Raw genomic sequence first — 57,671 nt, forward strand, 5'->3', positions numbered from 1 at the left:
TTTCAGCTTCACTGTCAGGTAAATCAGGTGCAATGGGCATCAATAAAAATACATTTTCCATACCCTTGGGCGCAACGCTAGCGTCTGTTCGAGATGGTACACATGCATAAAATAGGGGATCTCTGGGCCACCTTGGCTCTTCGTAAATATCAACAGCATGTTGATCAAAGTCCTTATCAAAGAAAAGATTATGATGTTTTAGCCGATCTAACTTTTTGTTTATTCCCAAATAAAACAACAAACTTGACGGTGCCATTGCTCTATTGTCCCAATAGGTGGCATCGTACTTACGATAAGGTTCATCTAGGAGGTGCTGCTCGATATGTCTGTAATCTGCCGAACCTACTACGAAATCGCAGGGAAAGTCTCCGTGATTGGTACGAACAGTATTCGCTTTATTTTTATAAATGTCAATGTGACTGACTTCATGATCCAGCTTTATCTTCACCCCAAGCTCTTCTGCCAGTGAAACCATTCCTTCTATGATTTTATGCATTCCACCCATCGGATACCAAGTACCCAAAGCAAGATCTGCGTGATTCATGAGGCTATATAGTGCAGGTGTCTTCTGAGGGGTTGCTCCAAGAAATAAAACAGGAAACTCCAATAATTGAATTAATCTGTCATCCTTAAACAAGCTACGAACTTGCTTGCTTATAGAAGAAAACATTTGAAGACGAATAGCAGACTTCGCAATTCTCAGATCCATAAATTCAGTGATGGAATGAGAAGGTTTCCAAACAAACTCCTCCATACCCACTTTATACTTGTAAGCTGCTTCATTCAGAAACTTCCTTAGCTTGTCTGCACTTCCTTTCTCTATGGATTCAAACAGCTCATATAGATCATCAAGCTTTGCAGGAACTTCTAGCGTATCATCTTTATAATAAATTCTATAGGAAGGATCAAGCCTAACCAAATCATAATAATCACTTACCTTCTTGCCAAATTTTGAAAAATAGTCTTCAAATACCTCTGGCATCCAATACCAACTTGGACCCATATCAAATGTAAATCCGTCCACCTCAAATTTCCTGGCTCTTCCCCCGGGACTACTATTTTTTTCCAGAATGGTTACGTCATACCCGTCATCAGCAAGACAGCTGGCTGCTGCCAGTCCTGAAAAACCTGATCCGATGACGATGACTTTTTTCATTTTCATGATTCTGAAGATTGTCCTCCAGGTGACCTTATTAACAAGGTAAGTAAGGATTTGTTCTTTTATGCCAATAAATGTGTAAAAATTACGCTTTGGTAGTGCTTTAACTTACCTGATATATTTTAAAGCACATAATGATATTCCGCAGTAAAACATGGGTATGCAATATTTAACTAAAATGGTCTTGATTTTAACATTGGTCTCTGAAGAAGGTTACACAGCATCTTTATAAATGACACACATGTTTTTAGTCGAATCGTGCTGTCAATTAAAAACTGTTTGCACAATGGCTTGTCTTTTACCAAAAGAATAAATAGGTTGTTATATTTAAAGGTATTCAGATAAATCATCAAAACTTATGAAATGATAAAGTTTTTAACTTCTAGCCTATTATTCGCCCTTGCCTTTAACGCATTGGCACAAAATCATTCTTCAAATGGTAATCCCATCACCGACGAATGGTACGCCGATCCAGAAGGTGCTATTTTCGATAGTACTTATTGGATTTATCCTACTTATAGCGATGATTATGAAAAACAACTTCACTTTGATGCCTTTTCGTCGAAGGACCTGATAAATTGGCAAAAACACGAAAGAATCATTGACACTTCGCAAATTTCCTGGCTCCGACAAGCACTTTGGGCTCCATCAATTATCGAAAAAAATGGAAGATATTGGCTTTTTTTCGGTGCCAATGATGTTCAGCGACCCAGTAGGAATGGTTACGACCCGAATAACGATATTAACCATTATGGAGGCATAGGTATTGCCGTAGCTGATCAGCCCGCTGGACCTTTTGAAGATTATTTGGGTAAGCCTCTAATTGACACATTTTATAATGATGCGCAACCCATTGATCAATTTGTCTTTAAAGATGTAGATGGTACGCACTACTTTTTTTACGGAGGTTGGAGTCATTGCAATCTTGGCAAGTTGAATGACGATTTTACAGGTTTTATTCCTTGGGAAGAGGGAAACTTATTTAAAGAAATTACACCTGAAGGTTATGTAGAGGGACCTTTTATGTTTTTAAGAGACGGTGTATACTATTTTATGTGGTCAGAAGGAGGTTGGACCAATGGGACATATCGCGTCGCGTACGCGATGGCTGAAAGTGCAACAGGACCTTATGAAAGAAAAGGTGTGATCCTGCAAACTTCTGAGGGTGATATCGCAACCGGTGCGGGTCACCACTCTGTCATCCAGCGACTGGATAATCATGAATACATCATGGTGTACCACCGACGCCCTATCCCTAATGAGGACCGGGATCATCGGGTTATATGCCTGGATAAACTGGAGTTTAATTCAGATGGAACCATTAAGCCAGTTGTCATGACCTGGGAAGGCGTAGAAAAAGATACGCGTAATAATAATTGATTTTGGTATAGGCATCGTTTTAGGAAATCAATGAAATGAACCTGTTTTCATGGGTATTTGAAGATTTGATCTTGAATGTTTGTTCAGCACTTAGTGATAAAACTCTTATATAATGAGTGTATTGAATATTCGCTTGATGAGATAAATAGTTTTGAGTACAGGTATGGGAGTGAAACGAAACCCATTGTGTAGGCTCGGACTAAAGCTAATGCTACGTAGACACAGACTGAAGTCAATGCTGTACAGGCTCAAGCTAAAGTCCGAGGTACTGGATGACTACCTGTTCAAGAAAAAAGCTGCATTCTGTAAAACCCTGCTCGGTCCTCTCCAAAACATCCTATAGTGTGGATTATCCAATAAGTAAACAATTCCACCTCGCCCCATAGGTAAAAACCCAACACTCGTATTTCCTGTCAATAGGTCAATGTTATCCTGATCTATAAATCCCGCAGACAGTATCTGATCACTCTCATCTGAATATCTTATAACAGAGTGAAGTGCCGAAGAAGGCTTCAACGCATCTGAACTGAACTTCAAGGTATAGACCGTAGGCTCCAGACCAAATCCGAGAGGATGACTAGTGTCTACTGTGCTGTTGACCGCTGTTCCCGGAATTCTCTTGTGCCCAAAATACTTTTCACGGTCTTCAAACGAGAGCGTGGCTACTTCTTTGGAGGTGTCTTTTTCCGGTGTGAGAAGCTCCACAGACGTCATCTTTGAATTATCCTTAGTCAAGAAAGATGCCGCTGACTCCTCTGCGATGAGTATACCACCTGCTTGCACCCATTGTTTCCATTCCTTTTGATTTTCTTCATCCAACAATTGACCTAAACCTCCACCTCCTCCCGGTAGAATGATGACATCATAATCTCGAATGGTTGCTAACCCATAACGCTGACCAAACTTAGGCATTGCCGTTTCAGAAAGCACCTCAGTTCGAATACGCTCAATAGGATAGGCAGTCTCCTGATCAAAAAGAAAATAAATTTGACCAGAAGTATAGGTGTTGAATGGGGGACCAACCAACATTGCTACTTTATTGGCATTAATAGGGCGCATACTATTGCTCGCAAGATCAATACCATCTTCTACTCTACCCGTTTGGTGTGTTATCATTTCAACATTTGCAGCCATCGCTACTTCATTTAAGTCATCTTGCATACGATCTCTGCGGTCCAGATTCCTACCTACAAGCAAAATCAATGTCCCGGGCATATTTACTTGACCATCTTTAGTGAAAGATTCTGTCGCAACTCTAACCCGATAACCCTTCTGAAGAAGCATGGATAGTGCCTTGGGAGCATGTCGCTGCTTCCAATCAATAGATACAGCATAGGTATAGTCATCTACTACAATAGATGGGCGGCCCTGGGTCATCTCCTCCAAGTCTTCTACATTATTGACATTAGAAAAAACCTCATAAGCTTCCAGATTATAAGCTATAGGTAATGACCAGCTCGACATATCATACATGACTGAATCTTCAATTTCCATGGTCCTTCCCATCACGGAATGAATGAAGAGATGTTTATTTTGATCACCAGAAACAACGTAATCTCCTGATTGGAAAGATGTACTTTGGGAGGCTCCATTAGTATACGAGGTAGCCTGGATGTTTTGATCAGACTGTAGTCTGCCAACTTCTACACCATGATGATTCAAGATTCTTAAAAAATCGTCTAAATATGGGTTGCCGTTGTTTTTGACAACGTAGGCTTTTGCAGAGGCTTTAGAATTAGCAGGGTCATTTGCCTTTCGACTATAGTCAATAAACATCTCTTTCCTTTCTGCGGCTTTGGCCAAAGTGGCGATAGAAGTTCTATAGTGATCGTAAACTCTTTGTTGCAAAGTAAGAATATATCCATCATTAGATTCCACTGCCCGTCCCCCACTTATTCCACCTTGTTCCACTAACATGCCGATGGCTCCCAAAACACTTGGGTAGCTTGATCCATATCCCGGATAGAAAAAGTCAAATGCTTCACGTGTGAAATAATTGACTTTATATTCATTGAAAGCTTTAATGTTGGCTGTGCCAATGGTATCTGACAGTGGCTCATAGTCATCTGGAAGTAATTTATTCCTTGGTGTAGTTCCTGGCATGGTGAAATAATTCGAATTGTAACCCATTTCATGGTAGTCCGTATGCAAATGCGGCATCCATCTAAGGTATTCCGCTGTATGGCCACGAGATTCCGGATGTACTCCCCAAATCCAATCCCGGTTCAAGTCAAACCAATAGTGATTCGTTCTTCCATTGGGCCATGGTGCATAATGTTCCAGGTCACTGGGCTCCTTACCTAAAACGGATCGCTTGCTTCCCTTGTACCAATATACGTATCTGTCCCTTCCGTCGGGATTGATACATGGATAGATGATCGTTACTGCATTTTGCAGCATATTTAAAGTAGCCTCATCATTTGCTGCAGCCAATCTATAGATGACCTGCATCGCTGCTTCCGTTGAAGAAGTTTCATTGCCATGGATATTATAACTAAATGACATGAAAACAGGTGCATCTTCTATTGATACATCAGGATGATTGACAGGATCCATAATTCGAAGATTCGACTGTCTGATATCTTCTATATTTTGCATATTTTCTTCTGAGGATATGACTAAACGATACAACTTTCTGCCCTCATAAGTCTCACCATACTCCGCGATATCTACTCTTTCCGATAGCGAAGCTACCTCTTTAATATATTGTTCTACATGTGCATATAGAGTGAGTTCTTCCCCTAATTGATACCCAAGAAAATCTGCAGGAGAGGGAATATCAGAACTATAATTTAAGTCGTCTTCAAATTTGAAACGGTCTGTAAGAAGTTGGTCCTGTGCAAAAAAAGTTGTGACGCACATCAACAGTGCCATCATTAGCAATAGTCTCATAAAAATTCAATTTTAGCAATCGCTAATATAAATGAATAAATCTTTAATTTCCTACAAGGATACCATTCGTAAAATCAGGCACATTAAATGTTGTACTGCCATCACCTACGCCGTAATAAGTACCAATGGTATTAAATAAGTCTTCATAGGTGGTTCTTGAAACAGCGCTAAGGTCTTAAGAGTATAACCGATGAAGGTAGGTCCAACATTTTGACCTACCACTGTACTATCATGCATGGCGAATACACCAATGGCCTCTTGTTTATCCCTGAAAGATTAGACACTTGAGAATCATTGCCAATGACCATATTTCGTTCTTCGAAGTTCAGGTTCTGCAATGCCTGAAATCCAAAGTCAGCATTAACACTTTGCGAAGTGACCATGCTCAGAGCATCCTCACCAGCATAAGTATTGTGAAAAATATCAAAGTGAACAACGTCGACCACCGGTTACCATTCATCGAAAGTATAGTAGTAAAATGTTTTTGCTCCAGTATAATAGATTAGGGCACCTCCTACTTTCAAGGCTTTTTCTTAATCAGATATAAAGGAAACTAAAATTCCCTGATCATTCGAAGGTAAGGCAATGTGCAGAGCTACATTGGGATGAGGGGTGTCGGTGTTTATGCCAATGATTTGGGCGTAACCAATATTAATTATCAAAAACAAAAATAGTATTAGAATATTAGCTCTCATATCCGTTCTCCTTCTATATATTATGAAATTATGAAGATTCACACTTTGGTTAAAAAAATGGTGCTAGCCTGGAAAAGAGAAATTTACATTACGATGGAGACCACTTCAGTATCATATTCTGAAGCTTATTCCTGAAAGACTGATAAAAATAAAGCTACCGCTTTGCTCGCATGCGATGACACGTACCTCTCCTGTTGACAAAATGTCAATGCGGCAGCCAGTCGTACCTTGTCTTCCCTCAAAAAGATGCGCTTTTGCCGGTCTGTATCCTAGCGGAAGTGTGAAAATGGTTTGATTATTAATAACACCGGCAGCTCTTCCCGCAACCCCTTCAATAAATACTCTACCATTGTGTTTATAGTAGGACACGTCCTGAAATCCAGATCCATAGTGGGTATAGTTATTAGAAAAAGTAGTCACCAGAATTGAGCTTTCGGGTCCGTTGATGCTGGAAAGTGCTTGCCAGGACGCGTTACCTTCGGCGTCTGAAAGTAAAATTCTATCCTGCCCTTCATTGCCATCCTCGAATCTAAGTGTACCATTGACATGTAGAGTAGCTGTTGGATTGGTTACTCCCACTCCTACACCACATACGCCCAGGTTGCATGGTTGTGTGGCTGAAGGTTTATCTTCCGAACAATAACAGTCATCTAATACTATCCCTTCTGTGCTCTCACAATAAACTTCACGTGTTTGAACACCATCTCCACATTCAACGGAACATGAAGACCAATCACCCACCACCCAAACATATTCACCTTCGGGCGCACAAGACTGAATAGTAGCTGGTTTAGTGCTTGAATCACAGTTTATATCCGGCACTGTTTCCCCGTCACATTGGCAAATCACGTTCCTGGTTTGCATTTCAGACCCACATTCACCCTCACAGGGCCCCCAGTCATCTGCTCTCCATTCACAAGCTTGACTGTAGGATTCTATATTGCTGATTAATAAAAGGATGGCGATTAGAGGTAAATATTTCATAATTAATGGGTTATACCTCTAAATATAAGTATATTTTATAATGTTGATTCAAAAAAAATACCCTGCAGCAGCCTTTAAGACATGATGTGTATTTTGCCAATTGCATTCCGTTTTCACCTAGTTTTTTACTTTGACAACCAGGTTATGACAATCCAACCTCAATCTTCATTGATGATCTGATGGTCGACAACAGGTAGGCTTCACCTTCTTAATTTTGCCTTAATTTCTCAGCAATATTCACCTTGAATTCTTCCATGTACTTCGTCATCATCAACTGATTAATTTCCTGGGTAATCAAAGGTTGCATTTGTCTAAATCGCTTACCTGTTTCACTACCATAAAAATCAATCAAATCTTGAATTTCATTTTCTGTCAAATACTTGGCATAAATCACTTTCAAATCATTTTCGAGAAATCTGTGAACCAAATCTAAAGATTCTTCCCTCATCAATTTAATATTTGAGTCAGTCAGATTATCTCCGTATTTCTTGATTAGATTATCTAGTCCAACATTGATAAAAGCCTGGTATTGTTCTTCCGACCCTAAAATTTCCACCAATTCGTCAATCTTTTTTTCTTTAGAAGTTTTCTGAACGGGTGATTGTGACATTAGAAAACTAGCTGATAATAAAAATAAGCACAAAATTCTAAAAAGCATATTTCTTTCCTTTAGTTACAATTTACAGATTTACAGAGGTTTGGAAATTGAATTTGTAGTTTTTTATTCTCAACAAATGGCATATCATCCACATTGAAATTAATATCAGGTAAAAATCCAAATGGACAGACTCTAAATCCTTCGCAACCTAATTCACCGAAACAAAGCTCGGCTTTAATGCAAACATTACTTAAGGTAGAAAGGCTTCCCACAAAAAAGTCAACAGTTTCTATAAAGAAGTCCACAGGTACATTAATGGCGTTAACAATGTCATCAGGTGTAACAGGCAATTCGTCTAGCTTATCGCAAATCTCACAAGTTGCTTCATCTATAAGTTCGAAAACTTCTCCCAAGATATCATTAACTATCTGACCAGAGTTTTCCATTAATCCGAATATCGGCAGAATCTCATTAATCTTATTCTGTAACATCATTTTCTCATTGGATGTAAATTGCGGCCCTGAAGCAATCTCATTGATCAATTTACGTTTTACGCTTAGTATTTCATTTGCAACAACTTGCACCGCCTCTGAAACAGCGTCTCTAGTTATTTCTTTGAATTCCGCAACATAGTCTGTATTTAAAATGTCGAGAGCCATATCTTCTATTTTATTTAGGTTGGCAGTGGAGCTATTTTGACCGAATAAACTAAGATCCAGATTATGCTCACTATCAATCATATTCAACATAGATATTGTCTGAGAATGATCCATTGGCAAACTACTAACCCCTCCATTTCTACCCTGATAATTTTGAATAATACCAAAAAGATCATTTATTTCAAGCTGTTTGCTTAAGTTGGCCTGCGAAGCGATGGTCAAGTCCCTGTTAAAAGCAGCTAATAAATCTTCATCGTAGTCCAATTTTCGACCAGCTTTAGCCTCCGCATAGCCTGGAACTAAATCAGATAGTAGAGCTTCATTATCTGAGATGTATTTTTTTATCTCATTCATTTCCACCTTTAGCTTCTCCATCTCCTTTACCTGATTCTCTAATAATGGTATGACATCATTATTATTTAATCCAATAGCAGTATTGACAAAGTTAGTACCTTTTAATTCTGAGCTACCCCATGAAATACCCACGATTTTTTTGCAATCGTTCAAAGTCAAATCCTTAGGGCTTACAGCCTTTGCAAATCCAGGGTTTTCTTCATCGGCAATCAGGTAGTCGCCGGAGTTTACGGCTCCTTTGACCTTAACAGGAACCTGTCCCATAAAGGCCACCTTTTCATAAAATTGTTCATCTCCGGATAATGGCATATTACCTAATACAAGTGGGTCAGAAGAAATCACCATAAGTTGGGTTGCCTGAGAAATATCCTTAGTGATCTTGCCATTGACAACTCCTACAACATCGCCTGGATAAAATGTTTCAAGCATATTGATTTTTGGTAAGTATTCCGCATAATCAGCAGATCCCGAGGAAAATGTAGATCCGGAGTTTAAAAAAGTTAATATTTGATACTGAACCATATTTGCTACGTTGGTTGCTGCGTCAAATGCTGTTACAGTCATGTCTACGAGGTTTCCTGCTATACCACCACCTAATTGAATAGATGAATAAGTTAAATCTATTGCAGCTATGGCAGTCACACAAACCAAATCTCCTACTCCTGCACCGGCCTCGACCGATCCAAAAGCAGCACCCACTATTGCTAGGGTGTGGTTAACCAAATCTACTACCACACCTCCAACATCTAGAGCCAAATTAACATTTGCCGCAGCTTGTGAAGCGAAAGATCCAATGGAACTAGCGATTGCTGCACTTTGAAAAGTCGTTTCTACAATCCATTCCTCACTTTCAAGGATATCTATTTTCGTTTGTCCCTCTATTCGTCCAACTGCATCATAATTCTCATCAAAGAAAGTAATAAAGTTATTCTTTGCATCTGGCTCATCCAATTTGATAGCTATTCCTTGCTCTTTCGCATCGATTTGTACTGGATAGCTTCCCCAGTTACCATCAGATCCTGTTCTATTGACATCAGTGATAATAAGCCCCGGACCAATTAAATCTCCACCCGTTTGAAGTTCACCACCTACATTCAAATTCATTTCTATTCCTACACCTCCTTCGACTACCAATGAACCGTCGTCTTTAGAGGTAGAATTCGTAGTATTAGTAATATTTACCTGTCCCAATGTAGCAAAATCATCAGGGTCATCCTGTCTCATGTCACCTCCTATAGTGACATCCTTTTCGACACCTACTCCCCCTTCTACCACTAAAGCACCTTCATCTTTCGAGTCGGAATTCGTTGTATTCGTCACGAATACCTGACCAAGAGTAGCTGTATCTTCCTCATCATCTTGTGCAATATTTCCTCCGATATTAACATCTTTTTCAATACCTACGCCACCTTCTACGATTAATGCGCCATCATCTTTGGAGGTCGAATTTGTGGTATTATTAAATCTACCTATACCGGAAACAATAAGATCCGTACCAATTATAAAATTACCGTAGAATTCAACATCCCCATTGGCATAAATCCTACCCCTTTCGATATCTGAGGTAATGAAAATGAGATCACGCTCGTTTATCGTTCCAAGACGCCCTTCCTCATGTGTTCTATCTAATTCATTACCATCCACGGTCCAGAAAGGATAAACATCATTTCCATTTCCATTGCCGTTGCTTCTGTTACCACTATTAAACTCCTTACTTATTTTATCTGCTTCCAACGCATATAAAGCGTAAGGAACGGCCAGGAGTTGAGTATAATTTTCAATGTCATATTCGCGGTCCAGATCTGTGTCCATGGCGACATGAATCCAAACACTCTTGGTTCTCCATGGCACTTCTTTAAAATTTCCAAGGGTGGGTTTTCCTTTACCAATGACTGTGTTAATGATTCCGTTCTTGTTACTACTTAAAATGTGCTCCTCTTCATAATACACAGACCCTCCATTTACATCTGATAAGAGCGTAAGCTTTAATATTAATTCTTGATCTCTGAGAATATTACCCTCTTCATCCATGGCTACAGCCTGATATTTGAATCCCATATCAACCTGTGCAACGGCAGTACTTAGGAAGAGTGTTATGAACGATAAGGTGAAGATTGTTTTCATTGTTTGACGATCTTGTTTAATGAGGTTAAATGATTGGTTGTATTATAGATATAGATCACGTAAAGCCCGTTTGGCAATTCATCCATTTTCAATTCCTTTTGGCCCAATTGAAAACTTCCCGCAGCACACAACTTTCCCTGGCTATTAAAAATTGAATATCGAGGCAAACTCTTTTCGTAAAATTGGTGAGGCAAAAGAATACTGACCTTCCCCAAAGTAGGGTTTGGATAAATTTTAAATTCCTTGTCAGGCTCTTCGTCTTTATCTACTTCCGGATTAAAAGTTGAATAGGGTTGCAATAAACTGGTTTGTAAAAAACCCTCCTGAACGGCCAGTTCATCATCTTGCATAAATTGTACAAAAGATTCGCCTATCGTGAAATACATGTTTTCTTCAAAGGCCGATGCACTTGATATTAACTCCAAAGTACCCCTGGTCTGATGAGAACTTTGTGCGATTAAACTGTTTATACCAAAACAAAATAAAATAAAGTACAGGGAGTGGAAGGGCAGAATGGGGGGCATAGCTTTTTTGGGTTTGGTTAACTAAATATAAAAAGTAAAAATGATATCGACAATCAAAAAAAATGTAAACTGACAAATATTTGCTAATTCTTGGAAACAAAAGCAATGCAGAAGGAGAGACACATTAATGCAAAAAGCCCGAACACTTTCGTATTCAGGCTTTTATACTCTCTAAACTTCAGAAAAATTACTTTCTCCCTCCGTCTAATTCTCCTTGCAATTTCTCCAGCTCGTCCCACTTGTCAGCAGCTGCAAGCTCTGCTTGCTGCGGCCAGGTGGTAGGATCGTGCATTTTGTATCTAGGTCCAGCCTCTTCAAGAATTTCATTCAACTTGTCTACCTCTGCGGCAGCCAGCTCTGAAAAAGTATTGATTCCTGCTTCACCCAGCTTCTCAGCGATCTTCGGTCCGATGCCTTCTATCTTCTTCAGATCATCGGCTTTGTCCTCAGATTTTTCAGCTTCCTTTTTAGGAGCTTCTTTTGTTTTTGCTTCAGCTTTCTTAGCCTCTTTCTCCGGAGCAGCTTTCTTAGCTGGAGCATCTGCCTCAGCCAACTGATCTTTCAATTGAGAAAATACGTTCAAGTCACCAAGCGTAGTTCGCTCAACACCTGCATTTCTAGTCTGCACCATATTGCGGGTTTCTTGTCTTTCTCTCCTCTTTTCGCCCTTCACCTGATCGTCAGCTTCTCTTTGTATATCTTCAAGATATCTTGTATGAGAAACTAAGATCCGCTTATCGTCTCTGTTAAATTCAATAACTTTGAAAGTTAAATTGTCATCTACATTCGCAAAAGTACCGTCTTCCTTCTTCAAGTGCTTTGCAGGTGCAAAGGCTTCTAATCCATATGGCAACTGTACAATCGATCCTCTGTCTTCTTTCTTGACAATGGTTGCTTCATGATAAGAGCCTTGAGGGAAAACTTGTGCAAATGTATCCCATGGATTCTCCTCAATCTGCTTGTGACCAAGTGAAAGCTTTCTATCCTGCTTATCTATTTCAAGTATCACACATTCGATCTCTTCACCTACCTTGGTAAATTCTGATGGATGAGAATATCTCTTCGTCCATGAAAGATCTGAAATGTGCACCATTCCACCAATGCCCTCTTCTAGTTCAACAAAAACACCGTAAGGCGTCAAATTTTTGACAATTCCTGTGTGTCTGCTGTCAACCGGGAATTTCTTTTCAATCCCATCCCATGGATCTTCAGAAAGTTGCTTGATAGAAAGAGACATTTTTCTTTCGTCTCTGTCAATGGTGACCACTTTCGCATCGTATTCCTGGTCAAGTGTAAAGAACTCTCTGGCATTTACCGGCTGTGTTCTCCAACTCACCTCTGAAACGTGAATCAAACCTTCTACTCCAGGACTGATTTCCAGGAATGCTCCGTAATCCTCAATGTTTACGATCTTTCCTTTGACTTCAGACCCTTCTTTGATCTCTTCTCCTAAAACTTCCCATGGATGAGGCTGTAATTGCTTCAATCCAAGAGAAATTCTCTTCTTATTTTCGTCGAAGTCTAAAACTACAACATTTAGTTTCTGATTCAACTCAAGCACTTCATTAGGATGGTTAATTCTACCCCACGAAATATCTGTGATGTAAAGTAGACCATCGACACCTCCAAGGTCCATAAAAGCACCGAAGTCAGTAATGTTTTTCACAATACCTTCAAGTACCTGACCTTTTTCTAGTGATTGGATGATGGCTTCTCTCTGATCAGCAAGATCACTTTCGATTAGTGCCTTGTGAGAAATCACCGCATTCTTAATGGCTTCATTGATTTTCACCACCTTGAACTCCATCGTCTTACCTACATACTGATCGTAATCAATAATAGGTTTAATGTCAATTTGTGATCCTGGCAAGAATGTCTCTAATCCACCACAATCTGCAATCAGACCACCCTTGGTTTTACTAATAATGGTACCTGTAATAATCGTACCATTCTTGTAAGAATCAACGATATTTTCCCAAGCTTTAAATAACTTGGCTTTTCTTCTCGATAATACTAACTGTCCTCTCTCATCTTCCTGACTCTCAACATAAACATCAACTTCGTCTCCTACTTTGATTTCGTCCATGTCTCTGAACTCGGAAAGGGATACAATACCATCTGATTTGAAATTAATGTCTAATACAACATCACTTTCAGAAACGGACGTCACCTTACCTTTAATGATTTCATTCTCATTAACAGTAGTTAGTGTATTTTCGTACTCCTGGAGATATTTTTCGATTTCTTCTTCAGAATAACTGATCGCGTTCTTGTGGCTAACGCTCCAATCGAAATCATCATGTGCGCCTTTGGGTTCTTCTGTCTGAACCGGCTCTTGCTCGGCAACTGCAGTTTCTTCAACTACTTCCGCCGATTCTTGTGCTTCAGCACTTTTATCATCTGACATCATCAGATTTAAAATTTGTATGCATCTGAACTTGTATCGATGCAGTGGTTAAAAAATAAATTTAATACTTAGAAATAGCCTGGCTAAAGCCACCAATTGCTAAGGGGCTGCAAATGTAAGGATAATTTTTTTATCAGGAATGATATTAATGAAAAATATTGAAGTGCAAAATAGTCTAATCCCATATATTTTAAAACCTTTCTAGCCATTATAGCCCTTAAAGAGCTTTGAGCTCTTTAAGGGCTTAGCTTAGGCTCAGGCTCAGGCTGCAAAGACTTCAGCTTAATAAACTCCCAAAACAAAAGGTTAACAAGTTGAGACCTAAATATTAAATGTATGGCATCACTTCTTTCATCATAGCCAGCATATATTCTGCATGAGATTGAGTGAAGACCATCGGGGGCTTGAACTTGATCACATTGTGGTACGGACCATCCGTACTCAGCAAAACGCCATACCTTTTCATTTCATTGACAAAATAAGAGGCTTTGTGAGCCAATGGTGATTTAGTCACCGGATCAGCAAATTCCCAACCTAGAAAAAGCCCTCTGCCCCGAACATCAACTATGGATGGATATTGTTTGGCAATCTCCTTTAGTTCAGTCGTGATCCATTGACCTAATACCCAGCCATGATTCTGCAGCTCACTATCTTCAATGATATCCAGCACTTCCAGTCCAATAGCACAGCTAACTGGATTGCCCCCGAATGTGTTAAAATACTCCATTCCGTTGTGGAAACGATCTGCAATCTCCTCCGTGCAAACAACTGCAGCAAGTGGATGGCCATTTCCGAATGGCTTACCTATGGTGACCACATCCGGTCGAAGTCCTTCCGCCTCAAACGCCCACATGTGGGAGCCAACCCTTCCCAGGCCGGTCTGCACCTCATCTGCAATCATCACCATTCCTTTAGTGCGAAAGTCTTCATATAAAGACCCGTAAAAGCCATCCGGCATCACTACCTGACCACCACAACTCAAGATACTTTCATGAATGAAAGCAGCTGGCAGCTCCATCTGTTCATCCAATTTAAATCCTTTAGTACCGTCAGAACCTCTAACCGGATCTGGCATAGGAACGATCTGAACAAAGTCTTTCTGCCCCTGTCCACCTTTGCCCTCAAATTTATAGGAGCTGATGTCTACACAAAGCGAAGTATTGCCATGATAACCATGTTCCATAGCCACCACACCATTTCGTCCAGTTGCTATACGTGCCATTCGAATGGCCAATTCATTGGCTTCCGATCCTGAATTGACAAAATGGCAAACCGAAAGGTGATTTGGAAGTGTCCTGGTCAACTTATCAGCAAGCTCAACGATATTACGATGTAAATATCTCGTATTCGTATTCAAAAGTTGGGCCTGCTCCGAAGCCGCTTCGACCACTCTAATATTTTGATGGCCAACATGTGGAACATTGTTAACGCAGTCCAGGTATTTTCTTCCACTTGAATCATACAGGTATACACCATGTGCTCTCACGATGTGTAAGGGCTCGTCATAAGAAAGTGAATAAGACCTGCCCAGCTTTTCTCGCCTTTGTTGCTGTATTTTTGCTCTTGTCCATGAATGATTATCTTTTATTTCAAGACCCAGAAATGGTCGTGGATCCGGACTGATTTGTTTCCATACTTCGCGTTCCTCCATGAAGCAAACACCTGGAAAGTCATCTTCATAATCTAACATATCCAGGATGATCTGAAAGTGAAGATGTGGCGCCCAATTCCCGTTCTCGTGAGGCTCACCTAACCAACCGATGAGTTGGCCCGCTGTAACTTCCTGTCCTATTTGCATGTTTTCCAATGTGGCAGAAGAGAGGTGGCCGTATAAGGTATAAAATCCTTTGTGCTCCAAGATGACTGTGTTACCGTAATTCTTATCACCCTCATTGTTTTTTGAGGCGTGCACTCTTCCATGCGCGAAAGCATACACTTCACACCCTGCCTCATTGAAGAAATCTAGCCCTATATGCACAGTTCTCCATCTCTGCCCTTCATTTCCATATTCCGTAAAATCATCCGAGCTGTAAAGTGGTCTGATTTCATCGTAACTGCCAATCGCAAATGTCTTTTGGTGGATAGCCAAAAGATGATTGATTCTTCGCTGATGCTCCTTCGCATCATTGTAATAATGCTCATGCCCCAGTTCAGTGCTGCCTACAGTGAGGTCCAAAGTATAGTAATCGCCCTCTTGCACGGGAACTACCATTGCTGTTTTCATATATGACAAAAGGTTTTTCAGATCATTTTCTTCAAATAGTTGATGTCCCGCAGCGTCGAGGAATCGATAATTAGTCCACTTTTCTCCTTTTTCAGCAAGTCTTCGGATGAGTTTCAAGGCTGGTTGCCTGCTGATTTGTAGATAAACATTTTCAGGTTGATCTTGAAGATTTTTTGCAGAAGTCACCAGGCTAACTGCAAGTCGCATGCCTATTAATGTATGAAGACACAAAATCTCTTCCCTGCTAAGTTCCTGTATCTTGGAAAAGCCTTTAACAATGTGCACTCCTGAATCTAGAGGTGAAGCCTGATCCATCATGCCATATGTTAGTAGAATCGCCAATTCATTAATGCGTTGACTATGGCACATGTCTCCGTAATCAATAAAGCCTGAAACCTCTCCGTCTTTGACCAATATGTTATAGTCATTGAGATCATTATGTATAGTGGTTTTAGGAAATTGATCATACATTGGCATTAGTTCTTCAAAGCGCTCTATAAAAAGGTCTACGATCGTTTTGATGTCATCGGCAAGCAGACCAGTAAGTGGTTTGATCCAAAGTGCTTGCGCCAAATCCCACCGGAATTCGTGGCGATGGAGTGCGTCATCACTAAAAGTAGCTATTGTTTGATAATGCCGGGCTGCCTTTATACCAAGGTCTTGATACAGTTCTGGAGTTCTAGGTCTGAAATCAGCCCATGGAATACCAGGAGTCCATGGTAGTAAAGTCCACCTTTGACCATTTTCCTCCTTTGTTTTTGTGGGCATGCCAATGTGGCCATAAACCTGGTCTAAAACACTTTGAAAACCATGATTACTCTTTGCAGAACACTTTAGTAAGAAAGCTTCACCGCTTTTGGTCAATAGATGAAAATTTTGATCTTCAAAGCCTGCTAGCTGTTTAGCAGATACCTGTAGTCTCCAGTGTCTGGATGCGAAACTTTCAGCCTGTTGAGGAGTAATGTTATTCATACCATAAACATACAGAATCGAATCTCAAATTTAATGATGTGTTAACAAGTGAGTGGTGGTTTTCTACGAATTTTATGAGCAGTTTCATAAGAATCACTCTTGTTTTCCTGATCATTTTGTAAGTATCGCGTTAGGGATAGGAGGTGTTGTCTGAACGGAGCGAATGCGAAGAGAGTACCGGATAGCCCGACCCGACGCAGGAGGGTAACGCCCAAATCTCAAATCAAAAATTGGCCATTCTCATAAATTAATTCGTCATCTGCGAATATCTGACCTCCATTTTTCATATCTGAAATCATATCCCAGTGCACAGCTGACTCGTTTTTGCCACCACACTGACCGTATGATTGCCCCACCGCCATGTGGATAGAGCCACCAATTTTCTCATCGAACAGAATATTTTTTGTGGCTTGCTGAATTCCGTAATTCATACCGATAGCAACTTCCCCAAAATAGTTAGCCCCCGGAATGGCAAATACCTGATCCAGAAGATCCTGACCATGTTCAGCTGACCACTCCACAATCTGACCATCTTTGACTTTAAGCCGGATCCCTCTGGCTTCCTGTCCCATATAAATCGCAGGGTAATCAAACGTCATTTCACCATTTACGGAATCTTCGACAGGAGCAGAAAACACCTCCCCTGAAGGCATGTTGTTCATACCATCAGAATTAATCCAGGTCCGTCCTTTCACTGAAAATACTATATCTGAATCTGGGCGTTTATATCTGATCTCTGACTTCTGATTCAAAAAGTCGACAATTTTTTGTTGTGATTTTCGAACCTCTAACCAGGCAGCGACCGGATCATCCTGATCTAATTTGCATGCATTAAAAACAAAGGTTTCATATTCCTCCAGTGACATCTCAGCTTCCTGGGCATTCGCTTGTGTGGGATATTGACACAAGGAGCGCTTCAGCGAACCGTCTGCCAACCGATCAAAGTAAATTTTCTGAAGATTATTGTTGGCCTTAGCGCGCTTTCTTCTTTTTAAGGGATCTATATTTTTGTCAGCTTTGAGATTAAAAGGGGCCCTGATGTATAGATAAGCGTCGCAATCCTCCATAGCTTTGACAGAGGTTGGCGATATGTATTCTAACTGATCATCATTGGCATGGTCCATAAAGATTTTAGACTGTCCCTGGAAGCTCATATCTACCGTTACATGGGCACCTATTTTAATGGCTTCACGATAGACTTCACGGATCAGTGGTTCAGCTAAGGTGGTAGATTTAATGTAGAGCTTTTCACCTGCCTTTAAATCCAGGGAGTATCCTGTCAGGAGTCGAGCGTATTTATTTAGCATAACGTTTGCTTTAGAAAATGGAAGATACAATAAATGAAAAATTTTCCTATTTCTTTAGTGCGTCTGCATGTCAATGAAATAGATACTATATTTATCATCTAATAAAACTCAGGATCTTGCTTAAGACATTCTTTATTTGCATTTCTATACTTTTTCCTATTCTCATCCAAGCTACTGATTATTACTGGGTTGGAGGAAGCGGAAACTGGTCCGATATTTCTCATTGGGCAACGACTTCAGGCGGAAATACTACCCATGCTCAGGCACCCGGATCAGAAGACAACGTATTTTTTGACAACAATTCATTCAGCGGGCTTAACCAGACTGTAACCTTGAATACAGACATTGTTTTTTGCAGAGATATGAATTGGACGGGAGTCTCGAATAATCCTGCAATCGTGGGAAGTGCATCAAGTACACTTAATATTCTTGGGAGTTTAGCACTTTCACCCAATATGGATTTTGACTTTCAAGGAATTACCCGATTTCTGGGGGCTGATATGAATTTAACTGTTGATTATGCAGGTCACAGTGCCGGATTACTGGTTATTTTTGAGGGTAATGGAGGCTGGCAGTTTGAGAGTTCAGTGGTGATTGATAGCACATTGAGTTTACGAAGTGGGACACTAAATACTAATGACCAGACGATTACCAGTCGATTCTTGTATGTGGAGGGCAATGGAGAAAAGTCATTGATGTTGGGTTCTTCTGTAATTACGTTGACAGGAAAGTTTTTAGACACTTACCGCTTTGATGATGAGGACATCAAAAGTTTGTCAATTCATGTAGAGAATGTCAACATTGATCCCGGGACATCTTCTATTATAATGACTGCCAAAGATCCCGGGTTTTGGATTACAGGAACGGGAAATTTATCGCTTTACGATGTAACATTCAGTTCAGCAGCCGGCCGGGCCCTGATGTCAAATAGTTATTTCGAAAACAACATTAACCTCAATGAGTTGACCGCTCTATCAAGTACTACTTTTCTTACCGACTTCGATGCTAATTACCTGATATTAACCGGAGGCAATGTTTACGAATTTAAATCTGGTGAGACCTATGAACTGGAGAATATCAGCGGTGATGGTGATTGTGCCCAGGGTGTTATTATGACCTCTACAGAAAATGGTAATCATACTACTTTTAGTGTTAATTCAGGGAGTGTAGATATGGCCTTTGTAACCCTTAGAGACATTCATGCTTCGGGATCAGCATCGTTTACTGCCTCCCAGGGAGTGGATTTGGGCAACAATAATGGATGGAGTTTTACCAATTCAATGAGCCAGGATTTTTTCTGGATCAATGGGCAGGGCAACTGGACCGACCCTGGTCACTGGTCCTTTTCCAGTGGTGGTCCATCCAGCGGTTGTGTTCCATCTGGAAAAGACAACGTTTTCTTTGATGCAAACTCTTTTAATGTAGCTGGACAGAAAGTGGTCATTGACATCCCTAACGTATATATGCATGATATGACCTGGCGTGGAATTACGAATAATGGCGGTATGGAAGGAGATTTAGATTACAGAATTCGAATTACCGGGTCTTTAGAATTTGATGCCACCATGGAACATACATTTGAAGGCCACTATCATTTCGAAACCTCTGAAGCCGGCAATACCATTCAGACTAATGGTATCATGTTCAATAGAGAAATGTTCTTCAGCGGCCTTACGGGTGAATGGACTTTCTTAGATGATGTGGAGATGGTTTGGAATTTAAATCTATTATCTGGAACCTTAAATACCAATGGCAAAAAGGTAACGATGCGCGCATTTTTAAGTAGGAGTATGGTGCCTCGGTCTCTGAATATAGAAGAAAGCCACCTGATTCTAAGGCCGGTAATGTTTTACGAACCATCATGGGAAGTAGAGAATGAGGGTTATCAATTGTCTGCAAATGGATCAAAGATAGAGTTTGAGTCGCATCATGGAAATTTTGGACATTATGGGTATTCTGAAACACCTGTTCAAAGCTACGATACGGTTTTATTTACGACCAATGAAGCCTACTTAAGTAGTTACAATTGGTTTTTGAGTGAGGACACACCAGCCCTGGAAATAGATCATCTACTTTTCCGTGGAAACGGGTACATTGATGGTAGTTCCCATTTCAGAGAGATGAATTTGGCCGCTGGGCATCATTATTTGTTTGACGCTAATGAACAGCGGGCACAGAGAGTGGATGAACTGGTGACATCAGGTGATTGTGATTCGGGATTGACACAGATGTTTAGTACCATCAGGAGTCAAAGAGCTCGCATTTTTATAAATCAGAATTATACGCTGGACAGGATGCATATCACTGATGTACAATTTGCGGGAGCAACGGTAATTGCGGACAACTCTTTGGATGGGGGAAATAATCTGGGTGTTACATTCAATGAAATAACAGCAAGAACACTGTACTGGGTGGGAGATGGGGGTTTCTGGCAGGATCCATTGCACTGGTCCTTAAGCAGTGGTGGTCCAGGTGGAGAATGTGTTCCTACTTCGATCGATGACGTCATCTTTGATGTCAATTCATTTTCAATACCCAATCAGCAAGTGGATTCTTATGGTACCAGATATAGGAATTGTCACAATATCACCTGGACGGGCACTACCAATCAACCGTCCTTTGTTAATTGGTTTGTTAACCCCACGGGTGACTTGACCTATGATGATAGTTTTAATAATTATGTTTGGAGGACTGTATTCTCTGGTGAAGAGTTACAGACCGTAAGCAGCGGTGGTCAAATGTTCAACTGGATAGAACTGAAGCACTTAGGAGAAGTAGAATTTATCGACGACTTGAGTCTATATCTATTCACCCAAACATCTGGTTCGTTTTCATTCAAGGATATCAATGTTCAAACCAATGAATTGTACTTTGAGCATAATGTACCCAAATCTGCCAGCTTCGGAAACAGCTATATTACGATTAATGGTGAAGGCAGTTTTGACAATCCTCCATTTTCGGGATTTAGTGAACAAGTGACCTTGGATGCGGGAAACTCGACAGTAGACTTTACTGGGGTGAATACCGGCTTTCAGGATTATAGTCAATTGAGTTTTAACAAAGTCATCTTCTCTAATCCGCAAGCCACTGGAATCATGAAAAATCGAAGGCCCTGGGAAGAAGATAGTACCCAAAGAACCAATACCTTCCGCAGCGTGGAATTTACCTGTAACGGTGAAACCTATGGTAATTTCTTAACGGATACTTTGATTGGTGCCCCAGGTAAGACTTATATTTTCGATGCTGACAGAAACATGGATGTTGATGCATATCTACAGATGATCGGTAATAACTGTACGCCGATAGAGATGAGGTCCTCTTCTCCTGGAACAAAGGCAAAGATGGTGATGCCATCCTCTGGAGAGGTGGTGGTTGATTTTGTGCAAATGCGAGATATTCAAGCAAGTGGTGGCGCTGATTTTAATGCCGGAGCAAGAAGTACAGATATTGCAAATAGCAATATCGGCTGGACCTTTGAGGATGCTCCTGACTTTGTCGAATCCGGATTTCTGGGACCAGATCGTGCGCTTTGTACTGGTGAAGATTTAATCCTTGATGCCTACAGTTTTAGTCCTAATGAAAGATACAGTTGGAATGACAACAGTTCGGATTCCATCTTAACGGTCAATATGCCGGGGACTTACTTTGTGGAGGTTGAGTTTCAATCTTCTTGCATATTACGAGATACCGTAGAAATCTTTACTGCACAGGATGTTCAAGCCATGTTGCCTGAGACCAGCAGTATTTGTCAGGGCACAGCCTTGGTTTTGGATGCAGAAGTCCCTATCGCCACAGCGGCTTACAATTGGAACACTGGAGAATCCCAGGCGAGTATTGAAGTCTCGGAATCTGGCATCTATGTTATCAACATTGATGTTGATGGCTGTATCTCTTCCGACACTTCTTTAGTAAATGTAGTAGAAAATCCAGGCCTGGATCTGGGTGGGGATAGATCAGTTTGCGAAGATGAGATGTTTACTCTGGAGACTGATATTATTGCAGATGCCTATTTATGGCAGGATGGAAGCACTGAACCTTCTATCACATCTGTTCTCGGGGGTTTATATCAACTCTATATAAATTATGAGAATTGTAGTTTTAGTGATAGCGTGATGATTGATATCACGGAAAGGCCATTGGTCAATATTTTTGGACCCAGTAGTGTTTGCAGCAACGAACAAGCGGTATTGCTTGTAAGCAATCCCAACAACTACCCGGTGACCTGGCAAGATGGTTCCATTAATGAAAGTATAGCTATTAGCGAATCAGGTCTATACACAGTTACCTTGAGTGACAATGGTTGTACAGGAGAAGCCTCCAGGCTTGTCGAAGTTTTTGAAGCACCAACCTTAGATTTAGGAGAAGATCTCGAGGTTTGCGAAGACAGTGTGATCGTTCTGGAATCCAGCATAGATGGCATTTCATATCTATGGAGTAACGGTGACATCACTAAAAGCATTGACATACTAGCTACTACCAGTTCGACATATACGTTAAGTGTGACAAATGATCAGGGATGTGAAGCAAGTGATGAAGTAAATATTACCGTATTTGAATATCCTGAAGTGGATTTAGGTCCATTGATGCAAAACGTTTGTAATAATGAAATGCTTATTCTGAATGCCGGACAGGAAGGCACTTGGCAAGATGGTTCTTTAGCTGAGAGTTTTGATGTTCTTGAGAATGGCACATATAGTGTTACAGTCAGCAACAATGGATGTAATACTGAGGCTTTAACCGAAATCACCTTTGTCGAAGCCCCTATGGTGGACCTGGGAGAGGACATCACAGCGTGTGAAGGTGAAGAGATCATAGTTTCTGTCCCAGAATCCTCGATGAACTTCCAGTGGGCGGACGGAAGTATAATAGCAGAACGTATCATTAACGAAGCGGGAACTTACACCTTGATTGTACAAGAGAACGGGTGCACCGAACGGGATAGTATAGAAGTAGCATTTAACGAAACACCAGTTCTCGATCTAGGTACTGACACCACCGTATGTGATGATTTACCTTATGTGATTTTACCCAATGTCAGGACTGATGGTGAATTGCAATGGTCAGACGGTAGTACTGCGAATTCATTTACGCTAGAATCATCTGATCAAATTTTTGCCACCCTTACCAAAGGTATTTGTTCAACTAATGACTCTATACAGGTCAACTTTAAGGAATGTGTTTACTTTGAATCGTTTATCCCTAACGCCTTCTCACCCAATCAAGACGGGATTAATGATGTAATGGAAATCTACTTTTCAGAAGGCTTGATCGTAGAGTCTTTTGATATCACGGTTTTTGATCGTTGGGGGAATCGTGTATTTAAAACCGAAGTCCTAGAGGACTACTGGGATGGCAGGTTGGACGGTCAATATTTAGATGAAGGGGTATATATGTACTTTGTCAATGTTAGCTATATTGATGATCTTGGACCAGGGACTCAATTAATCAAAGGTGATGTGACCCTCATCAAATAAGATCATCAAATCTTACTGCAATCCATCTGCGGAAGCAAATTGGTCTATCAGACTTTATGTCCCTATCTTTTAATAAGGTGCTTCCATAAAAGTTAGGTAGTACCAAACTTTTCTGACTGCTTCTACCATGAATATGGGATTGTTTGCTTTTCAGGTGTGCGTTATCTTGAGGAAAATCCAATTATTAATAAAATCTACAGTTATGAAAACCTCAAACATGTTCTATTCACTGATCATCCTACTTGTGGTTTCTGCGCAGTGTTACGCCCAAAGCGTCGTAGCTTCTGCCGGAGAAACCAGCACACCGAAACAGCTTGTGTGGAGCTGGACCCTGGGAGAAAGTGCCATTGCAACCACGCAAAATGACCATTTACTCTTTACAGAAGGGTTTCAGCAACCTAATATTGTTGTTGAGGAGATTTTTGCGACGACCAGATCAAATGCTGAAATTTCCATCCAACCCAATCCTACAGCTGATGAAGTTACCATCCGAAGCAAGGATCTGGATATGACGACGACCACATTGTTCTTATACGATCAAAGCGGCCGAAGAAATATGATAAGAGCTGAGCAAACTCTGACGAATGAGATGAAGATAAATTTAAGCAATTTACCCTCTGGCATCTATCTCCTCCACTTAATGGATCAAGAGGCCCAATTGCTGCATACTTCAAAGATTATTAAAACCAATTGATTCTAAACCTCAAAACTTTTTTACAATGAAAAATATAATTCGAACACTAGTAATACTATTATTGACCACAATTACCATTTACGGACAGAAAGGTCCCAAAGGCATGAACTACCAGGCTGTTGTCAGAAGTCTTGATGGTCAGGTGATGGCCCAAAAAAACATTGACCTAAAAATTACCTTATACTCAGGCCAGGCAAGGACTGCAGTATATACCGAAGAACACCATCTTTCAAGTAATCGTCTTGGACAGATATCGCTGGTCATCGGTGAAGGTGCAAGCCGAAGTGGTACGCTTGAAAGAGTACCATGGGCCAACGATGACATCTGGATGTCGGTTGAATTCAAAACCAACACTATGAAAGGATATGCAGCTTTAAGTGATACAAAGTTGCTTGCTGTTCCTTATGCCTACCATGCTGTTACCGCTGAACAGTTGACACGTAAATACCGTTCTCAGGATGACGGTGTGCCTTCCAATACCTGGTCTCTTTTTGGAAATTCCAACGTGAATGATCAAAAGGATAGGTTGGGGACTACAGATATGGCGGACCTAGTTTTGATCACTAACAATGTGGAGCGAATGAGAATACTAGAGAGTGGAGATATTTCGATCGAAAACAATCTCGGAATAGGTGCTGACCTGGATATAGCTAATGATCTGAACGTAGGCAATAATTTGGATGTGGGACAAAATGTCAATTTGAATACCAGCGGTGGTTCGACTACAGTCAATGGTGATCTCGATGTGGCTAATATGAGTTCTACAGTTCTGACCGGGACTCTGAACGTTCAGAAGAACTCGGATTTGGATGCTGATTTGAATGTAGATGGGAACAGTACTTTGGTAGGTACATTAAATGTTAACGGAGATACAGATTTGGATTCAGATTTAAATGTAGATGGTAATTCGACTTTGGTGGGTTCTCTGAACACGCAAGGTGATACGGACTTAGATGGCATGCTCAATGTGGATGGGGCCACTGAATTAAATAGTAATTTAACTGTGACTGGAATGAGTTCTACTTTATTGACAGGGACTTTAAATGTCAATAAGAATACCACAATAGATGAGGATCTTACTGTAGGAGGAACGACAAGTTTCAACGGTGATCTGGATGTGGGTGGTGCATCTACTTTGAATAGTTTGACAGTAGAAGGAGATTCGGAATTACAGGGGACACTAGATGTGGATGGAGCTTCGACTTTAAAGAGTACCTTAAATGTGATGGGAAATACGGTCCTGGATTCGGATTTGAATGTGATGGGGAATACAGGATTAGCTGCTGATCTTGTTGTAGATGGAGCAAGCACCCTAAACAGTAACTTAACCGTGGCAGGGATGTCAACGACTACCTTAACTGGAGATCTTAACGTAAATAAGAATTCAAATTTGGATGGTACTTTAAATGTGGATGGAGCCACAACACTAGGAGGATCGCTGGACGTCGATGGTGATGCAACTTTCAATTCCGATTTAGAAACTTCAGGTGAAATAGCTGCTGCTTCCGCAAAATTTGAAGGGCCGGCAATCTATACTATATCTAATAAGAAGTTTGTAGCTCACATTAATAATACTGATGATTCAGATGATGGAACCAATGGTCTCGCCATCCAAATCGGTACCACTTCAGACTTTCATAATAGTGGAGAAAACGATTATGTCAGTTTTTTTAATGGTAATGGAACATTGACCGGAGCAATTGAAGGTTTTGAGCTTGGGACAGACGATCCTTTAAGTACCTATAATGATGTATTTCCTTTTTCATTTAAAGACTTTTTCAGTTTAGGATCTTTTACGGGTAGTTTCTTTAGTCCAGCTGATCTACCAGATAATGTACTTTCATTCTCGGAAGGAAGTCTTTCATTTGATTTTCCTTTTATTGGAGACGGTGATGTAAATTTTGTAAAGCCAAACTTGGCTAAGAACTTTAGCAACTTTGTTGGAGGATCATTCAATCCTATCGAATTATTGACTGATTTTGCTCCATTAAGTCCATCAGGTGAAGATAAGTTAAAGGAACTAATTTGCTGGGCACTTGGAAATGGGTTAGAATCGCTGATTACAACCAATCCATTTGATCTTGCTTTGGCTGCTACTATTATTCAAGCCACTCAAGAGTGCAAAGAAGGTAGCGAAGGAGGTGTCACTTATGTTTCATTTGGTGCTGACTATGCAGAATGGCTACCTCGTGCAGATATCAACGAGGGTATGAAAAATGGGATGATTGTTGGTGTTACCAATGGTAAAATTTCTCGTCAGACAGAAGGCGCAGATCAGATTCTCGCTATTTCCACTAATCCAATTGTACTTGGAAACAAACCCATACCAGGTAAAGAAGCTGAATACGAAAAAATTGCATTTATGGGTCAGGTGCCTGTCTTAACGAGAGGTAAAGTGGAAATTGGGGACTACATCCTACCGTCCGGAAGAAATGATGGATTCGGACGCGCTGTTAAACCTGAAGATTTGCAAATTTCCGATTTAACCCAAATTGTAGGAAGGGCTTGGAGTGCTTCACAGAATGAGTGGATGGGTTATGTCAATGTTGCTATTGGACTTAATCGTAATGACGTTGCTAAAATCGTTGCTAAGCAGCAAGAAGATTTACTTGCACTAAAAGATGAAATCTCTGACCTAAAGCAAGGCTTGCAAAGTCAGATTAGTGATCTAAGTGCGAAGATAGACAAGAATAGAAGGCCAATTGAAATAGCAGAATAAGACATCATATAGTAGGTTGGAAAAAAAAAGAGACTGCCAGACAGTCTCTTTTTCAATAATTAATTTCACAATCTAAATTTGGCGTCCTTTATGACGATGGTTTCGGGTTCATTATAATCGAAAACAGGTTGTTCACATCGTTGTAATTTTCCATCACTAGTATAATTACACCACCTCCTGGTCAGTTTTATCTGAAAGTGACCTTCTACAACGCTCGAATCAAGTGATATATAGTCGAACCTGATGAAATTTTCAAAATCGGGGGTGACGATAAGTGAATCGTATCTTGAGGAAGTAACAACTTCTTCGAATGCACCATAATGGAAATAAGCAGAGGTTGAATCTATAATCTGTTTATCAAAACTGATTTTAAGTTCATGTAATTCTAGCTGAAAATCCAGCAAATTACATTCATTGTATCTTACTAAACCTATTGATCCAACAGGTTGATCATTCTCATGCCTATAACCAAAATAGCCTGCATCAAACTCTGCTTTTTCTCCATTATATATTGATTTTGCACAAAAATCTTCTTCAAAAAATATTGCTTCTTCATCATACCCCATCGTATCGCAAATTGCAGGTATTCTGTCTTCTTTGGAACACGCGAATAACAATACTAATATTATTAAATAAGTAAATCTATTCATTAAATTGTATTTGTGAATATGTCTCAAACCGATTGTAGTTTTAAATTTAAAGTGTGACAAAATGTATTGATTTAATGTAATCTTTGCTTCTAACCGTAACATGTTTCAATCCAGTTGTAAGATTTTCAACATTAACCTTTAAATTATATTTACCTTTTCTATAATACTTATTCTTTCTTATGACTTTCTCCAAACTTCCATATTGGTTATAGATATAGACAGAGAGATCCAAGTCCAAAGGTATTTCAAGTTTTAAAGTCATTTCATTTGATACTATCGGATTTGGAAATACCTCAATGCCCAATGCTTTTCGGATTTCTCCAGTATTCTCTGAAAGGGTAACAGATTCTATTTTCTCAGAATAATAAATAGATTCTTGTTCATTTTGAACTGACTTGACCTCAGTCACTGTCTGTCCATTTGAGAAACTCGCAATTAGCCGTATAAAAATAGTTGGAGCATCATCTTTAGGTGGAAAAGTACTACCATTTACTACAAGATCACTACTATTTGAGCCAATATTATAATAAGTCCAACCATCCTGACTCCATGACCATTGATAATTGGTAATTATTTCATTGCATGTATTTCCTGTCCAAGTATAGGTCTGCCCTTCATCGTATATTGTAGAAGGTCCGTCAATTGTAAGTGCAACAGGATCATCGCCAGTTTCATAATCATCAATTCTCCAAGCCGCCAATCTTAATTGCCTTGCATTGTCCCTACTATTATTTTCTCCGGTACTTTCATTATTAAAAAAAATAGTTGGATTAGCAAAATTTTGGATTCTATTAACTGGACCATTCACCATAATTGTTGCATTATCATTAGCTAAAAGATTCCCTCGGGCATAAAAATTTAAGTTCTCCACCCCACCGTCTCTATTATCATTATCATGTTTGCACCCGAAATTATGTGCAATTTCATGCACAAAGACAAATCTGTTTAAATTTACTCCTATTTGTACTATAGCATGAGCTTCTGCGCTATCATCATTATTGTGTACGAAAGCCGCTCCTTCTATTCCATCAAAAAAAGGACTATCTGTTAATAGTACGACTAGGTCTGCATTTTCATTATCTCTGATATTCTCAGAGCTATTGTATTTTGTGCAATTGCATCTCTCATGGCAATAATATTATCAGCTCCGGGAGTGAGAGAATTAGGATTAGCTCTATCAATTTGATCACTGACACCGTTAAATAATTGAGCATCTGCTAAGTCAAATGTCAGCTGTTCTGCATTAATTCCACTATTTCGTAGAGCTTGGTTCGCTTGATTGATATACGTTATTGCTGCTTGATTACCATCTTGAATGTTATTTGCAGCGGTGGTAAATAAAACTAAAACTCTTACATTTCTAGGACATGAAAAATTTCTTTGGTAACTAGTTCCCTCTGAATTTCCTTTCATACCATCGTGATCAGTATTATGGTTAGCGCATCGGTAGCCTTTTGTTAATTCATTATTTTTCTCAATAAGAATACTTATCCTGTTTCCATTCTTTGAAGTTAAAGATTTACCTAAATCTTCTATCACAAAAGATCTTTCGCCAACATTGATATTACCAAATAATGCTCCTTCTACCTCTGCAAGTGAAACTGTTCCTACATTAATATTTTGCCTGTCTACGACTTCTCCTTGCCACTCATAATTATTAATATCATCTACTTTGACATATTTAGATTGAGCTTTATAAACAGAATTATCATTTGGGATTCTAAAACTAAAGTTTCCATTTGAACTAATAATGGAATTAATACTATTAATATTTATCCTATTTACACTTAAATTTAGAGAACTAGATGTACGAAGTTCTAATTTCTCTTCGATGTCAGCGTTGACTTTCATAGGGTTATTATCCATCGTAAACAGTCCTTGACAAAAATATTAATGGATAAAAATAAGGCGGTAAATGACGTAATTAAAATACGTTTTTGATATCACATAAATCTTTTGTAATAAAGTTTTTCCTACTTCTTTTTATAGTAGTTTTTCAGTTTGCAATATTGCATTCCTACTATGGTTTCTAAAGGAGATTCTTCTAATGAAGAGTAATTAGACAAATTTGACCTAAACAAAAATTAAATTGATTAGATTGCTCGCATCCTAGTTCAATTTAAGAATATTTATGAATTTTGCAAATTTTAGCTCATAAAATTTATTTTTCTATCACCTTTGTCCTTAAATTCCTTGTAATCAAGAGCTATTTATGTGCTAATAAGATTATTGAAACACGTATGTGAATTGCATATTTTTTTAGGAAGTACAAAATTCTTTACATTTAAGTGAAGAATTACAGGACTTATGACCAACCGCAGAAATTTCTTAAAACACACTTCGAGAGCAGCGATGGTGCTGCCCTTCATTAAATTAGAGCGTAAAGCTATAGGCTTAAATGCACTAAATACTGCAAAGCTCGAAGACGATGACTATTGGAATTTGGTCCGGAAGCAATTTCCGCTAAAAGAAGGCCAAACCTACTTCAACAACGGCACCATGGGACCGCCATCCAGCTACGTTCTGTATAAAATGATGGAGCACATGATGCATTATGCTAAAGAGGCAGCTACCATTGACTATAAGAATGGTTCGGGTCCGGCGCTTTTAAGTGGTTATTTCCCTTGCGTGGAGTTAAGAGAAAAATTGGGAGCAATTATTAACTGCGATTACAAGGAAATTTCATTGACCCAAAACGCAACCCATGGAATGAATTTCGTGGGAAACGGTTTGGATCTCAGGGAGGGCGACGAATTGATCAATACCAATCAGGAGCATGGTGGTGGCTTTGGTGCCTGGCAATTGCTGGCTAAGAGAAAAGGTTGTATCTACAAGCAGGCAGTGATGCCAGAACCGGCGAATGATCCTCAGGAAATTATTGATGCGATCTTTAAGGAAGTTACGCCACGAACAAAGGTCATTGCAGTTCCACACATCATTTCTGTTTATGGTACAGTGATGCCAGTGAAAGAAATATGTGCCGAAGCTCGTAGAAGAGGCATCTTCACCGTTCTGGATGGGGCGCAATGCGTCGGACATGTCAAAGTTGACGTTAAGGATATCGGATGTGATGCTTATTACTCAAGTCTACATAAGTGGTTATTGGCTCCCGCTGGCAGTGGTTTACTGTATATCAATAAAGATGTGGTGGGAGATATTTGGACTACTCTAGCGAGCTATAACTGGGATAATGAAGAAGATCATGGTTTTAGGTTGATGCAATCCGGGACAGGTAATCCGGCGCAGATGGTTGGATATGAGGCAGCCGTTGATTTTTTTAATACGATCGGGGAAGAAAAGTGGTTGAGCAGAATTCATGAATTGGGTGCATATCTTCGCGAAGGTTTAAAGTCCATGAACCATGTAACCATTCATTCTTCGACTAATGAGAACATGGCCGCTGGAATCACGACTTATTCTGTGGAGGGCCTGACCGGGCCTGAACTTCAGAAAACAATGTGGGAAAAGGAACGATTGCAACCTCGATCTGTAGGGCAGGAATTCCTACGGCATTCTACACATATCTATAATTCTAAAGCAGAAATAGACAAGGCTTTAGAGGTCTTAGCAGATCTTGCTTAGTGAATTCGTCTACCATGAATATGGGATGGTATAGGTGGTCAATGTTTCGTAAATTAGAGGTTCACTCTAAAATACAATCAGATGAACTACCTAAAAATTTCAGTGATTTTACTATTAGGCTTCAGTGCCATCACCTTAGGAGCCCAACAAGTGATCATTTCCGAAGACGCGAATCCTAGTGGTCACCCTTCAGCCATTCTCGATATTCAGTCTGATGATAAAGGACTGCTGATTCCCAGAGTGACCACTGCTGTAAGAGATACTATGAATTCAGCGCCTGATGGAATGTTGGTCTTCGATACTGATCTGGGAGCGCTTTTCTGTAAGTCTGGAGGAGCGTGGGAGAAGTTGGAGATGCCGAATAATGTATTTGAGAAAGTAGTGGATACTATAAGACAAACGCAGGGTTATCTCAACAGTGATTTTGTAATTGGATCTCCCACTCTCGATCATCAGGATAATCCCGACTACTACAACAGGTTGTTTTTTGATAAATCCAAAGCTGCATTTAGAGTAGGATTTGAATATGGAAATGAATGGAAGGATGACAGCATTGGTATACATTCTTTTGCAGCTGGCTCACTGTCCAGAGCTTCCGGATCTGCAAGTACAGCGTTTGGATCGGATACTAGAGCAGTAGGAGATTACAGTACTGCACTAGGGACTGGAACTCTTGCAAGTGGAAATCAGAGCCTTAGTTACGGTTCTTCATCAAAAGCTTCCGGAAACTATTCTACAGCGGGTGGTTGGCTAACCGAAGCCAGTGGAGAAGCTAGTGTAGCATTCGGAGAGAGCAGCAAAGCCAGTAATTTACATAGTTTTGCAGCAGGAAAGAGTTCAATAGCTTCAGGAGTTCAGAGCACTGCATTCGGCAACTCTACTACAGCATCAGGTGCGGTAAGTACTGCTTTTGGAACTTCTACGCAAGCTATCGGCGAATCTAGCGTAGCCTTTGGAAATGAGAGTCAAGCCAACGGATTGAATAGTGCGTCCTTCGGATTTCAGAGCATTGCCTCCGGAGATCAATCCTTTGCTGGTGGGAATCAATCCATAGCATCAGGTATCAATAGTTTCGCACACGGGGAAAATGCAAAAGCCACAGGTGATCATAGTTTCGCTCATGGATTTGGTGCTGAAGCGAATGCGTTTGCGAGTTCGTCATTGGGATTTTCTACACTTGCCAACACACCTAATGCTACTGCTGTGGGCACGCATAACGATCCAATCTTTGACCCTCTTGAATTCTGCTCAGATTGTCCTATTTTTATGGTGGGAAACGGATTGCCTGGCATGCCAGGTTTTCCACCCCAACCTGATATTCCTGAAATTAGATCGAATGCTCTGACGGTATATAGTAGTGGTTGGACTGCATTAGGAAACATAACTCCCACTGAGCAACTTCACATTACTGAAAATATGCAAGCGGATGGTAAGATTACCATAGGTTCCGGAAGTTATTCCGGCCTTTCTTCTAGCAAGCTAGACATCTATGACGGTAATATTACGATTTCTGAAGGCAAGGGTCTATTTACGCTTAATAATACAGGTACCATTATATCAAGAGTTCAATATATCAGCCAGCAACTTAGATTCCAGGCCGGAACAGGTACACTACCAGATATGATCTTGACCGATGCTGGAAGACTCGGAATCGGAGAATTTGTTGACCCAACCGCGAAATTACAGGTGGGATTAAATGGAGACGGTACTTTTGCATTGGCCAATGCCTGGAACACCTTCTCAGACAGAAGATACAAACATAACATATTGCCCATCGGTAGCGCGCTGTCTATGATCTTGAACATGAATGGCAGAAGATTTACCTGGAATACTTCCGGTAAAAAAGACATCGGATTCATTGCACAAGAATTAGAAGAAATAATACCGGAAGTGGTAAGAACTGCAGAAGACGGATACAAATCAGTAGATTATGCTCGAATTAATGCGGTCCTCGTAGAAGCGCTAAAAGAACAACAGAAAATGATCGAAGATTTACGGAAAATAAATGACCTGCATTCCCACAAACTAGAAGAGCAAGAGAAAAAAATGAACGAATTGAATCGTCAAGTACGACTTTTGATGAAAAGCAACTGAATCTGCAAAATTTTCATGGTGTGTTAAAGGGCATGACTCTTCACCTCGAAGTGTTGTGCCCGATTTTTTCCGTTTTATCAAGGGAAGTACTATTTTAAAGTATGCGGAAGCAGATATTACTGATAATAACCATTTTTAATCTTTCCTTGACCGCTCAACAGAGTTTTGATTACTTCAATATCAATCCTGAAATGGGTCTGTCGAATAGGAAAGTATCTTTTGCTACTCGAGACGCAAATCAATTTCTTTGGATTGTTAATTCTGATATCGAATATTTCGATGGTCACCGCTTTATTCGCTACACAAAGTCAGACCCCAATCATTATATACCACTTACTAACCTCAACTCTGCCTTCACTTTAGGAGATACGGCGCTTTTAGCTACTAATGGTAAAGAGATGATGCAGTTTTCTTTTAAAACCAGAAAGTCCAAAATGGTGGAATTACCATTCTCTGACCAATTGGATTCTTTTTCTGTAACCAAAATGTATAAAGCTCCAGACTCTGACTATAAAGTTGTTTTTATTGATAATTCAGAGAAAATCAAAGCCCTGGTCTACAATAAAAACTGGGATCTAATCTCAAGTTTTATTGCTGAATCGAACAGTTGGATTCATATCCATCTCACTCGTTCTTTCGCGCTGTCCAATAATGGGCAACTATACGTAAAAGATGAAGAAAACGAAAAAATCTTGGTGATTGACCATGACCAATCAGTTTCATATCACTTTCCTTCACCTGGTGAAACTTTAGACTATCATCTTAGAATAGTTGCCCACCCAAGATTTGGACCACTAATCATTCATTCTTATGGAAAGATATATGCGCTAAACAATGATCAAAAATTTGAAGAGTTATTGGAATTTTCCAAGAGACCCATTGACATAAAAACCTCGCACCTTAAAAAGGATAATCAATTGCTCATATTCTTTCAAGGTGGACTGTACAATATCAACACTGTTAATTGGCAGTATACCGTCTACAGCGGCAAGGTTTTCGAAGGAAAAAGCCCGGACATTTACTACACTTTCGACGACGGTGAAAGCATTACATGGCTTTGTACTGAGTTAGGACTGATTAAAACCAATCTGATGTTAAATCCTTTCTTTGCTACCACCTATGCCGAGAAGGATGAGCAAAATATTCAATATAGAGAAATTTTTGAACTAGGAAAAGACAGCATCGTAGCACGCCTGGCAGACAGGAAGAGACATCTGGTAAAATTTATTTTCAATGAAAATGGCACCGTTGATACCACACACTTGTTCAATGATGTGAAAGGAAACAGTCTCTTGAACAGATATGGCGACTATTTGGTCTTGACCCCCAGGGAGTCCAAAACGATTAAATATTATAACTTGAATGACAACAGTCTCACAACGAAGCGCATTCCTGAAGAAACCTCTTCAAGTTTCAGGAATCTTTCAACGATAAAAGAGGATACTCTTCATTATTTTACTGCAGAACATGATATCATAAAGTTCAATTTGAAGAATAGCGGTTATTCCAAATTGGAGATAAAGGAAAAACCACCGAAGAATACCTATTACAGTAAGTTTGTAGAATATCTAGATGGTAAATATATCTATGGAGGCATCTATGGACTTTTTGTGCAAAATGCCAGCACCGGAGAATTGATGTACAAAGTAACACAGGAAACTTTTCCGGAACTTTTAAGTACCTATTTTAACTGCCTGGCAATAGATCAGAGTATTTATTGGCTGGGAACACTGGGAGGCGGATTGTGTAAAATAGACACCGATAATAATGAGCTTAAGATTTATTCTACTCAGAACGGATTACCTGACGATTTCATAGCTTCCATTGAAATCGATCATGATGGATATCTGTGGATAGGAACTTACAACGGTCTGGTAAGATTAAATCCTGAAGAGGAGCAGTTTCATACTTTCACCAAGGAGGATGGTCTTCCAGACAATGAATTTAACTACCTCTCATCTTTATACACTGAATCCGGCGATATGTACTTTGGTACCTTTAATGGTCTTGTTAAATTTAGACCTGATCAGATATTCAGTGAAAATCAGCTGCCCGAGGTTATCATCAATTCAGTTTCACGCTATAACAGAATCAGCGACAGCTCGGTGCACCAGCTGGCACATTTAAAAACAATTGACAAAACTGAAATATATCCCAGTGACAATTATATAGACCTGGAATTTTCGGTACCAAGTTATATAGGAATTGGTAACTTTAATTATGAAGTTAGATTAAGTGATCTAGAGGAGCAGTGGCAGAATATTGGTGAAAACGCTAGTATACGATATCAAAAGCTTCCGGCTGGTCATTACGATTTTCAGGTTAGAGCACGGGACTCAAAGGGTCGAAGATCCCCTCATTATACTACCTTGGGTATTGAAGTTTTGCAGCCTTTTTATAAAGCGTGGTGGTTTCTGTTATTGGTTTTTTCTTCAGCGACCGTGTTGATCTATTTATTATATCGGTACAGAATTAATCTGATCCGTAAAGAATCTGAAACCAGAACGAGAATCGCAGCTGACCTTCACGATGAAATAGGAAGTTCGATGACTAGAATATCGATGCAGCTACAGTTATTAGAACCATCAATAGGCGATCCGCATAGGAGCACCATTCAAAAGTTGAATAAAGTAGTGGATCTTTCTATAAATAAAGTACGAGATTTAGTGTGGTCCATTGACATGAGCAGTGACACCTGGCAGGATATGATCGATCGAATGGAAGATTATGCCTATGACACCTTGGCACCTGCAGAGATTGCATTCATATTGAATACAGAAAATATTGCACCCTCTAAAGAACTCAAACCGGTGGTCAAGAGGAATCTATTCTTGATTTTCAAGGAGGCCATCAATAATATTGCAAAGCATTCCAATGGTCATGAGGCACAAGTGCTTTTGAGAAATGATAGAGGTAAATTTACCATGGAAATTTCTGACAATGGTAGTAGTGAACAGAGTCTAAACGGTGGACATGGGATGCAAACAATGAAAATGAGGGCCGGCAAAATGCATGGAACCTTAGAAATCAGGTCTGGAATTGAAGGTTTCACCGTTATCTTGACACTTGAAAAATCCATTTAGTACCATGTTTATGGGATACCTTATTTAAATTTTTATTCTCACTTTTACCTATAGATGAAAGATATAAAAATTGCAATGGTTGAAGATGACCCGCACATCCGTGCTCTGGTCAGTCAATACCTCAATCAGCAGGATCACTTGCAATGTCTGATATTGGCATCATCTGTAGAGGAATTCTTTGAAACAGTTTCACCGAAAGCTCAAATTGACGTGCTAATTCAGGACATCAGCTTACCCGGCATAAGTGGTCTTGAAGCCATACATAAAATAAAAAATAAATTCCCCAATACAGAGATCCTCATGTTTACGATTCACGATGATGCCTCGCGGGTTTTTAAGGCATTAAGTGCTGGTGCTTCCGGATATCTCTTAAAGAATACTAAACTCGAGCAGATTAAAAAAGCGATCATTGATATCAATAATGGAAAAGCGGCAATGTCTCCTTCAGTCGCTAAGAAAGTCATCAATTATTTCCGGCCCAAGCCCAATAAAGATGTTCTGACTGATAAAGAAACCCAGGTCGTCCAGTTGTTAGCCGATGGTCTGTCTTATAAGATGATTGCTGACCGTTTGCAAATTAAATTTCAGACTGTCCAGTCTCACATTAAGAATATTTACAAGAAGCTCCATGTACATTCGAAAGCTGAAGTGATTTCTAAGCATTTGAGAGGGGAATTATAAAATTACCATTGCAGATTCCACCAACTCAGCCATAGTCACCTACCTATAATGGAATTGCAAAACCAATGAGAATATCCCACGAAATTGCCCTGGCAAGTATACGTACGCGAACAAAAATTTATGTTCTGAGGTATCATATTAAAATCAAAAACATGTTAGAAAAACTAAGAGAATCCGGATTGTACACCAAGGCAGTACTATATATCCTAATTGGAATTTTAGCATTAATGGCTGTTTTTTCAGGTGACGGTAAAATGACCAGTAAAACTGGGGTGATTGATTATCTTCAGAACCAACCGTTCGGACAGGTCATTGTACTCGTCATAGGTTTAGGTCTGGCGTTTTATTCTATATGGAGGATGTCTTCTGCATTTCTGGATACGAAAAACGAAGGTAACGATAAGGAAGGAGCTGTCAAGAGAACAGGGTATTTTGTCAATGGCCTCATCTATGGTGCTATTGCATTTACAGTATTAAGGTCTTTTTTCATGTCCGTAGGAAGTAGTGGAGGAGGAGGTTCCAAGCAATCCCTTGCTCAAAGGGTTTTAGAACTCTCTTATGGCCAGACACTTATGTTTATTGTAGCGTTGATCCTTTTCGGAGTAGGCGTGTATCAATTTTATAAGGGCATCACTCAGAAATTTCTGGAAGAAATTGAACAGTCGGGAAGCGTTGAGTCTAAGGAGTTGCTAAAAAAATCTGGAACGATAGGATTTATTTCAAGGGGCATCTGTTTTTTCATATTTGCTTACTTTGTTGGACTGGCTGCTTGGCAGGACAATAGTGATGCTGTTAGGGGATTAGGTGGCTTGTTTGAGTTTCTTCAATCTCTAACGATGGGAACTGTTTTAACAGTACTGATGTCACTTGGTCTGGTAGCTTATGGTATTTTTCAATACTTCCTGGCAAGGTATAGTTCAGTGTATTAAATTGCAATACAAGTTTTAGAAATCAAATACAAAACTCAGAACAGGTATAAAATCACCACCATCAAAATTTCTGAATTCTAATTCATTGGTTTCAGCATTGTAGGCCACTCTATTCGGACTTTTTCGATTGGTCAGGTTTTGAATATCCAGACTGATGGCACCACTGTATCTTTTCTTGTTGTATCGATAGGCGATTCGCGAATCAATCCGAGAGTAGGGAGAAACTTGTTCAGACCAAAAAGATCCAGCCAGGGGAACGAACCTGTTCTCAGCAGCAGACAAGATCGGGTCATAAGGCGTATATCTATACCCTCCATTGTACATGATCCTGGCTCCAAACTGCAGTGCTCCACCTTTTTTAAATTCTATTTCTCTACCCAGCGTAAAAGTGGAAATCCATTTGGTGGAATATCTGGTTGGACTTTTTAATCCTTCTCTTGAAATACTGTTGGATTCAAAAAAGGAAGCGGTCAATAAAAAATACACCTTATTGCTGAAAAACTTCTCCAACGCAAGATCTACTCCATAGTTTTCTCCTTTACCTTTACTCACCGTATTGAAATCCGGAAATTCTCCTTGATTGTTTAGCATCCAGTATCCATCTCCTGTTTCAACAGCTCGTACCGGAACATCTGATAAACGCTGATAATATAATTCAGCATTCAATTTAATCAACCGTGGACTCACATACGTGTAGCTCAAAATATAATGATCCGCCTTCAGATAAGGAGCATCAAAATTTGGTCTTATTTTATGGTTGCTCTGAGGACTTTCTTTTTCCTCATAAAAATAAGCTGCAAGCGGGAGGGTCTGACTGTGTCTTCCGATGGCTAAGCCCAGGCTTTGATTGTTGGTCAATGCATATTTAAGTGACAATCTGGGATCAAGCGCCACCCGGTTATTGATTCCAAGAAACATGCTGTGGAGTCCTACGTTGATATCCAATTGCTGTGAAGGCGAATACTGTACCAGCCCATAAACCTGAGCTGTAAAGCTGATTCCTCCACCATCTAGATTGATGTTTCGGTTGAAATCAATGATGTTTGAAGTATTTCTCCGAGCTTTCGTTTCTTTGAAAAAATCATAATTGATGCCGTGCAGAATGGTCCCGGCTTTAAATTTAGTTTGCTTTTTCATTTCGTACCAATAAGACCAGGCTGAAGAAAGTCTGGAATCTACATATTGTTGAGTTTCATATCGATATCGTTCGTTGTCAAGGGAAAGCGTATCGTAGATGCGTTCTATGTTACTATACATCAATGTTGTCGTTCCCTTGATGTAAGACTTACTATTCAAGATCTTCTTATAGGTGACACCTGTTACAGCCACATCGCTAATATTGTATCGGTCTTCCCAATGATTCGAAACTCCAATTTCCCTTTCTGCTGGTGGTTTAGGGGAATAATGTTCCTCAGAGATACCGCCAATTCCAAACACAGTCCATTGAACACCCGGTTGCTTTCCTTCAAAGGCCAGATTGAATGAAATATCTTGAAAATTGTTACTGACCCTTTCTCCAACCAATTCAAATCCCAAACTATTCAATAAGCCCAGTGTCGAATATCGATAGTTCACCAAATAACTGGATTTATCTCGCTTAATCGGACCTTCTGTGGCGAAATCCAAACCTAATAATCCGATTCTAATGCGATGCTGCCGTGCCAGGTTGTTTCCTTTTCTAAAATGCACGTCGAATGCACCGGAAAGTGCATTTCCAAATTCAGCAGGCATGCCACCGGTATAAAAATCAGATTTATCCAGCAATTGGGCGCTGAAAACAGTAATGCCTCCTCCAGAAGTCCCTGGACGTGCAAAGTGATTTGGATTGGGAATATCCATGCCTTCCAGTCTCCATAATATACCAACACTGGAATTGCCCCTTACAATGATATCATTTTCTGTGTCATTGGCGCCTTGTTGAACGCCTGGATAGGAAAGAGCCATACGGCCCATATCATTGACACCAGCTGGAATGCGTTCTGTTTCTTCTACACTAAATGATCGCGCACTCACCACAGCCAGTTCATTAACAGGAGCATTGATGTTTCCATCTGCGATGATCTGAACATTGTCCAATAACAAACCTTCCGTCAATGCAATTTCCAGATATTCGGCACGATTTGCATTGATAATGATACCTTCTGTGATAAACGGTTGATATCCAATGTACGAGAATTGAAACTGCTGTCTTCCAACAGGCACATTGGTCAATGTAAAACTGCCGTCTACTCCCGTAGTTGAGCCAATATCCACATGATCAACCAAAGATACCGTAACACCTACGAGGGGCTCACTGGACACTTTGTCCATAACCTTACCTCTGACTTCGACTTTAATAGGATCCTGGGCAAAAGTTTTCAGGCCCATAACAAAAAGCATAAAAGCAAAAGCCAACAAGTATTTCAAGTTAAATCGCACAACCATCTGTTTAGTTTCAGAAGTTGATCTCAACAAATCTTCAATAAAATTTTGCTGTCTACGCTAAGCGCTCTAAGCCTTTAAGCCTTTTAAGCCTTTAAACCATTTAAGCTCTCTAAGCCATTTAAGCTCTCTAAGCCCTAAGCCCTTAAAGAGCTTGAAGCTCTTTAAGGGCTAGACTATGCTAGACTAGGTTGCGCTAGCTTAATATTTTTTTCAAACATTTATTAACATCAATCAATCATTAATTACAATTTTCATCCTTTAAACCGTTGATCCAAGCTCCTACAATCTTCAATCCTTCTTGATGGACCAAGCTTCTTCCTACTTCCGGCATCATAACTCCAGGATCAAGGGAGGCCATCCGATGATACAAAATTGAGGAATCAGCACTTCCAGGAAGTATATCAAACTGCCTACCGCCAGAGCCTTTGCCGGCCGCAACTGGTGCCTTACAAAAACCAAGGTGATTGGTTCTGGTTTCGTCATATTGCAGGTACAAGCCGGAAGTATTACCAGGACCCTCAGGTCTGTGACAATGACCACAGTTTATATCAAGATACGCAAGTGCTCTGTCCTGAATTGGTTGGTTGACATCGCGGTATGAAATCATGGTTTTGCCTTGAGGTACAATATCCGCTACAGTAATAATACCTTTGCCTTCCAGCCTTTGTAATTGACCATCTACTCCTCCCAAATTAGCGTACTTGAACCCTAGTGGATCAATACTTTCATTGTGATTATGACAGGATTTACATTGGTTTTTGTTGGGAATAACATAGTCGAATGACTCATTATGCAAATTCAGCTTAATGATATCTCCCACCTTAGTAATTTTAGCATCCCTTTGTTTCTCATCCCACTTGTAAGAAACAGCCTTCCAACTATCTGCTTCTTTAATCAGCAAGCGCGTTTCAATCAACTGATCCGAGCCTATTTGCTCCTTTGAATATCCAAAATTCTTAACCAGCATGGCACCCTCAGGCCATTCGAAAAAACCATCCGCTTTCAACTTGGCCTGCTTACCTGCTGGCATATAGACATATCTGTCTTTCATTGCATAATCCGTAAAAAGTTCATTGGTCACTTCGTAACGAACCAATTTTGGATGCGGTTCCTGGTCATGCCCTAGAATACCATACTCACTTATTTGATCAAAAAATACTCCCTGATTAGGAATAGAGATACCATCTGCCTTAGCAGGCGCACAGGCTTCATACATGAAAAGGAGGGTTGCTAGGAGCAGCACACCTATTATTTTATTTCTAAATGCACTCATAAGGATCAAGTGACCGATCTACATTATCAAAATCATTTGCTGCATCAATATTGGCAAATCTCAGGTCCTCAACTTTATTATTTTTAATACAAATATTCATAGGATTACTTCCATCCCGGCCCTCCTTCGTGATTCCGTCGTACAATATATCTTGTGGTTTGCCAGGGAAAAGCAGGTTGACCATTTGGCCAAACTTCTTACTAACATCAGGCATTGTAGATTTACGTTCAATGGTGTTATCATGAATGCTCACATTATATGTAAACGGATCATATCGCTCATCTTTCCATGGCAATTCAGTCATATGAAAGCTGGTAATACCAATGCCCAGGGTTTTGTGATCTAAAATCTCATTGTTGTAAATTTCAACATCTTTTGCTGCCAAAAGAATGATTCCTGATCCAGGAGGAACGATGGCCACCATATTTCCTTCAGCTGCAAAGTTTTTAAGATTATTGCTTACGATCTTATTGTTATAAACTTTACAATTGTTGCCGTTTACTACTTCTAGATCTGGTAAGTCAAAAACAAGAATTCCACCAGTATTATTTTCTGCAATGTTATCATACACCTCAGCATCGACGCAGTTTTCAATTTCTATTCCCGCTACGTTGTGATGCGCGTGGCAGTTTTTCACCACAACATTTCTGGACTGGCCCACATAGATGCCAGCATCAGAAGCAAAGGCAGCTTCACAATTATCGATTACCACGTCTTCACACTGAACAGGGTACAGTCCGTATCCTCCATTGGTTGATTTGGCTCCTTGCGTCCAAGTCGTTTTGACACCCATGACGTTCACACCTTTACAATCCTGCAATTTAATGGCATCCCCCTTGGCATCGGCGACCGTAAAATCCAGCAAGGTGATGGAGTCTGCGGTAATTCTAAGCCCTTCAGCGCCGCTGGTCTGTTCAAGAAAGGAAAGAATGGTTTCTTCCTTGCCCTCACCTTTTATGGTTACGTTGGGAATACCGTCCAGGCTGATGGAGCGGTTGATTTTGTAAAGTCCACGAGGCAAAATGATGGTCTCCCCACGTTGCGCATCCAGAAGTTTTTCCTGAATGATTTCGTAGCCATTCTCATGAATGATATCATGACCAACTTCGTCTTTAATATTATTTGAGCAAGCGTTAAAAAGCAATGCCAGGAGAACAATAAAATATAATCTTTCCATACCCCAAAGTTAATGTTCTAAAGATAGCAGCCGGATGCGATTATTCAAATTATATTTAGGGTCAATATCGTCTCCTTTGACCAGGAATGTCCAAACCCTCGGCGCGCCCGTCGCGAGTTCGCCCCAGTAACAAATCTTCGGCGCTATTCCTTTGGGTTGGTCACTTCTACCATCTTTTAGGCATGTACGGATATCTGATTTGATATTGACTTAAAACCATAGACCCTAAAACATCTCTTAACTGGTCAATATTCTCTTTGGTATGAGCTGAAACCAACAAGCTTGTAGAGCCGTAATCATTTTCGAGGTGTTTTTTGATGCTGGATTCAATTTCCTGTCGCTCCTCCTCAGTAAGCAAGTCATCGAAATTTTTCTCGCGATACAAATCAAGTTTATTAAACACCATAAGGGTAGGCTTATCTTCTACACCCAAATCTGATAAAGTGCTATTCACAGTGGCAATATGATCCTCATATTCCGTATGTGCCATATCCACTACATGCATTAAGATGTCACACTCTCTTACCTCATCCAATGTCGATTTAAAGCTCTCGATTAAGTGAGTAGGAAGTTTTCTTATGAATCCCACCGTATCCGAAAGTAAGAAAGGCATAGTTCCAAATACCACTTTCCGTACTGTAGTGTCCAGCGTTGCAAACAATTTATTTTCAGCAAAAACTTCAGACTTGCTCAGTAAGTTCATCAGGGTCGATTTCCCCACATTGGTATAACCCACTAAAGCGACTCTAATGAGGTCCCCTCGATTCTTTCGTTGGGTTTGATTTTGCTTATCGATTTTCTCCAACCGATCTTTAAGTTTGGAAATCTTATCACGCACAATCCTTCTATCCGTCTCAATCTCCATCTCACCGGGGCCCCGCATTCCAATACCCCCACGTTGTCTTTCCAGGTGTGTCCACAAACCTCTCAGTCGAGGAAGCAAGTATTGCATTTGAGCCAGCTCAACCTGGGTTTTAGCTTGAGCGGTCTGAGCGCGTCCTGCAAAAATATCGAGAATCAAAGAAGATCGATCGACGATCTTTACTTTTAGTTCTTCCTCTATAATATTGGTCTGCTTTCCGGTCAGGTCATCGTCAAAAATCACAAGACTTACATCCTTATCCTCTATAAACTCTTTGATCTCCTCCAATTTTCCAGATCCTATGAAAGTTCTTGGATGAGGCTGCTTCATCTTTTGCGTGAATACTTTTAAGGTTTCTGCACCTGCTGTTCTGGCCAGAAATTCTAATTCATCCAAGTATTCATTGACCTGCTCCTCTGTCTGATCATCTCTAATTACACCGACCAAAACCGTTTTTTCTGTTTCTTTTTTGAGGCCTTTCGTTCGCTCTTTTCCTATATTCCAATTATCGCTCATAAATTACACACTATGCTTTTCATTCAGAACACGAAACTACTGAAAATTGATCGGGAAACTAGAATACTAAATCGATAAGGCAGAGTTGGTCAAAAAAAATATGTTACTTTAGTAAATTAAGAGCATTTAAGGTCACCTTTGAAGTATACTTTAACCCCTATACCCAATGACCAGCTATTTCAAAAGGAATGTAATTTTGTGGGCATTACTCATTTTGCCCTTTCACTGTGATGCAGGTATTCCAACTATTGAGTTATTCTCCCCGATCGACAGCTTTATTGAGATTAGTGACTTTGCCCAGGTTTACGTCGAACCAAAAGGTCACTCAGACTGGAATGAAGTTTATCAAAATATCCAGGGATCTGAAACTTACAGAACTGACGACCTGCCAAATTTCGGTAAATTCAATCAAAGCAGATACGCTTATTGGGTCTATTTTAAGATCAATACTTCAACAAGTTTTCCTTCGTCACACTACTATCTGAAGACCAAGTCCAGGGGGCTGATGCAACTGTTTCAAATTCACGAAGACGAGCTTGTCCATTCTGCAAAAAGTGGTTTCTATGTCAAGCGTTCTGAACATCCTAAGCATGTCAATATGAATGATAAGTTTGCGCTTCCATTTAAACTTGAACCGGGAAGTAACTATGAATTTCTTTTACATCTAGAAAGTACTGTCAACTTTAATAAAAATTTTGACATAGCGCTATACGCCGAAGATTATAATGACTCAGGAAATCGGAGTTATCGTGTGGCAGCCTACTTTATTCTGGGTGGTTTTTTAGTAACATTGACCATCATAGCCTTACTTGCATTCTCCATTTTTATCTACAATAAAGAAAGAGCATTTCTTTTTTATGCGCTATACATTGCTGCAATAGTTGCCTTTTATGTGCGATTATACAGCATGCAGAATCCTGACTGGTTCATTCTTCCTCATTATCTTCATTACTATTGGGTTTATTTGCCCATATTATTTGCAAGCTATTTTGCCTATTCCTTTTTCATCATGTATTTTCTGGAAACCAGGAAGAAATATCCAAAGTTTCATAAATTGATCAAGTATTTTCTTTGGTCGTTAATAGCTGTATTCACTATTGACAGAATACTCATTTTAGTTGATACCAACTGGTCATACCGCTTTATTTATTTTTCCAGATACGTCATTCACCTTTGTACGGTCCTCTTTTTGCTTTACTTGTTGACCATTCATAAAAACAAACTGGTTTGGTTCATTGTATCCGGCACGTCCATCTTGTTGTTTTCGCTTCTGGTTTCCCAATCCCTTTCATACCAAAAAGTTTTCATGGCGGGATTTCTGGACTCATCAGACATTCCGATGATGGTTGGAATCTTACTGGAAATCTTTTGCCTCTTTCTAGGATTGGGATATAAGTCCAAACTTGTCGAAAAAGAGAAAAATAAAGCGATGAGTACCCTCCAATTGATTGAACAAAAGTCGAAGTATCTGCAGGAAATGAACGAAATGCGTAATCATCTTTATACTGGAATTACCCATGAATTCCGAACTCCTCTAACGCTTATATTAGGATTATCAGAAAAGTTGAAAGTAAATAGCAACGGCATCAATAATAAACAGGACCTCCAAATGATCCATAGGAATGGCAAGCAATTGCTGGACTTGATCAATAAAATTCTGGAAGTATCCAAAATAGATGAAAATGGTATCCAACCTCATTATGGAAATGGCAATATCGCAACCTATATTCGTTATTTGGTCGATAGTCTATCTTCATTAGGTCATAGAAAAAATATTGAAGTGGTGTTTTATTCTGAACAGGATGAAATCTATATGGATTATGATCGGGAGATGATCTGTACCATCATTGAAAATTTAATTGCCAATGCTGTCAAGTTTTCACCCAAAGATTCTCGCATCATCATTCATTTGAAGGCTCAAGAGGAAAAAGCGCTGACTATTAATGTAAAGGATCGAGGAATTGGCATTTCAGAAAAGGATTTGCCATTCGTCTTTGACAAATACTTTCGCGTTGAACAAAAGAAATTGACCACAGGTACAGGCTTAGGACTTTCACTGGTTAAATCATATGTGGAGACACTTGGCGGAAAAATTCAGGTGAAAAGTAAATTGGGAATTGGAAGTGTTTTTACCGTAAGTCTACCCATACGGAATGAGTCAGAATTACTATTTGATGAAGCTGCTTTGGACGAAACTAGCCCAACATCTTTAGCAAAACCGATCCACTCCAGTTTTATGATGCAGGAGGATCAACCTTGCATATTAGTCGTGGAAGATAGTGAAGATGTAACCTATTTTGTAGCTCAATGTCTGAATGAATATTCCGTCATTTTTGCAAAAAATGGGAGGGAGGGACTTTCCAAGATAAAAGAAATGAAACCTGATCTAATCATTTCCGACATCATGATGCCGATCATGGATGGCATTGAGTTTTGCAAAGAAGTTAAGACCAATACTTCTACCAGTGATATTCCAATCATTTTACTGACTGCCAAAACTAAGGACTCTGACAGGCTCTTTGCATACACACAAGGTGCTGATGCTTATATATCAAAACCTTTCTCAAAAGTAGAACTACTAACCAGAGTCAAACAACTGATAGCTTCAACAAAGCGATACAAAGCTCAAAAAGACCCATTGCTCCGAAAGTTTAATAAAGATAAAGTTAATGATGATGATTCTATGTTTCTGCAAAAAGCCGTTAAGGTGATCAGAGATAATTTAGATAACCATGTTTTTGGACCTCCACTTTTTGCCAAACTCATGGGAATGAGTGACTCATTACTTTATAAAAAGTTAAAAGGAATAAGTGGAAAATCAACTGCTTTGTTTATCAGGTCTGTGAGATTAGATCACGCGCGTTCCTTACTCATGAAAACCCATTTAAATGTATCAGAAGTAGCCCGGAATTGTGGATTTAAAGACGTTTCCTGGTTCAGCAGAGCATTTAAAAAAGAATTTGGATATTCTCCCAGTGAAATTAAGACGGAACACTAGATACACTGAACCTTTTATCTTCCTTAAAAATATTGACAAACTGTGGGTTAACTTTCATCAAAACAGCTGAATTACAGAATAGTACAAGAAAAATAGAAGTATTATGAAATACGTCATTAATCATAATGAATAGTGAAACTGAGTTTTCACCTAATCATCTAGCTTTACTGTATTGGAAGTTGTTATAACCCTAATAAACCAAGCCCAATGAAAACCAAGATGTACGCTTTTACATCAGTTTTGCTAAAACTGATGCTCTTTTCTCAATTACTGAGCGCTCAAAATATTTCAGGAAAAGTATTACAGGAGGATGATGCTCCTTTAGAGTTTGCTAATGTTATTCTTTTTCAATCCGTGGATTCCACATTGTATAAAGGCGCAATCACTGATGCCAATGGCGAATTTAACGTTTCAATTCTACCAGGTCAATACATACTGCGGATCAGTATGATTGGATTTGTAGAAAGCTCAAGTCCTATAGAAATTGTTCAGAGTGACCAGAACATCAACATTGGCACACATATTTTAATGACAGATCACACCCAATTAGATGAAGTAACTGTCTCGGCCAAAAAAGTGCTCTTTGAAAAAAAAGCTGATAGAACTACGATTAACGTTCAAAGTAATGCTATCAATAAAGGGAGTTCGGTACTTGAAGTTTTATCCATGAGTCCCGGAGTCACGGTGACGAGGGAAAGCATTAGCATGGGAGGCAAGACAGGTGTCAATGTGATGCTCAATGAAAAGATCGTCAGACTACCTATAGATGCCGTCATTTCATTGCTCGACGGCATGAGTGCTGACAATGTAGAAGAGATAGAATTAATTACTAATCCTGGCTCCGAATATGAAGCAGAAGGGAATGCCGGGTATATTAACATACGAACTAAAAAAGATCAAGACTTAGGGACCAGAGGCAGGATGGTAATCGGCAGTGGTTATAACAGAGGACCAAATGTCAATCTTGCAGGTAATCTTTCTCATAAAATGGAAAAATTTTACATAGATGGCGATTACTCTTACTCTTATGATAAAAACATTTTTCAATTTAATACAGCCAGTGTACTTAGAGGAAATGGACAGATTTATGAAAGTGAAAGCAAAAACAAAAGAAATCCCTATACTCAGTTCCACAACTATAATCTTGGATTCAATTGGAGTGCAACACCAGACACAGAAGTCAGTCTTAATCTTTCTGGAATAAACAGATTTTGGGTTACGAATGATACTGTAAATGCTTTTGAAGTAATTGATGGCAATCTCATTACAGATTCTGATATCTATATTTTTGAGAAAAATACCTGGCTGAATTTCTCAAGCAGCCTTGGATTCAGGCATCAAATCAATGATAATCAGTCTATCAAAGGCTTCTACGATTATCTATACTATCAGAACAATCAACCCACTGAGTACACTTTAATAGAGCAGTTGATGGATGCGCGCAGTATGCTATTTCTTGAGAAGTATACACCCATCCGCTTTCACATAGGAAATGTAGATTATACCAATCAGATGAATTCTGACTTTCAATTAAAAATGGGTGGCAAGATCGCCATCAGTAATTTCGATAATGATATTGATTCACGAGAGTCAGGGTCTGCGTACAGTCAAATTATCGATGAATTAGCAGCACAGGCCACGATGGATGAAAACATCATAGGAGTATATTCTAGTGTAAGCTATCAGATCAGCCCATTTGATCAACTGAACGCGGGTATAAGATATGAGCATACCATTACACAACTGAGTTCCGATACTGAAGCTAATTTTGTGGACAGGAACTACGGAAACTGGTTCCCTAACATCAATTACTCACATCGTTTTGATGCTCAAAATGCTATCAATTTAGCTTTAAACAGCAGAGTAACCAGACCCACTTATACAGACTTGGCACCTTTTGTTTTCTTTCTATCTCCCAGTGTATTGGTACAAGGGAACTCATCCTTATTGCCGGCAATTACCCATGGAGTAGATGTGAGTTATACCTATAAGAGCTATTGGATTTCTTTAAAATACAATCGAATCCAAAATTTGATCGTTGGTTTCCAACCAGCAACCGGCGGCTCAGATCAATATATCGTGTGGGCGCCACAGAATATTCCTCAAAGCAACGCATATATCGCCGAATTGACAGTACCTTTTAATCTGACAGATTGGTGGACGGTTAATAACACTTTGTTGGCCAGCAGAACAGAATTGATTTTAGGAGACGACAGATCGTCTATTATTCAGGACAATTTTACAATTAATCACTCGCAGCAAATCAGCTTATCAAAGGCTTTCAGCCTGAATTTATCTGCCAACTACATACATAATAATTTCTGGGGAATCAGTGTATTTGAACCTTTAATGATGGTTAATATTGGTGTGAGTAAAAAAATGAAGAATGGAGCCAATTTAGCGCTTCGCGGTTCAGACATATTTCACACTTTTATTTGGAGATCGTCAACTGAAACGGAGCAGAACGACTACTTTATAGACTTTGATGTCAGTCTTCGATCCATTGACTTAACGTATACATATCCCTTTGGTAATAATAAGGCTAAGCAAGTGCAAATTGAAACCGGCTCTTCTGAAGAGAGAAGCAGGGTGAGTTTTTAAGGAAATATGAAGCAAATTTTTCCATTGGTCTCCCGTTATTGAACGCCAGTTCTAGCGGGAGACTCTATTTTAATTACTCAACCACACCTGTGGATTCTGGGTTTTATTATCCTTCCATATCTCGAAATGAAATTCGCTGCTGTCATCTTTCACTTCGAGTCTTCCCAGCACTTGATCTTTGCTGACCTGGTCACCTTTCTTTACAAAAGCTTCACCAAGCCTTGAGTAAACTGTATAATATTTTCCATGTTCTAAAATGACAGTCACCCCGAAACCTGACATTTGGGAAACACTCACCACCTTTCCTTCATAAACAGCCATAACCTCTGCATTTAAAGGCGCTCTCATATCAACCCCATTGTTACTGATGGTGATGTTTTTCATGGTGGGGTGTGGCTGTTTGCCATACTTTGAGGTAATGACACCACCCCTAACCGGAGCAGTCATATTACCTCTCAGTTGATCAAAAGCTGAATCCGTCGAGCTTATTTCTTTTGATGCTTTCAATTCTGATTTTAACACGGTCTCAATTTCTGCATTCATCCTTTCCCGATCCTTTCTTTGCTTATCCAAATTTTCCCTTAATAGACTTTCGTCTTCCTGTAACGAAGCGATCATTACATTCTGTCTTGCCTGTTCATTTTCAAGCTTTGCAGACTGTTCCGCAATCCTTTTAAGTGCATCTCTTTTTTGATCCTTGTCCTGGCTCATGGAGGCAATTTGAGATTCCAATAAGGCCTGCTCTTTTTTGATGTAGGCCAATTTATCACCAACGTATTCCTGGAGTCTGTAGTATACATTAGCTCGGAGTAAACCCTGGCTGACGGATTCTGAGGATAGTAGAGCCAATATGGGGTTATGAAGAGCCCTTTGTCTGTATACAGCCCTAAGCACCTTATTATATTGAAGTTTTAGAGAATCAACCTTCCTTTGCTTCTCCTCCTGTTCAAAAGCATGGCTTAAAATATCTTTCTCTATCAGCTCTATTTCTTCACTTACCTGCTCCAAGAGTAGCTTTCTATTTGCTATCTGAGATTCAATAATGACCAGGTCTGATAGTATGACCTTTTTATTTTGAGCAGTCTCTTTCAGAAGTTCATTGGTATCATCGATCTTTTGAATGATGTCGTTTCTTCTCTGTTCAAGATCTTCTCTGGATTGACCATTGACCTTAAAACTCGCGAGGAGAATAAGAAGAAGGTATAGAAAACCTGATGTCTTTTTCAACGTTAAGTTCCACATCTTTAAAGGAGATAGAAAGCTCATTTTCATTATCAACGACAATTTTACGAAAGTAGGCAAATATCTGACTATCTGAAGTCGAATTATATTCATCCAGATCCATGACGACTGCGGTTTTGGTAGCTTCGTCTCTGACCGTGGTTCGGACCAATCGGAAGTTTCCATTGGTAAATGTATGCGCAATACGATACTCATCGAATGCCGGATAAATCTGCAAACTATCCCGATCAAAGTAAGTGACGGTATTATCAACGGGATGGAGGTAAGGATTTCCGATCATGAGGTCCTGTATCATTTCGAAGTCCAGGTCAACACCGGCTAATTTCGAAATTTCATCTATTGATTCTCTGATAAAAGTCTTTTGCAAGCGCTCAATAACGAAAACAGAATCCTGCGTAATCAATACCCGACCTACTTCGAATCCCAGTTTGGACGCAGACATCCAGATGGCGCTGTCTTTAACCATTCTAATTTTAGCACTTACAGACCCATTGAACATATCTGATTTAATGCCCAGGTTTGTATCTGCATTTAACCGATCGAAACTAAATCTTCCGGCTTGAACTCTTTTGATGGTCTCAGCCGCCGAAAGTTCCTTCATTCCTGAGGTTCCTTTTCCTGCTTTTTTGGCTCCAGTACAGGAAACCACCAGTAAAAGACTAATTATTAAGATTTGCTTCACCACTTATTTTTTTGTTGATCCGATCAGGGTTACCGCCTGCCTTAATGGCCATTTTCCAACTTTCCTTTGCAGCCGATTGTTCGTCTAATGCCCAGAGGACATCACCTTGATGCTCCAGCATTCTGGGATTACTGGCTGTGGCCCCACTTATCGCTTTTTTGATCAGTTCCAGTGAAGAATCGTAGTCCTTCTCATTAAATTTGATTTTGCTTTCCAGTAAATTTATTTCAGGAGTCACCGCCGGATTATTGCCGGAAACCATCCTGGCCTCAGCAGCTGACATTTGGGCTTCCCCTAAATCACCAATTTCCAAATAGGAGACACTATTATAGTAGTAAGCTAATGCTTGATTAGGATAAACATCGATGGCCTTCTCACTATATTCCCTCATGGTCTTAAAATCCTGAATAAGATCTAAGGTCAGAAATAATTGTGACCAAACCGTCCAAATCGATTTATCTATGTCCACAGATGCAGCATATGCCTCACTTGCATTCTCCAGCTTTTGTGAATAGAAGTAAATATCTCCTAATATGCTTTTCACTTTGGCATTCTTAGGATAGATTTCATCCATGATCAGCGTAATGTCCAGTAAACTCTGACCCAATTCGTCTTCGCTTGTATTTGCAAATTCCTGCAAATATGGAATCAATTCAATAACCTTTTTGTCGAGATCAATTCTCTGATCCTTGATGACCGGCACCAATGATCTCAGGTAATTCGCATCTTTGTTTTTACCAGAAGATTTTGAAAAAAGGAGAGCCGTTTCGTCGTCAGGATCTATCTCTAGGATCCTGGTCATCACCTTATTAGCATCACTTTCTTTGTCCATTGACCTCAGATATCCGGCGATATTGTGTAAGTATCTGGTTTCAGAAGGATACATTTCGCTCAACTTCTCTAGTTCTTTGAGCGCATCTTTTTCCTTCCCCATGACGTCATAGATTTCAAACTTTCTCTGAATAATCTCCTCCGTTATACCTCTGTTCTCCTCTAGTTTATCTAATATCTTGATGGCATCTTTAGGCTGATCTGCCTTTAAGTAATGGTAACTCGCTTGTAAATAATGATATTCATTAAGCGGGTCTTCCTGCGTATACTTTTCGTATAGCTTGGCAGCCTCTTCATCATTATTGTTGAGACTAAGCAAATCGGTCAGCTGAATTAAATACCATTGATTGGAAGGTTCCGCGTCATAAGCTCTCTGTGCATATGTCAACGCAGTAGAAAAGTCATCATTTTTTACATAGATGCGCGAAAGTTCGTAGGCTGCAGCTATTTCGTTATGTTCTTCCAGTAATCTCTTGTATATTTTTACCGCTTCTTCCAAGTCGCCCAGCAAAACCTCTTTTTTCGCTGCGATCAAAAGGTCTTGAGCAGCAATATCTGATTCCGTATATATTCCCTGCGAAATACTACTTGTAATGCCCATCACCAGTAAGAAAATGACCAGTTTAAATTTAATGTACATCTAATGTGTTTTCTTGTAATCGTAAATATAACGTGCGCAAAACGTAAAAGATTGGTCTTTGGGGTTTTTATTACCTTTGCATCATGTCAGAAACAGTCATTAAAGCAGATATTCGAAAGTTTTCGGTGGAAGATTTGAAAGTGCTCATGAAAGAACAAGGGGAACCAGCTTTTAGGGCTAAGCAAATATATGAGTGGTTGTGGAAAAAAGGTGCTGTTGGTTTTGACCAAATGACCAATCTTTCTAAAGGTTTGCGTGAATTTTTGAAGGAGAATTTCATCATTAATGCCATTTCGCTCGATAAGTTTCAGCGCTCCAATGACGGCACCATTAAATCCAGATTCAAACTTCATGATGAACATTTTATCGAATCAGTGTTGATTCCTGTACCTGATGATCGCAGGTTTACTGTTTGTGTTTCTTCCCAGGTGGGTTGTAGTCTTACCTGCAAATTTTGCGCGACGGGTCAAATGAAACGGATGCGAAATCTGGATGCCGGAGAGATCTATGATCAGGTGGTTAAGGTCAATCAGCAAAGTCTGGAAACCTTTGATCACCCATTAACCAATATCGTTTATATGGGTATGGGTGAGCCTTTATTAGCCTATAAGAATGTATTGGAGAGTGTGGAATTGATTACCGGAGATCACGGGCTCAATATGTCACCTCGAAGGATCACAGTCAGTACAGCAGGTATCGCCAAAATGATCCGGAAATTGGCTGATGATGGTGTCAAATTTAATTTGGCTTTATCCTTACATGCCGCTGACGATATGAAGAGAAACGAAATCATGCCCATTAATGAAACCAATACCCTTGAAGCACTGATGGATGCTTTGGATTATTTTTATCAGAAAACGAGGAATAAAATCAGTTACGAATACATAGCCTTCAAAAACTTTAATGATTCGCTGGAAGACGCGAAAAATCTGTCCAGACTTTGTAAACGTTTTCCCGTCAATGTGAACATTATTGAATATAATCCTATAGATGGAGTGGAATTTGTTAAAAGTAAAGAAGATGCTGTCGATGAATTTGCATCTTATCTTAGAAAGCAGGATATTATGGTGACCATTAGAAGGAGTCGAGGTAAAGATATTGATGCAGCATGTGGGCAGTTAGCAAATAAAGATTAGTAAGATGGAGCATTACGAGCACGATCTTGAATCGTTTAACATCCTGGACATGGATGAGCAGTTGAATATCGCGAAACACAAAGCTTCTAAAGTGGAAAGCATAGAAAGTGAGGAAGTACGAATAGACTTATACAGCTATTGCGATTTTTTCATAGAATTGGTATTCAGAAAAGAGTTAAGAATTATAAAGGCCATCCGTGGTATTGATGCCATGGAATATGCTGAGAAATATATTGAGTTAGAAGATTTGAACAGTTATTAATTTTTGGGCTGGCTAGAAGCTGGTGTTTTAACACTGGATGATCTTGGACTTAATTTCAAGTTCTGTCCATTTAGACTACAAGTCTCGGACTGCAGCCCTAAATTCCATCATTAAGTCCGAGGTCCTACTGATCGATTTCTTTTTCGTCTGCTTTCTCTTCCTCTTCTTCTTCCTCGTCTCTCTTCCCGGCAATGATCCCTGGAGCAGCCATTAAAACCTGATCTTTAAGGCCATCCATGATGACATCAGCACCCTCTTCACCATCTCCTTCTCCATCGGTCGCTTCCATCTCCAGTTCTCCACTTAGTGAACTCATTGCACCTGCTTGTAATTTCGATTTATATAATTCGATTCTCTCTTGTACATCACCCAAAATTGCTTCCAGGCTTGCCTCATCCTTTTTCGATAAAGATTCATGACCAAGCTTATCAGCGATTTTTTGATACTCTTCAGTCAGCAGATGTAACTTGACTTCATTGGTCTTGTCGATGCGTTCAATCTCATTCGTAGAACCTTTTATTTTCTGGACAAATTCATTGTTTCTGGAGGCATCCTTCTTTTTATCAGGTCTGGTTTTGTCTTGTGCTGCTTCCGTTTCAAATGGTTTTTCAGGAGGCATAAGAGAAGAAGATTTCTCTAACTGAGTAACGTACTCAGCATTAGACTGGTCAGTGGAATCCTGAAGCTTATCCTGCCTGTCTCTAATGATACTATCTGATTCTATCCTGTTGGGCATAAGATCTGTAAGTTACTGAATTATTCTAAATGGATCAAGCGAAATACTGCAATGATTCGACTGCGTAATTACCTATTAATATCAAAAAAGGCCGTCAGAAAACTGGCAGCCTTTTTATTTTTTTTAGAGCATCAGGATGCAAACTTTACTATTCTTTATCGTCTTTCACTCCATTAGAAGTTGCAAAAACCTCCGCTTCCGATGTAGGCTCTGCAGGACGTTCGCCGATCAAGGTTTCCACATCAGATTTCAGCAAGACCTCTTTCTCAAGTAGGGCCTGAGCTAAAATTTCTAATTCCTGACGCTTGTCTTTAAGAAGCTCCTGAGCTCTGATGTACTGTGCCTCTACCATTTTTCTTACTTCATCATCTATGAGTGTAGCAGTGTCATCTGAATATGGTTTACTGTATTGGTCTTGAGACATGCCGTAAAAGGAAACATTTCCAACCTTTTCATTCATTCCGTAGACAGATATCATGCTGTACGCCATTTTGGTCACCTGATCAAGGTCACTTTGGGCACCAGTGGATATCTTTCCAAAAACCAACTTTTCCGCTGCTCGGCCACCGAATGTCATACACATTCTATCCAGTAATGCCTCAGTTCTGGTAATGTATTCTTCTTTTGGTAAATACTGGGCATAACCTAATGTTCCTATTCCTCTGGGAACGATGGTTACTTTGACCAATGGTGATGCATAAGGCAAATACCATCCACATATGGCGTGACCGGCTTCATGATAGGCAATGATCTGTTTCTCTTTAGGAGAAATCAGTTTGTTCTTTTTCTCTAAACCACCAATTACCCTGTCCAATGCATAATTAAAGTCGTCCATATCGACTTCTTTCTTATTTCTTCTCGCCGCGATCAAAGCTGCTTCATTGCACACATTTGCAATATCCGCTCCAGCAAATCCCGGAGTCATTTCTGATAACTCACTCGCATCAATATCTGGACCTGTCTTAATATTCTTCAGATGCACCTTAAAAATAGCCTCTCTTCCTTTGAGATCGGGTCGGTCTATCCCAATTTGGCGATCAAAACGTCCTGGTCTTAAGAGCGCCGAATCCAATACATCCGGACGGTTCGTGGCAGCCATTAAGATTACACCCTTATCCGTACTAAATCCATCCATCTCAACCAAAAGTTGATTCAAGGTATTTTCTCTTTCATCATTTCCACCTTGCATCGCTCCTTTTCCTCTTGCACGACCAATAGCGTCTATCTCATCTATAAATACAATACATGGGGCTTTCTCCCGCGCTTGCTTAAACAAATCACGTACCCTCGAAGCACCTACCCCCACAAACATCTCAACGAAATCAGAACCAGAGATCGAAAAGAATGGAACACCTGCCTCGCCTGCAACGGCTTTAGCAAGAAGTGTCTTACCGGTTCCCGGAGGGCCTACCAGCAGCACTCCTTTCGGTATTTTACCACCAAGTGAGGTGTATTTCTTTGGGTTTTTTAGGAAATCGACCACTTCCATGACCTCTTCTTTTGCTTCATCCAAACCGGCTACATCTTTAAAGGAGACATTGACCTTCGCATTATTATCAAAGAGTGCAGCCTTAGATTTCCCTATGTTGAAAATCTGAGCTCCAGGCCCTGCTCCACCACCGCCTACGCGACGCATAATAAATAGCCAGATAGCAATTAAAATAGCAAACGGTAAGACCCAGCCTAACAATGGTGCTAACCAGGACTCCTTTGTTTTATAAACCGGATCCACAATGGTGCCTTCTTCTTTCAATTCAGCAACATATCGATCAAAAGTCTCTACAGATCCAATCTCAAAAGTATAATGGGGATTAACTCCTGTTACAAAATTGTTTTCTTTAATGTCGCCGTACTTATCAAGGGCTTCTTTCTTCAAGTAAACATTGACTGTTTTACCATTGATTACTTCTACATCCTTAATGTCACCCGCCTTTGCCATTTCGACAAAGGAATTCAATGTTGTAGTAGGTGCATTGGCACTGCTGTACATAAATATATTGAACACGAGAATCGAAGCAATCAATATCCCGTAAATCCAATACGAATTTATCTTTGACTTGTTTTTGTTCTTATTATCGTTTCCTTTTTCACTCATAACTTAGCCTC

35 protein-coding genes and 1 pseudogene (1 of these 36 only partly in view) are annotated in these 57,671 nt (G+C 39.8%); 13 read left to right on the top strand and 23 right to left on the bottom strand.

Going from position 1 to position 57,671, the window contains the following annotated elements; translation table 11 throughout:
- A protein-coding gene (locus L2567_RS09180) for a phytoene desaturase family protein (RefSeq protein WP_235297460.1) crosses the window boundary here: on the bottom strand, positions 1 to 1,156 show its 5' portion. Its footprint begins 302 nt before the window's first position; 1,156 of the gene's 1,458 nt are visible here — the first part of the coding sequence; the start codon lies at positions 1,154 to 1,156; its stop codon lies off the left edge, out of view.
- A 366-nt stretch (positions 1,157 to 1,522) separates the two neighbouring features.
- On the opposite strand from L2567_RS09180, the gene L2567_RS09185 reads away from it, so the two are divergent.
- Entirely contained in the window at positions 1,523 to 2,539 is a 1,017-nt protein-coding gene (locus L2567_RS09185; RefSeq protein ID WP_235297461.1) for a glycoside hydrolase family 43 protein, read from the top strand.
- A gap of 276 nt (positions 2,540 to 2,815) precedes the next feature.
- Here L2567_RS09185 and L2567_RS09190 read toward each other — a convergent pair whose 3' ends face one another.
- From L2567_RS09190 to L2567_RS09230, 10 genes and pseudogenes are all read right to left on the bottom strand, one after another.
- Positions 2,816 to 5,431: a M14 family zinc carboxypeptidase gene (locus tag L2567_RS09190; RefSeq protein ID WP_235297462.1), complete on the bottom strand. Its 2,616-nt coding sequence runs from the start codon at positions 5,429 to 5,431 to the stop codon at positions 2,816 to 2,818.
- A 43-nt stretch (positions 5,432 to 5,474) separates the two neighbouring features.
- Positions 5,475 to 5,585 (bottom strand): annotated as a pseudogene (locus tag L2567_RS21285) (phage tail protein); the annotation flags it as partial.
- A gap of 61 nt (positions 5,586 to 5,646) precedes the next feature.
- On the bottom strand, positions 5,647 to 5,877 hold the full coding sequence (locus tag L2567_RS09195) for a hypothetical protein (RefSeq protein WP_235297463.1): 231 nt from the start codon (positions 5,875 to 5,877) through the stop codon (positions 5,647 to 5,649).
- Positions 5,878 to 6,237: 360 nt separating this feature from the next.
- Entirely contained in the window at positions 6,238 to 7,110 is an 873-nt protein-coding gene (locus L2567_RS09200; RefSeq protein WP_235297464.1) for a thrombospondin type-1 domain-containing protein, read from the bottom strand.
- 208 nt (positions 7,111 to 7,318) lie between these two features.
- The gene (locus tag L2567_RS09205; RefSeq protein WP_235297465.1) at positions 7,319 to 7,720 is read right to left on the bottom strand and encodes a DUF2059 domain-containing protein; all 402 of its coding nucleotides are present in this window, start codon (positions 7,718 to 7,720) and stop codon (positions 7,319 to 7,321) included.
- A 59-nt stretch (positions 7,721 to 7,779) separates the two neighbouring features.
- Positions 7,780 to 10,845 carry a hypothetical protein gene (locus L2567_RS09210; protein WP_235297466.1) on the bottom strand — a complete coding sequence of 1,022 codons (3,066 nt, stop codon included), beginning with the start codon at positions 10,843 to 10,845 and terminating at the stop codon, positions 7,780 to 7,782.
- The gene (locus tag L2567_RS09215) at positions 10,842 to 11,270 is read right to left on the bottom strand and encodes a T9SS type A sorting domain-containing protein (protein WP_235297467.1); all 429 of its coding nucleotides are present in this window, start codon (positions 11,268 to 11,270) and stop codon (positions 10,842 to 10,844) included. Before L2567_RS09215 ends, L2567_RS09210 begins: the two co-directional genes overlap by 4 nt.
- A 286-nt stretch (positions 11,271 to 11,556) precedes the next feature.
- Complete coding sequence (gene rpsA / locus L2567_RS09220) at positions 11,557 to 13,779, bottom strand: 30S ribosomal protein S1 (RefSeq protein WP_406626671.1); 2,223 nt, start codon at positions 13,777 to 13,779, stop codon at positions 11,557 to 11,559.
- A gap of 325 nt (positions 13,780 to 14,104) precedes the next feature.
- Complete coding sequence (locus L2567_RS09225) at positions 14,105 to 16,972, bottom strand: aminotransferase class III-fold pyridoxal phosphate-dependent enzyme (RefSeq protein ID WP_235297469.1); 2,868 nt, start codon at positions 16,970 to 16,972, stop codon at positions 14,105 to 14,107.
- 218 nt (positions 16,973 to 17,190) lie between these two features.
- On the bottom strand, positions 17,191 to 18,279 hold the full coding sequence (locus L2567_RS09230; protein WP_235297470.1) for an aminopeptidase: 1,089 nt from the start codon (positions 18,277 to 18,279) through the stop codon (positions 17,191 to 17,193).
- 116 nt (positions 18,280 to 18,395) lie between these two features.
- Here L2567_RS09230 and L2567_RS09235 point away from each other — a divergent pair, with 116 nt between their 5' ends.
- The 3 genes from L2567_RS09235 (at position 18,396) to L2567_RS09245 (ending at position 27,166) form a co-directional block, all read left to right on the top strand.
- Positions 18,396 to 23,753, top strand: a complete 5,358-nt coding sequence (locus L2567_RS09235; RefSeq protein ID WP_235297471.1) for a T9SS type B sorting domain-containing protein — start codon at positions 18,396 to 18,398, stop codon at positions 23,751 to 23,753.
- 202 nt (positions 23,754 to 23,955) lie between these two features.
- Positions 23,956 to 24,447, top strand: coding sequence for a T9SS type A sorting domain-containing protein (locus L2567_RS09240; protein WP_235297472.1), 492 nt, complete (start codon positions 23,956 to 23,958; stop codon positions 24,445 to 24,447).
- Between the two features lie 25 nt (positions 24,448 to 24,472).
- Positions 24,473 to 27,166, top strand: coding sequence for an autotransporter outer membrane beta-barrel domain-containing protein (locus L2567_RS09245; protein WP_235297473.1), 2,694 nt, complete (start codon positions 24,473 to 24,475; stop codon positions 27,164 to 27,166).
- A 65-nt stretch (positions 27,167 to 27,231) separates the two neighbouring features.
- On the opposite strand, the gene L2567_RS09250 is transcribed toward L2567_RS09245, so the two are convergent.
- The 3 genes from L2567_RS09250 to L2567_RS09260 are packed head-to-tail and all read right to left on the bottom strand — an operon-like array spanning position 27,232 to position 29,682.
- Positions 27,232 to 27,816: a hypothetical protein gene (locus L2567_RS09250; protein WP_235297474.1), complete on the bottom strand. Its 585-nt coding sequence runs from the start codon at positions 27,814 to 27,816 to the stop codon at positions 27,232 to 27,234.
- 46 nt (positions 27,817 to 27,862) lie between these two features.
- Positions 27,863 to 28,903, bottom strand: coding sequence for a zinc-dependent metalloprotease family protein (locus L2567_RS09255; RefSeq protein ID WP_235297844.1), 1,041 nt, complete (start codon positions 28,901 to 28,903; stop codon positions 27,863 to 27,865).
- Positions 28,876 to 29,682, bottom strand: a complete 807-nt coding sequence (locus L2567_RS09260; RefSeq protein WP_235297475.1) for a hypothetical protein — start codon at positions 29,680 to 29,682, stop codon at positions 28,876 to 28,878. Before L2567_RS09260 ends, L2567_RS09255 begins: the two co-directional genes overlap by 28 nt.
- A 441-nt stretch (positions 29,683 to 30,123) precedes the next feature.
- Here L2567_RS09260 and L2567_RS09265 point away from each other — a divergent pair, with 441 nt between their 5' ends.
- The 5 genes from L2567_RS09265 to L2567_RS09285 all read left to right on the top strand — a co-directional run bounded on the left by L2567_RS09265 (position 30,124) and on the right by L2567_RS09285 (position 38,185).
- Positions 30,124 to 31,398 carry an aminotransferase class V-fold PLP-dependent enzyme gene (locus L2567_RS09265; protein WP_235297476.1) on the top strand — a complete coding sequence of 425 codons (1,275 nt, stop codon included), beginning with the start codon at positions 30,124 to 30,126 and terminating at the stop codon, positions 31,396 to 31,398.
- An 81-nt stretch (positions 31,399 to 31,479) separates the two neighbouring features.
- A complete protein-coding gene (locus tag L2567_RS09270; RefSeq protein ID WP_235297477.1) occupies positions 31,480 to 33,492 on the top strand; it encodes a tail fiber domain-containing protein in 2,013 nt (670 codons plus the stop codon).
- A 101-nt stretch (positions 33,493 to 33,593) separates the two neighbouring features.
- On the top strand, positions 33,594 to 36,575 hold the full coding sequence (locus L2567_RS09275; RefSeq protein WP_235297478.1) for a sensor histidine kinase: 2,982 nt from the start codon (positions 33,594 to 33,596) through the stop codon (positions 36,573 to 36,575).
- A gap of 54 nt (positions 36,576 to 36,629) precedes the next feature.
- Positions 36,630 to 37,256: a response regulator gene (locus L2567_RS09280; protein WP_235297479.1), complete on the top strand. Its 627-nt coding sequence runs from the start codon at positions 36,630 to 36,632 to the stop codon at positions 37,254 to 37,256.
- 152 nt (positions 37,257 to 37,408) lie between these two features.
- Entirely contained in the window at positions 37,409 to 38,185 is a 777-nt protein-coding gene (locus L2567_RS09285) for a DUF1206 domain-containing protein (protein WP_235297480.1), read from the top strand.
- Positions 38,186 to 38,200: 15 nt separating this feature from the next.
- On the opposite strand, the gene L2567_RS09290 is transcribed toward L2567_RS09285, so the two are convergent.
- The 4 genes from L2567_RS09290 to hflX all read right to left on the bottom strand — a co-directional run bounded on the left by L2567_RS09290 (position 38,201) and on the right by hflX (position 44,437).
- Positions 38,201 to 40,603, bottom strand: a complete 2,403-nt coding sequence (locus L2567_RS09290; protein ID WP_235297481.1) for a TonB-dependent receptor — start codon at positions 40,601 to 40,603, stop codon at positions 38,201 to 38,203.
- 244 nt (positions 40,604 to 40,847) lie between these two features.
- On the bottom strand, positions 40,848 to 41,882 hold the full coding sequence (locus tag L2567_RS09295; RefSeq protein ID WP_235297482.1) for an SO2930 family diheme c-type cytochrome: 1,035 nt from the start codon (positions 41,880 to 41,882) through the stop codon (positions 40,848 to 40,850).
- On the bottom strand, positions 41,869 to 43,059 hold the full coding sequence (locus tag L2567_RS09300; RefSeq protein ID WP_235297483.1) for a parallel beta-helix domain-containing protein: 1,191 nt from the start codon (positions 43,057 to 43,059) through the stop codon (positions 41,869 to 41,871). The genes L2567_RS09295 and L2567_RS09300 overlap by 14 nt, the downstream gene beginning before the upstream one ends.
- A 166-nt stretch (positions 43,060 to 43,225) precedes the next feature.
- Positions 43,226 to 44,437, bottom strand: a complete 1,212-nt coding sequence (gene hflX / locus L2567_RS09305; RefSeq protein ID WP_235297484.1) for a GTPase HflX — start codon at positions 44,435 to 44,437, stop codon at positions 43,226 to 43,228.
- Between the two features lie 166 nt (positions 44,438 to 44,603).
- Here hflX and L2567_RS09310 point away from each other — a divergent pair, with 166 nt between their 5' ends.
- Both L2567_RS09310 and L2567_RS09315 read left to right on the top strand, forming a co-directional pair.
- A complete protein-coding gene (locus L2567_RS09310) occupies positions 44,604 to 47,435 on the top strand; it encodes a response regulator (RefSeq protein WP_235297485.1) in 2,832 nt (943 codons plus the stop codon).
- A gap of 207 nt (positions 47,436 to 47,642) precedes the next feature.
- The gene (locus L2567_RS09315) at positions 47,643 to 50,036 is read left to right on the top strand and encodes an outer membrane beta-barrel protein (protein ID WP_235297486.1); all 2,394 of its coding nucleotides are present in this window, start codon (positions 47,643 to 47,645) and stop codon (positions 50,034 to 50,036) included.
- 69 nt (positions 50,037 to 50,105) lie between these two features.
- Here L2567_RS09315 and L2567_RS09320 read toward each other — a convergent pair whose 3' ends face one another.
- The 3 genes from L2567_RS09320 to L2567_RS09330 are packed head-to-tail and all read right to left on the bottom strand — an operon-like array spanning position 50,106 to position 53,431.
- Positions 50,106 to 51,278 carry a murein hydrolase activator EnvC family protein gene (locus L2567_RS09320; protein ID WP_235297487.1) on the bottom strand — a complete coding sequence of 391 codons (1,173 nt, stop codon included), beginning with the start codon at positions 51,276 to 51,278 and terminating at the stop codon, positions 50,106 to 50,108.
- The gene (locus L2567_RS09325) at positions 51,208 to 51,960 is read right to left on the bottom strand and encodes a DUF4292 domain-containing protein (protein ID WP_235297488.1); all 753 of its coding nucleotides are present in this window, start codon (positions 51,958 to 51,960) and stop codon (positions 51,208 to 51,210) included. The genes L2567_RS09320 and L2567_RS09325 overlap by 71 nt, the downstream gene beginning before the upstream one ends.
- A complete protein-coding gene (locus tag L2567_RS09330; protein WP_235297489.1) occupies positions 51,938 to 53,431 on the bottom strand; it encodes a tetratricopeptide repeat protein in 1,494 nt (497 codons plus the stop codon). Before L2567_RS09330 ends, L2567_RS09325 begins: the two co-directional genes overlap by 23 nt.
- Positions 53,432 to 53,514: 83 nt before the next feature.
- Between L2567_RS09330 and rlmN the strand changes: the two genes are divergently transcribed.
- On the top strand, positions 53,515 to 54,567 hold the full coding sequence (rlmN, locus tag L2567_RS09335) for a 23S rRNA (adenine(2503)-C(2))-methyltransferase RlmN (RefSeq protein ID WP_235297490.1): 1,053 nt from the start codon (positions 53,515 to 53,517) through the stop codon (positions 54,565 to 54,567).
- 4 nt (positions 54,568 to 54,571) lie between these two features.
- Entirely contained in the window at positions 54,572 to 54,829 is a 258-nt protein-coding gene (locus L2567_RS09340) for a hypothetical protein (RefSeq protein WP_235297491.1), read from the top strand.
- A gap of 124 nt (positions 54,830 to 54,953) precedes the next feature.
- On the opposite strand, the gene L2567_RS09345 is transcribed toward L2567_RS09340, so the two are convergent.
- Both L2567_RS09345 and ftsH read right to left on the bottom strand, forming a co-directional pair.
- On the bottom strand, positions 54,954 to 55,565 hold the full coding sequence (locus L2567_RS09345) for a hypothetical protein (protein ID WP_235297492.1): 612 nt from the start codon (positions 55,563 to 55,565) through the stop codon (positions 54,954 to 54,956).
- 148 nt (positions 55,566 to 55,713) lie between these two features.
- Positions 55,714 to 57,660, bottom strand: coding sequence for an ATP-dependent zinc metalloprotease FtsH (ftsH, locus tag L2567_RS09350; RefSeq protein ID WP_235297493.1), 1,947 nt, complete (start codon positions 57,658 to 57,660; stop codon positions 55,714 to 55,716).
- Positions 57,661 to 57,671: the final 11 nt, after the last annotated feature.

Source organism: Portibacter marinus, from assembly GCF_021533195.1.
Taxonomy (GTDB): domain Bacteria; phylum Bacteroidota; class Bacteroidia; order Chitinophagales; family Saprospiraceae; genus Portibacter; species Portibacter marinus.

Excerpts from the sequence above, each read along its gene's own strand:
- L2567_RS09185 (WP_235297461.1), top strand. The coding sequence starts at position 1,523 with ATGATAAAGTTTTTAACTTCTAGCCTATTATTCGCCCTTGCCTTTAAC.
- L2567_RS09190 (WP_235297462.1), bottom strand. The coding sequence starts at position 5,431 with ATGAGACTATTGCTAATGATGGCACTGTTGATGTGCGTCACAACTTTT.
- L2567_RS09200 (WP_235297464.1), bottom strand. The coding sequence starts at position 7,110 with ATGAAATATTTACCTCTAATCGCCATCCTTTTATTAATCAGCAATATA.
- L2567_RS09205 (WP_235297465.1), bottom strand. The coding sequence starts at position 7,720 with ATGTCACAATCACCCGTTCAGAAAACTTCTAAAGAAAAAAAGATTGAC.
- L2567_RS09210 (WP_235297466.1), bottom strand. The coding sequence starts at position 10,845 with ATGAAAACAATCTTCACCTTATCGTTCATAACACTCTTCCTAAGTACT.
- rpsA (WP_406626671.1), bottom strand. The coding sequence starts at position 13,779 with ATGATGTCAGATGATAAAAGTGCTGAAGCACAAGAATCGGCGGAAGTA.
- L2567_RS09225 (WP_235297469.1), bottom strand. The coding sequence starts at position 16,972 with ATGAATAACATTACTCCTCAACAGGCTGAAAGTTTCGCATCCAGACAC.
- L2567_RS09230 (WP_235297470.1), bottom strand. The coding sequence starts at position 18,279 with ATGCTAAATAAATACGCTCGACTCCTGACAGGATACTCCCTGGATTTA.
- L2567_RS09240 (WP_235297472.1), top strand. The coding sequence starts at position 23,956 with ATGAAAACCTCAAACATGTTCTATTCACTGATCATCCTACTTGTGGTT.
- L2567_RS09245 (WP_235297473.1), top strand. The coding sequence starts at position 24,473 with ATGAAAAATATAATTCGAACACTAGTAATACTATTATTGACCACAATT.
- L2567_RS09250 (WP_235297474.1), bottom strand. The coding sequence starts at position 27,816 with ATGAATAGATTTACTTATTTAATAATATTAGTATTGTTATTCGCGTGT.
- L2567_RS09260 (WP_235297475.1), bottom strand. The coding sequence starts at position 29,682 with ATGGATAATAACCCTATGAAAGTCAACGCTGACATCGAAGAGAAATTA.
- L2567_RS09265 (WP_235297476.1), top strand. The coding sequence starts at position 30,124 with ATGACCAACCGCAGAAATTTCTTAAAACACACTTCGAGAGCAGCGATG.
- L2567_RS09270 (WP_235297477.1), top strand. The coding sequence starts at position 31,480 with ATGAACTACCTAAAAATTTCAGTGATTTTACTATTAGGCTTCAGTGCC.
- L2567_RS09275 (WP_235297478.1), top strand. The coding sequence starts at position 33,594 with ATGCGGAAGCAGATATTACTGATAATAACCATTTTTAATCTTTCCTTG.
- L2567_RS09280 (WP_235297479.1), top strand. The coding sequence starts at position 36,630 with ATGAAAGATATAAAAATTGCAATGGTTGAAGATGACCCGCACATCCGT.
- L2567_RS09285 (WP_235297480.1), top strand. The coding sequence starts at position 37,409 with ATGTTAGAAAAACTAAGAGAATCCGGATTGTACACCAAGGCAGTACTA.
- L2567_RS09295 (WP_235297482.1), bottom strand. The coding sequence starts at position 41,882 with ATGAGTGCATTTAGAAATAAAATAATAGGTGTGCTGCTCCTAGCAACC.
- L2567_RS09300 (WP_235297483.1), bottom strand. The coding sequence starts at position 43,059 with ATGGAAAGATTATATTTTATTGTTCTCCTGGCATTGCTTTTTAACGCT.
- hflX (WP_235297484.1), bottom strand. The coding sequence starts at position 44,437 with ATGAGCGATAATTGGAATATAGGAAAAGAGCGAACGAAAGGCCTCAAA.
- L2567_RS09310 (WP_235297485.1), top strand. The coding sequence starts at position 44,604 with ATGACCAGCTATTTCAAAAGGAATGTAATTTTGTGGGCATTACTCATT.
- L2567_RS09315 (WP_235297486.1), top strand. The coding sequence starts at position 47,643 with ATGAAAACCAAGATGTACGCTTTTACATCAGTTTTGCTAAAACTGATG.
- L2567_RS09320 (WP_235297487.1), bottom strand. The coding sequence starts at position 51,278 with ATGTGGAACTTAACGTTGAAAAAGACATCAGGTTTTCTATACCTTCTT.
- L2567_RS09330 (WP_235297489.1), bottom strand. The coding sequence starts at position 53,431 with ATGTACATTAAATTTAAACTGGTCATTTTCTTACTGGTGATGGGCATT.
- rlmN (WP_235297490.1), top strand. The coding sequence starts at position 53,515 with ATGTCAGAAACAGTCATTAAAGCAGATATTCGAAAGTTTTCGGTGGAA.
- L2567_RS09340 (WP_235297491.1), top strand. The coding sequence starts at position 54,572 with ATGGAGCATTACGAGCACGATCTTGAATCGTTTAACATCCTGGACATG.
- L2567_RS09345 (WP_235297492.1), bottom strand. The coding sequence starts at position 55,565 with ATGCCCAACAGGATAGAATCAGATAGTATCATTAGAGACAGGCAGGAT.
- ftsH (WP_235297493.1), bottom strand. The coding sequence starts at position 57,660 with ATGAGTGAAAAAGGAAACGATAATAAGAACAAAAACAAGTCAAAGATA.